This window comes from Streptomyces cynarae, from assembly GCF_025642135.1.
Lineage (GTDB): Bacteria > Actinomycetota > Actinomycetes > Streptomycetales > Streptomycetaceae > Streptomyces > Streptomyces cynarae.
In genome coordinates this window covers 8,475,533-8,531,603 of record NZ_CP106793.1, presented here as the reverse complement: position 1 = coordinate 8,531,603, position 56,071 = coordinate 8,475,533, and the positions used below count along the sequence as shown (strand labels likewise).

55 protein-coding genes (2 of these 55 cut by a window edge) are annotated in these 56,071 nt (G+C 70.4%); 33 read left to right on the top strand and 22 right to left on the bottom strand.

Annotation, left to right across the window (positions count from 1 at the left end):
* The 5 genes from N8I84_RS38525 to N8I84_RS38505 all read left to right on the top strand — a co-directional run.
* Positions 1 to 206, top strand: partial view of a hypothetical protein gene (locus N8I84_RS38525; protein ID WP_263234182.1) — the 3' portion only. The gene continues 7 nt to the left of window position 1, outside the view; 206 of the gene's 213 nt are visible here — the last part of the coding sequence; the start codon falls outside the window, past its left edge; its stop codon occupies positions 204 to 206.
* A gap of 118 nt (positions 207 to 324) precedes the next feature.
* A complete protein-coding gene (locus N8I84_RS38520) occupies positions 325 to 1,068 on the top strand; it encodes an SDR family oxidoreductase (RefSeq protein ID WP_263235021.1) in 744 nt (247 codons plus the stop codon).
* A gap of 332 nt (positions 1,069 to 1,400) precedes the next feature.
* On the top strand, positions 1,401 to 2,258 hold the full coding sequence (locus tag N8I84_RS38515; RefSeq protein ID WP_263235020.1) for an AAA family ATPase: 858 nt from the start codon (positions 1,401 to 1,403) through the stop codon (positions 2,256 to 2,258).
* 71 nt (positions 2,259 to 2,329) lie between these two features.
* Complete coding sequence (locus N8I84_RS38510) at positions 2,330 to 3,625, top strand: VWA domain-containing protein (RefSeq protein ID WP_263235019.1); 1,296 nt, start codon at positions 2,330 to 2,332, stop codon at positions 3,623 to 3,625.
* 214 nt (positions 3,626 to 3,839) lie between these two features.
* The gene (locus N8I84_RS38505) at positions 3,840 to 6,092 is read left to right on the top strand and encodes an FUSC family protein (RefSeq protein ID WP_263234181.1); all 2,253 of its coding nucleotides are present in this window, start codon (positions 3,840 to 3,842) and stop codon (positions 6,090 to 6,092) included.
* A gap of 149 nt (positions 6,093 to 6,241) precedes the next feature.
* On the opposite strand, the gene N8I84_RS38500 is transcribed toward N8I84_RS38505, so the two are convergent.
* Entirely contained in the window at positions 6,242 to 7,120 is an 879-nt protein-coding gene (locus N8I84_RS38500) for an MBL fold metallo-hydrolase (protein ID WP_263234180.1), read from the bottom strand.
* A gap of 210 nt (positions 7,121 to 7,330) precedes the next feature.
* Positions 7,331 to 8,086 carry an AraC family transcriptional regulator gene (locus tag N8I84_RS38495; protein ID WP_263234179.1) on the bottom strand — a complete coding sequence of 252 codons (756 nt, stop codon included), beginning with the start codon at positions 8,084 to 8,086 and terminating at the stop codon, positions 7,331 to 7,333.
* 54 nt (positions 8,087 to 8,140) lie between these two features.
* On the opposite strand from N8I84_RS38495, the gene N8I84_RS38490 reads away from it, so the two are divergent.
* Positions 8,141 to 9,331 (top strand): MFS transporter, encoded by a 1,191-nt coding sequence (locus N8I84_RS38490; RefSeq protein ID WP_263234178.1) that lies wholly within the window; start codon positions 8,141 to 8,143, stop codon positions 9,329 to 9,331.
* 42 nt (positions 9,332 to 9,373) lie between these two features.
* Here the strand turns inward: N8I84_RS38490 and N8I84_RS38485 are convergent, their stop codons facing one another.
* Both N8I84_RS38485 and N8I84_RS38480 read right to left on the bottom strand, forming a co-directional pair.
* A complete protein-coding gene (locus tag N8I84_RS38485) occupies positions 9,374 to 10,972 on the bottom strand; it encodes a glycerol-3-phosphate dehydrogenase/oxidase (RefSeq protein WP_263234177.1) in 1,599 nt (532 codons plus the stop codon).
* Positions 10,969 to 11,568, bottom strand: coding sequence for a TetR/AcrR family transcriptional regulator (locus N8I84_RS38480; protein ID WP_263234176.1), 600 nt, complete (start codon positions 11,566 to 11,568; stop codon positions 10,969 to 10,971). Before N8I84_RS38480 ends, N8I84_RS38485 begins: the two co-directional genes overlap by 4 nt.
* 119 nt (positions 11,569 to 11,687) lie before the next feature.
* Between N8I84_RS38480 and N8I84_RS38475 the strand changes: the two genes are divergently transcribed.
* From N8I84_RS38475 to N8I84_RS38465, 3 genes are all read left to right on the top strand, one after another.
* A complete protein-coding gene (locus N8I84_RS38475) occupies positions 11,688 to 13,283 on the top strand; it encodes an FAD-binding oxidoreductase (RefSeq protein WP_263234175.1) in 1,596 nt (531 codons plus the stop codon).
* 67 nt (positions 13,284 to 13,350) lie between these two features.
* The gene (locus N8I84_RS38470) at positions 13,351 to 14,229 is read left to right on the top strand and encodes a YegS/Rv2252/BmrU family lipid kinase (RefSeq protein WP_263234174.1); all 879 of its coding nucleotides are present in this window, start codon (positions 13,351 to 13,353) and stop codon (positions 14,227 to 14,229) included.
* Between the two features lie 167 nt (positions 14,230 to 14,396).
* Positions 14,397 to 15,125, top strand: coding sequence for a 4'-phosphopantetheinyl transferase family protein (locus N8I84_RS38465; RefSeq protein WP_263234173.1), 729 nt, complete (start codon positions 14,397 to 14,399; stop codon positions 15,123 to 15,125).
* A gap of 80 nt (positions 15,126 to 15,205) precedes the next feature.
* On the opposite strand, the gene sbnA is transcribed toward N8I84_RS38465, so the two are convergent.
* The 7 genes from sbnA to N8I84_RS38430 form a co-directional block, all read right to left on the bottom strand.
* Complete coding sequence (sbnA, locus tag N8I84_RS38460) at positions 15,206 to 16,249, bottom strand: 2,3-diaminopropionate biosynthesis protein SbnA (protein ID WP_263234172.1); 1,044 nt, start codon at positions 16,247 to 16,249, stop codon at positions 15,206 to 15,208.
* A 51-nt stretch (positions 16,250 to 16,300) separates the two neighbouring features.
* A complete protein-coding gene (gene sbnB, locus N8I84_RS38455; protein ID WP_263234171.1) occupies positions 16,301 to 17,371 on the bottom strand; it encodes a 2,3-diaminopropionate biosynthesis protein SbnB in 1,071 nt (356 codons plus the stop codon).
* Positions 17,368 to 18,372, bottom strand: coding sequence for a TauD/TfdA family dioxygenase (locus tag N8I84_RS38450; RefSeq protein ID WP_263234170.1), 1,005 nt, complete (start codon positions 18,370 to 18,372; stop codon positions 17,368 to 17,370). Before N8I84_RS38450 ends, sbnB begins: the two co-directional genes overlap by 4 nt.
* 20 nt (positions 18,373 to 18,392) lie before the next feature.
* On the bottom strand, positions 18,393 to 20,981 hold the full coding sequence (locus N8I84_RS38445) for a non-ribosomal peptide synthetase (protein WP_263234169.1): 2,589 nt from the start codon (positions 20,979 to 20,981) through the stop codon (positions 18,393 to 18,395).
* Entirely contained in the window at positions 20,978 to 23,452 is a 2,475-nt protein-coding gene (locus tag N8I84_RS38440) for a Pls/PosA family non-ribosomal peptide synthetase (protein ID WP_263234168.1), read from the bottom strand. The genes N8I84_RS38445 and N8I84_RS38440 overlap by 4 nt, the downstream gene beginning before the upstream one ends.
* Positions 23,453 to 23,753: 301 nt before the next feature.
* Positions 23,754 to 24,506 carry an anti-sigma factor family protein gene (locus N8I84_RS38435; protein WP_263234167.1) on the bottom strand — a complete coding sequence of 251 codons (753 nt, stop codon included), beginning with the start codon at positions 24,504 to 24,506 and terminating at the stop codon, positions 23,754 to 23,756.
* A gap of 7 nt (positions 24,507 to 24,513) precedes the next feature.
* Positions 24,514 to 25,062 (bottom strand): RNA polymerase sigma factor, encoded by a 549-nt coding sequence (locus N8I84_RS38430; RefSeq protein WP_390898997.1) that lies wholly within the window; start codon positions 25,060 to 25,062, stop codon positions 24,514 to 24,516.
* Between the two features lie 392 nt (positions 25,063 to 25,454).
* On the opposite strand from N8I84_RS38430, the gene N8I84_RS38425 reads away from it, so the two are divergent.
* On the top strand, positions 25,455 to 25,955 hold the full coding sequence (locus N8I84_RS38425) for a hypothetical protein (protein WP_263234165.1): 501 nt from the start codon (positions 25,455 to 25,457) through the stop codon (positions 25,953 to 25,955).
* A gap of 171 nt (positions 25,956 to 26,126) precedes the next feature.
* Positions 26,127 to 27,077, top strand: coding sequence for a hypothetical protein (locus tag N8I84_RS38420; protein ID WP_263234164.1), 951 nt, complete (start codon positions 26,127 to 26,129; stop codon positions 27,075 to 27,077).
* Positions 27,078 to 27,256: 179 nt separating this feature from the next.
* On the opposite strand, the gene N8I84_RS38415 is transcribed toward N8I84_RS38420, so the two are convergent.
* Both N8I84_RS38415 and N8I84_RS38410 read right to left on the bottom strand, forming a co-directional pair.
* On the bottom strand, positions 27,257 to 27,766 hold the full coding sequence (locus tag N8I84_RS38415; RefSeq protein ID WP_263234163.1) for a DinB family protein: 510 nt from the start codon (positions 27,764 to 27,766) through the stop codon (positions 27,257 to 27,259).
* Positions 27,763 to 28,260, bottom strand: a complete 498-nt coding sequence (locus N8I84_RS38410) for an SRPBCC family protein (RefSeq protein WP_263234162.1) — start codon at positions 28,258 to 28,260, stop codon at positions 27,763 to 27,765. The genes N8I84_RS38415 and N8I84_RS38410 overlap by 4 nt, the downstream gene beginning before the upstream one ends.
* A 222-nt stretch (positions 28,261 to 28,482) precedes the next feature.
* Between N8I84_RS38410 and N8I84_RS38405 the strand changes: the two genes are divergently transcribed.
* Complete coding sequence (locus N8I84_RS38405) at positions 28,483 to 28,878, top strand: hypothetical protein (protein WP_263234161.1); 396 nt, start codon at positions 28,483 to 28,485, stop codon at positions 28,876 to 28,878.
* Between the two features lie 55 nt (positions 28,879 to 28,933).
* Here the strand turns inward: N8I84_RS38405 and N8I84_RS38400 are convergent, their stop codons facing one another.
* Positions 28,934 to 29,869 carry a serine hydrolase gene (locus tag N8I84_RS38400; protein WP_263234160.1) on the bottom strand — a complete coding sequence of 312 codons (936 nt, stop codon included), beginning with the start codon at positions 29,867 to 29,869 and terminating at the stop codon, positions 28,934 to 28,936.
* The gene (locus N8I84_RS38395) at positions 29,866 to 30,870 is read right to left on the bottom strand and encodes a LysR family transcriptional regulator (RefSeq protein ID WP_263234159.1); all 1,005 of its coding nucleotides are present in this window, start codon (positions 30,868 to 30,870) and stop codon (positions 29,866 to 29,868) included. Before N8I84_RS38395 ends, N8I84_RS38400 begins: the two co-directional genes overlap by 4 nt.
* A 130-nt stretch (positions 30,871 to 31,000) precedes the next feature.
* Here N8I84_RS38395 and bla point away from each other — a divergent pair, with 130 nt between their 5' ends.
* Positions 31,001 to 31,918 (top strand): class A beta-lactamase, encoded by a 918-nt coding sequence (bla, locus tag N8I84_RS38390; RefSeq protein WP_263234158.1) that lies wholly within the window; start codon positions 31,001 to 31,003, stop codon positions 31,916 to 31,918.
* A 212-nt stretch (positions 31,919 to 32,130) separates the two neighbouring features.
* On the opposite strand, the gene N8I84_RS38385 is transcribed toward bla, so the two are convergent.
* On the bottom strand, positions 32,131 to 32,721 hold the full coding sequence (locus tag N8I84_RS38385; protein ID WP_263234157.1) for a hypothetical protein: 591 nt from the start codon (positions 32,719 to 32,721) through the stop codon (positions 32,131 to 32,133).
* A gap of 364 nt (positions 32,722 to 33,085) precedes the next feature.
* Positions 33,086 to 33,913, bottom strand: a complete 828-nt coding sequence (locus N8I84_RS38380; protein WP_263234156.1) for a ZIP family metal transporter — start codon at positions 33,911 to 33,913, stop codon at positions 33,086 to 33,088.
* A 233-nt stretch (positions 33,914 to 34,146) separates the two neighbouring features.
* On the opposite strand from N8I84_RS38380, the gene N8I84_RS38375 reads away from it, so the two are divergent.
* The 7 genes from N8I84_RS38375 to N8I84_RS38345 all read left to right on the top strand — a co-directional run bounded on the left by N8I84_RS38375 (position 34,147) and on the right by N8I84_RS38345 (position 41,046).
* The gene (locus tag N8I84_RS38375) at positions 34,147 to 34,884 is read left to right on the top strand and encodes a helix-turn-helix transcriptional regulator (RefSeq protein WP_263234155.1); all 738 of its coding nucleotides are present in this window, start codon (positions 34,147 to 34,149) and stop codon (positions 34,882 to 34,884) included.
* A 163-nt stretch (positions 34,885 to 35,047) separates the two neighbouring features.
* On the top strand, positions 35,048 to 35,605 hold the full coding sequence (locus N8I84_RS38370; RefSeq protein WP_263234154.1) for a DoxX family protein: 558 nt from the start codon (positions 35,048 to 35,050) through the stop codon (positions 35,603 to 35,605).
* A gap of 342 nt (positions 35,606 to 35,947) precedes the next feature.
* Entirely contained in the window at positions 35,948 to 36,496 is a 549-nt protein-coding gene (locus tag N8I84_RS38365; RefSeq protein ID WP_263234153.1) for a DUF2231 domain-containing protein, read from the top strand.
* 73 nt (positions 36,497 to 36,569) lie between these two features.
* Entirely contained in the window at positions 36,570 to 37,025 is a 456-nt protein-coding gene (locus N8I84_RS38360; protein ID WP_263234152.1) for a hypothetical protein, read from the top strand.
* 106 nt (positions 37,026 to 37,131) lie between these two features.
* On the top strand, positions 37,132 to 37,683 hold the full coding sequence (folE, locus tag N8I84_RS38355; protein ID WP_263235018.1) for a GTP cyclohydrolase I FolE: 552 nt from the start codon (positions 37,132 to 37,134) through the stop codon (positions 37,681 to 37,683).
* Positions 37,684 to 37,754: 71 nt separating this feature from the next.
* Positions 37,755 to 38,192 carry a hypothetical protein gene (locus N8I84_RS38350; RefSeq protein ID WP_263234151.1) on the top strand — a complete coding sequence of 146 codons (438 nt, stop codon included), beginning with the start codon at positions 37,755 to 37,757 and terminating at the stop codon, positions 38,190 to 38,192.
* Between the two features lie 463 nt (positions 38,193 to 38,655).
* Positions 38,656 to 41,046, top strand: coding sequence for an excinuclease ABC subunit UvrA (locus tag N8I84_RS38345; RefSeq protein WP_263234150.1), 2,391 nt, complete (start codon positions 38,656 to 38,658; stop codon positions 41,044 to 41,046).
* Positions 41,047 to 41,111: 65 nt separating this feature from the next.
* On the opposite strand, the gene N8I84_RS38340 is transcribed toward N8I84_RS38345, so the two are convergent.
* A complete protein-coding gene (locus tag N8I84_RS38340; protein WP_263234149.1) occupies positions 41,112 to 42,320 on the bottom strand; it encodes an MFS transporter in 1,209 nt (402 codons plus the stop codon).
* 89 nt (positions 42,321 to 42,409) lie between these two features.
* Here N8I84_RS38340 and N8I84_RS38335 point away from each other — a divergent pair, with 89 nt between their 5' ends.
* Positions 42,410 to 43,171 (top strand): DeoR/GlpR family DNA-binding transcription regulator, encoded by a 762-nt coding sequence (locus tag N8I84_RS38335; RefSeq protein WP_263234148.1) that lies wholly within the window; start codon positions 42,410 to 42,412, stop codon positions 43,169 to 43,171.
* A 436-nt stretch (positions 43,172 to 43,607) separates the two neighbouring features.
* Here the strand turns inward: N8I84_RS38335 and N8I84_RS38330 are convergent, their stop codons facing one another.
* Positions 43,608 to 44,552, bottom strand: coding sequence for an aminoglycoside phosphotransferase family protein (locus tag N8I84_RS38330; protein ID WP_263234147.1), 945 nt, complete (start codon positions 44,550 to 44,552; stop codon positions 43,608 to 43,610).
* 269 nt (positions 44,553 to 44,821) lie between these two features.
* Here N8I84_RS38330 and N8I84_RS38325 point away from each other — a divergent pair, with 269 nt between their 5' ends.
* Positions 44,822 to 45,157 (top strand): hypothetical protein, encoded by a 336-nt coding sequence (locus N8I84_RS38325; protein WP_263234146.1) that lies wholly within the window; start codon positions 44,822 to 44,824, stop codon positions 45,155 to 45,157.
* Positions 45,158 to 45,278: 121 nt separating this feature from the next.
* On the opposite strand, the gene N8I84_RS38320 is transcribed toward N8I84_RS38325, so the two are convergent.
* Complete coding sequence (locus N8I84_RS38320; RefSeq protein ID WP_263234145.1) at positions 45,279 to 46,184, bottom strand: aminoglycoside phosphotransferase family protein; 906 nt, start codon at positions 46,182 to 46,184, stop codon at positions 45,279 to 45,281.
* A 113-nt stretch (positions 46,185 to 46,297) separates the two neighbouring features.
* Between N8I84_RS38320 and N8I84_RS38315 the strand changes: the two genes are divergently transcribed.
* The 7 genes from N8I84_RS38315 (at position 46,298) to N8I84_RS38285 (ending at position 53,653) form a co-directional block, all read left to right on the top strand.
* Positions 46,298 to 46,960, top strand: a complete 663-nt coding sequence (locus N8I84_RS38315; RefSeq protein ID WP_263234144.1) for an ArsR/SmtB family transcription factor — start codon at positions 46,298 to 46,300, stop codon at positions 46,958 to 46,960.
* Entirely contained in the window at positions 46,957 to 48,294 is a 1,338-nt protein-coding gene (locus tag N8I84_RS38310) for an MFS transporter (RefSeq protein WP_263234143.1), read from the top strand. The genes N8I84_RS38315 and N8I84_RS38310 overlap by 4 nt, the downstream gene beginning before the upstream one ends.
* A gap of 174 nt (positions 48,295 to 48,468) precedes the next feature.
* Positions 48,469 to 49,680, top strand: coding sequence for a glycosyltransferase (locus N8I84_RS38305; RefSeq protein WP_263234142.1), 1,212 nt, complete (start codon positions 48,469 to 48,471; stop codon positions 49,678 to 49,680).
* Positions 49,681 to 49,716: 36 nt separating this feature from the next.
* Positions 49,717 to 51,867: an RNA polymerase recycling motor ATPase HelR gene (helR, locus tag N8I84_RS38300; RefSeq protein ID WP_263234141.1), complete on the top strand. Its 2,151-nt coding sequence runs from the start codon at positions 49,717 to 49,719 to the stop codon at positions 51,865 to 51,867.
* 193 nt (positions 51,868 to 52,060) lie between these two features.
* Complete coding sequence (locus N8I84_RS38295; protein ID WP_263234140.1) at positions 52,061 to 52,492, top strand: YrdB family protein; 432 nt, start codon at positions 52,061 to 52,063, stop codon at positions 52,490 to 52,492.
* 76 nt (positions 52,493 to 52,568) lie between these two features.
* The gene (locus N8I84_RS38290; RefSeq protein ID WP_263234139.1) at positions 52,569 to 53,117 is read left to right on the top strand and encodes a GNAT family N-acetyltransferase; all 549 of its coding nucleotides are present in this window, start codon (positions 52,569 to 52,571) and stop codon (positions 53,115 to 53,117) included.
* A gap of 251 nt (positions 53,118 to 53,368) precedes the next feature.
* On the top strand, positions 53,369 to 53,653 hold the full coding sequence (locus N8I84_RS38285; RefSeq protein ID WP_263234138.1) for an EthD domain-containing protein: 285 nt from the start codon (positions 53,369 to 53,371) through the stop codon (positions 53,651 to 53,653).
* 209 nt (positions 53,654 to 53,862) lie between these two features.
* Here N8I84_RS38285 and N8I84_RS38280 read toward each other — a convergent pair whose 3' ends face one another.
* Complete coding sequence (locus tag N8I84_RS38280; RefSeq protein ID WP_263234137.1) at positions 53,863 to 54,030, bottom strand: hypothetical protein; 168 nt, start codon at positions 54,028 to 54,030, stop codon at positions 53,863 to 53,865.
* 15 nt (positions 54,031 to 54,045) lie between these two features.
* On the bottom strand, positions 54,046 to 54,486 hold the full coding sequence (locus N8I84_RS38275) for an Lrp/AsnC family transcriptional regulator (RefSeq protein WP_263234136.1): 441 nt from the start codon (positions 54,484 to 54,486) through the stop codon (positions 54,046 to 54,048).
* Between the two features lie 80 nt (positions 54,487 to 54,566).
* On the opposite strand from N8I84_RS38275, the gene N8I84_RS38270 reads away from it, so the two are divergent.
* On the top strand, positions 54,567 to 55,325 hold the full coding sequence (locus tag N8I84_RS38270; protein ID WP_263234135.1) for an AzlC family ABC transporter permease: 759 nt from the start codon (positions 54,567 to 54,569) through the stop codon (positions 55,323 to 55,325).
* The gene (locus tag N8I84_RS38265) at positions 55,318 to 55,644 is read left to right on the top strand and encodes a branched-chain amino acid transporter permease (protein WP_263234134.1); all 327 of its coding nucleotides are present in this window, start codon (positions 55,318 to 55,320) and stop codon (positions 55,642 to 55,644) included. The genes N8I84_RS38270 and N8I84_RS38265 overlap by 8 nt, the downstream gene beginning before the upstream one ends.
* 157 nt (positions 55,645 to 55,801) lie before the next feature.
* Positions 55,802 to 56,071, top strand: coding sequence for a hypothetical protein (locus N8I84_RS38260; RefSeq protein WP_263234133.1), 270 nt, complete (start codon positions 55,802 to 55,804; stop codon positions 56,069 to 56,071).
* Positions 56,068 to 56,071, top strand: partial view of a hypothetical protein gene (locus N8I84_RS38255; protein WP_263234131.1) — the 5' end (the start) only. 536 nt of this gene lie beyond the right edge of the window; the window shows 4 of its 540 coding nt (coding positions 1-4); the start codon lies at positions 56,068 to 56,070; its stop codon lies beyond the right edge, outside the window. The genes N8I84_RS38260 and N8I84_RS38255 overlap by 4 nt, the downstream gene beginning before the upstream one ends.

Here is a 56,071-nt window from a genome sequence, read left to right as displayed (position 1 = left end):
ACGGAGCGGAAGCTCCCTGCCCCAACCCCCGCGCCGACGCCGTGTCCGCCCTCGGCTGCGAAGTGTGCAACGGCTGGGGCAGTGTGATCACCCACTGGGGCCGCCACGAACTGTGCTTCACCTGCCAGCCCCACGCAGACCGAGGGGACGACGAGACCAGCACCGCGTCCCAGGCCGCATGGCAGGGGCGATACCGGCGCCGATGACCAGCGGTGAAGCGGGTGACGGGGCCTCCGGACCCGGCGCGCCGCATGCCCGGATCGGCCGGTTTTTCCACAGGTCCGAGCCACGTCGGCGGACAAGGAAGGAATCGCCGTGCAGACCATGCGAATCGCCGTTGCCGGTGCGACCGGGAACATCGGGGCCCATACCGTGGCCGCCCTAAAACGGGCCGGACACGACGTCGTGCGCATCAGCCGCTCACTCGGTGTCGACCTGTCGACCGGCGAGGGCCTCGACGCCGCCCTCGTCGGCGTGGAGGCCCTCGTCGACACCACGAGCCACGACACGGCCGACCCGGACGAGGCGGTGGCGTACTTCGGCACCACCACGCGCAACCTGCTCGCCGCCGAGGAGCGGGCCGCCGTCCGTCACCACGTGCTGCTCTCGATCGACGGGCTGCACCGCGTAGAAGGCAACGCACACTACGCCGGCAAGCGGGAACAGGAGCGCCTCGTGACAGAGGGCCCGGTGCCGTGGACGATCGTCGCGGCTACTCAGTTCCACGACTTCGCCGCGACGCTGACGAACTGGACCGAGCAGCACGGCGTCGCCACCATCCCTCCGTTGCTGGTGCAGCCGATCGCCCCGGCGGACGTGGGCGAGGTCCTCGCCGAGATCGCCGTGGGGGTGCCGCAGGGACGGTACCGCGATGTCGCCGGCCCGGAGCCGCAGGATCTGGTGGACATGGCCAGGCGCACCCACGACGCGCGCGGCCACGCAGTGAAACTCGTGCCGACGTGGTCGTCGGTGCTCGGCGTGGAGATGGCCGGTGACGTCCTTCTGCCGAGCGAGGGCGCCCGCATCGCACCGACCACTTTCGACGAATGGCTCGGGCAGCAGCACTGACGCTGGCGCAGCAACAGTGAAGAACCGCGCGGCGGCCCTGCCGTCGGCGGGGACTTGCGCTCCGGCTGCCCCGGCTCTGACGGCCCGCCTGGCGCGGCCGGTCTGACGGCCTCCCGGCCCGCCGCCCCCGGTGGGCCCCGTACAGGTGGACGGGCCGGCAAGGGCAGGACACGTACCGTCACCGTGCGAACTGCTTCCGGTCGCCGTCCTCGCAGGTCGTACGCGAGGGGGTCGGCCGCCGGCAACGCATGCGTCCGTCACGGGTGACAATACGATGAGCAAGCGCTTAGATAGCGACGGACGTGTACCGCGCAAAGATGGAGGCTCCGTTGCTGTTCGCATCCGTCGACGAGGTCTCCGCGCGCCTCGCCGAGACCGGGTACCTGGCGTCGCCCGCGGTGGCCACGACGGTCTTCCTCGCCGACCGGCTCGGCAAGCCGCTGCTGGTGGAGGGTCCCGCCGGGGTCGGCAAGACCGAACTCGCCAAGGCCGTCGCACAGGTCGCCGGGGCGCGGCTGGTGCGGTTGCAGTGCTACGAAGGCATCGACGAGTCCCGGGCGTTGTATGAGTGGAACCACGCCAAACAGCTGCTGCGTATCAGCGCGGGCCGTGACGAGGCATGGGATGAGACGCGCACGGACATTTTCAGCGAGGAGTTCCTGCTGGCGCGTCCGCTGCTGACCGCCATCCGCGGGGACGAACCGAAGGTGCTGCTGATCGACGAGACGGACAAGGCGGACGTCGAGGTGGAGGGCCTGCTCCTGGAGGTGCTCAGCGACTTCCAGGTCACCGTCCCCGAACTGGGCACGATCACTGCGGCCAGGCGCCCCTTCGTGGTCCTCACCTCGAACGCGAGCCGCGAGCTGTCGGAGGCGCTGCGCCGCCGCTGCCTCTTCCTGCACATCGGCTTCCCGGACGAGGAGCTGGAGCGTCGCATCGTCCGGCTCAAGGTTCCTGGCACCGACGAGGCACTGGCCGAGTCCCTGGTGCGGGTGGTCAGGGCGCTGCGGGAGATGGACCTGCGCAAGGTTCCCTCGGTCGCCGAGACGATCGACTGGGCGCGCACCCTGCTCGCCCTCGGCGCCGGCACGCTCGAGGAGACCGTCGTGCGCGACACCCTCGGCGTGGTCCTCAAGCATCAAGAGGACGTCCTGAAGGCGGCGTCGAAGCTCGACCTGGATGCCGTGTGAGCGCCTCCGCACCGGCGACCGGTGTCGCCGAGCGGCTGACGGGGCTGGTCGGCGCACTGCGTTCGCACGGCATGGGGATCGGCACGGGCGAGACCCTGGATGCCGCGCGGGTGGTGGAAGTACTCGGCCTGACGGACCGCGCATTGCTGCGTGAGGGGCTGGCGGCCACGCTGCTGCACACCGAAGGCCAGCGGCGGGTGTTCGATGCCGTCTTCGACGTGTACTTCCCGGCTCGCGTCGGGGTCCACGCCACCGAAGCTCCAGCGGACCGGGAGGAACTGCGGAACCGGCTCGCGGAGGCGCTGGCCGCCGACGATCGCGGGATGATGGCGCAGTTGGCGGTCGAGGCGGTGGACGGCTTCGGCGGGTACGGATCATCGCCGGGGTCGGACGGCTGGTCGTCGTACCAGACGCTCGAGCGGCTCCGCCCGCAGACGCTGCTGGCGCGTGTCCGCGACGGCATCCGGGCTCAGGAAGCCGGGGCGGGGTTCACCGACCGGCTGCTCGAGGACGAGATCCGCAGGCGCATCCAAGTCTTCCGTGAACAGGTGGCCGCGGAGGCGCGGCGCCGTGTCGCCGAGCGGCGCGGCCGGGATGAGATCGCGCGTCGGGCCGTGGCCACCACGGCGGACCGGGTCGATTTCCTGTCCGCCGGGCGGGACCAACTCGCCGAGTTGCGCAGGGTCGTTCAGCCGCTCGCACGCAAACTGGCCACCCGGCTCGCCGCGCGCCGCAGGCGCGCCGCCCGCGGCACCATCGATCTGCGCCGCACCCTGCGCGGGTCGCTGTCGACGGGCGGTGTGCCGATACGGCCCGTGCTGCGTCGGCGCCGTCCCGTCCGGCCCGAGCTGGTGCTGCTGTGCGATGTCTCGGGCTCGGTGTCGGGGTTCTCGGACTTCACGATGCTGCTGGTGCAAGCACTGCATGACCAGTTCAGCAAGGTGCGGGTCTTCGCCTTCGTCAATCAGATCGACGAGGTGACCAGGATGCTGGTGCACGGCGCGGCCGATCCCGGCGCTCTGGGCACGCGGATCCGCTCGGAAGCGGCACTGACGGGCTGGCACGGCAGCAGCGACTACGGAGTCGCATTCGGCGAGTTCACCGAACGGTACGGCGACGCCGTGGGCTCGCGCACCACTGTTTTCGTCCTGGGCGATGCCCGTACCAACATGGCTGATCCGAATCTTCCGGCTGTACGGCACATCGCCGAACGAGCCCGCCGCGTCTACTGGCTGAACCCCGAGTCGCGCTCCCAGTGGGGCACGGGTGACTCGGCGGCACCGGCCTACGCCGAGGTCATCGAGATGTATGAATGCCGCAACGCGAGGCAGCTCAGCGCACTCATCGCCCGGCTGCTGCCGGTCTGACCAGACACCATCCCGTGCGGGGAGGAATGGCATAGCGCATGCCCATGCCACTGGTCCAGACCTCGCCGGGACCGCCGCAAAGGCGGAGTCGCGGTCGACGCTACGAGGGGTGAGTGCGGGACTGACCGCCGACCGCGGCCGGAACCGCGTCAGGTGCCTCCTGGTGGCATGCTGGGGAAGCAGATCATCCGGGAAGCGGGGAGAGTACGGCGGCGTGAAGGCAGCGGGACGGCCGGTCGCAGCACGGCTGCGGGATCGCATCACCGCGTCGGATCCCGGGCTGCTCAGACTCGCCGCCGGGTCGCGGACGGCGGGCGCGATCGCTCTCACCCTGGCCGTGCTCGCCGTGCTGCGCGCCCCTCTGCCGCATCTGGTGGCCGGCGCGATCGCCGCCATGGTGGCCACCTTCGCCATCCGTGAGAAGCAGCGCGGCCGACAGGCGATCACGCTCGCCCTGGGGCTTCCGGTGGCCCTGGTGTCCGTGTCCCTGGGGGCGCTGCTGAACACGCGCGTCGTGGCCGGGGACGTGTTCTTCGTCCTCCTGATCTTCTGCGCGGTCTACGGCCGCCGGTTCGGCGACCGGGGCACCGCGCTGGGACTGATCGGCTTCCAGGTGTACTTCCTGTCGTTGTTCGTGGGCGCCACGGTCTCGACGCTGCCGCGGCTGTACGGCGTCATCACCCTCGCGTTCGCGTGCAGTGCCTTCGTACGGTTCGTGGTCGTGTACGAGACGCCCGCGGGCATCCTGCAACGACTGCGCGAGGCCTTCCGCGTGCGCCTCGCCCAGCTCGTGTCGGCGCAGCTGGAGCTGTTGGACGCGGGTCCCGACGACGTGGACAAGGCTCTGGAGGAGGTTCGAGAGGGCACCGCACGGCTGCACGAGACGGCCATGATGATCCAGGGCCGGCTGGACGACGGGACATCCGACGAAGCCGTGGCACAGGTGCTGCAGCGCCGGATCGCGGACGCCGAGATCGCCGCCGAGCGGCTCGGGCTGCTGCTCCTGAACGCCCGCAGTGCCGAGCGGGCGGACACACTCACCCTGCACCTGCCCGGTGCTCACGTACCCTCGGGCGGCCATCTGCCGGTGCGGGACGAGGCGATCGACACGCTCCGCCGCGAACTACAGGCGCTCCGCCTGCTCCTGCTGCGGTCCGTCGGGCAGCGCGGCGGGACGGGAGTGGCCCATCTGCGCAACCGGCTGCTCGGCTACCGGGACGAGGAGAACCTGCCGTCGGCGTCGAGAGCCGTGCAGGACGTCTTCCGGGGCATCGGCGAGGCCGCGCGGGCGGTGCTGGGGCTCAGGGTCGCGCTGGAGGGAATGCAGGACGAGTCCGACGACACCCCCGCGACGACGCGCTCGAGGGAGGAGCTGGACGCCGAGAACGCCGCCATCGAGGGCGCCCAGGAGAGCGAGCGCGAGACACAGCAGGAGCCGAGGGGACTGCGGCGGCCCACCACGCGTGCCGCAGTACAGGTTTCCGTGGGCTCGGCCCTGGCCATCGTCGGTGGCGAGTTCCTCTCCAGCCATCGCTGGTACTGGGCCGTGCTGACCTGCTGGATCGTCTTCATGAACACCTCGTCGACGGGCGAGGTCCTGGTCAAGGGCTACCGCCGGCTGGTGGGCACCGTCCTCGGCGTCGTGGCCGGCATCGTCCTGGCGGGGCTGGTGGGGCACCACACGTGGACGGCGCTGGGGCTGGTGCTGCTGTGCGTCTTCGCGATGTTCTACACGGCCCCGCTGTCGTACACGCTGATGTCGTTCTTCGTGACCGCGGCGCTGGGTCTGCTGTACACGCTGCTGCACACCTACAGCCTGTCGGTGCTGGTACTGCGCGTGGAGGAGACGGCGCTCGGCGCGGCCTGCGGGATCGTCGCGGCGGCAATGGTGCTTCCGGTGGCCACGGACCGCCGCACGAACGAGCTGCTCGCCACCGTGCTGGAGCGGCTCGCCGACGTCACCGACGCCGCCGTCGACCAGCTCAGCGGCAGTCCCGGGGCAGGTCTGCTCGACAAGGCGCGCGACCTGGACGAGGCACTGGGCGACCTGCGGGCGGCCACGCAGCCGCTGACGCACCCGATCACACCGCTGCGGGCGCGGCGGAGCACGGCCCAGTACGTCGTCGCGGTCCTGGAGACATGTGCCTACCATGCGCGCTGCCTGGCCGCGACCGCCGAGCTCCTGGCCGCACATCCCTCGATCACGGCAGATCCGCGGCTGCGCCGGGCGTGCGACCGCATCACGGACAACATCGCGGCGATCAGCGCGCATGTGGCGGACCAGCACGCCACCGACGAGGTCGAGACCGGGCCGAGCATCGCCTCCCTGCTGGAGTCCGACACGGCCCGCACACCGCGGTACGGGCGGATCACCGACCGGGTGCTGCGGCATCTGCAGCGCCTGGACGAGGCGGTGGTCGGCCTGGCCCGTCCGCTGAGTGTGCCGGTGGCCGCCCGAAAGCCGTGACGGGCGGCGCCCTTCGGGACGGCGCCCCGAGGCTGCGGCGGCTTCCGACACCGGTGCCCACCGCGACAGGCGTCCGGCCGACGCCTGACCCTCAGGCCCCACCTGACGCCCGCCACCTGTGAGACGACAGGATGGGACTGCCCTGCTGTTCAGGCATTCGGGCACAGGACGAAGTCACGGAAGGCGCGTCGGACGGGATGGTCGCCCATCTCCGTGATCGCCGCGCGGATGTCATGCAGGTGACGGGTGGTCATCTGCAGCGGCGGCTCGTCGGGCTGGTAGGTGGTGCGGATCGGGTAGTCCACGCCCGGCTGCCGGGTCATCTCGATGTGGCAGCCGAGCACGTGGGTGACGGGGCGGCGGTCGGAGAAGTCGATGAGGCGGTCGATGGTGCGCGCGAAGGCTGCCCAGTCCTGGATGTAGAGCCGGCCCGGGTAGACCGTGTCACCGGTGAGCAGAAAACCGGTCCACCGGTCGTAGAACGTCACCGCCGCTTCATGATGGCCCGGCGTCGCCAGGCACTCAAGCACACGACCGCCCAGGTCGACCTCGGTCACGGCGTCGGAATCCTCGTCGAATCCGAAGTACGCCCAGGCGGTGGCCAGGTCCGCCCCCACCACCGTGGTCGCGGCACGGTCGGAGAACTGGTCGTCGCCCGCGATGTGGTCGCCGTGCGGGTGCGTGTGGAGGACCAGCAGGTGGTACCCGTCCCGCGGGTGTCGCGCGAGCCAGTGCGCGACGAGTTCGTCGACCGTCCGGCGCAGGGGGAAGAACTCAGCGGATGCGGTGGCACCGGTATCGATCAACACCGCCCGAGCGCGGCCGAAAAGCAGGAAGAGGAACGGCGCTTCATAGTTGATCGCCATGTTCTGCCGAAGAATGAACGTGTGCTCGTCGTACCTGTGGACCTGGATGTCCGGGTCGGTGTTGTGCTTGGCCGACGGGGAGCCATGGATCCATCGGACGTCGAGTGGACGCGACCGGGGGCCCTCTCCGGCGAATCCGTCCCAGTGCTCGTCTGTCTCCATGAGGACCCTCCGGTGTGTCGCCCTGGCACGCCGGACACGGCGCACATCTCGTTGAGGGGCGGGCACTGCGAACTCCGCGCGACGCTACCACGGCACCCAGGACGCGGCGCTCGGTCAGGTTGTCCAGCGCATACACGTGGGCCGCGCATGTGGTGCGCACCGGCACCCCGGTGCGCACCGTTGCGGACGACGACCCCGCCACGCGTACCGTCACTCAGCCGGCCGCCCGCCCGAGGCGCGTCCCGGGGTGTAGCCGAAGGCGCGGCGGAACACGTCGATGAACGCGCTCGCCGATGACCAGCCGCACCGGTGCGCCACGACCGTGACCGGCGTGTTCTCGGCGAGCAGGACCAAGGCGTGGGAGAGCCGCACCTGCGTACGCCACTGGGGGAACGTCATACCCAGGTCGGCCTTGAACAGGCGGGACAACGTCCGGTCGCTCGCACCGACCTGCCGGCCCAGGGCCGCCAGGGTGCGGTCGTCGGCAGGATCGGCGAGCAGGATCCCGCACAGCGCCTTGAGTTGCGGCGCCGTGGGCGTAGGCACATGCAGCGGCTGCTGGGGCGAGGCCCGCAACTGGTCCAGCAGGACGGCGATCAGCCGCCCGCGTTCGGGACTGTCGTCGCCCGCGTCCCGAGTGCAGGCGAGGATCAACTCCCGCAGCAGCGGCCCGACGCTCAGCACAGTCGGCTCATCCAGACCGAGCGGGTTGGTGTGCGCGGGCAGACCGACCAGGTGCAGTTCGAGATCTCCGTGGGCCTGGTGGGAGTGGACGGTGCCGGCCGGGACCCAGATGGCGCGGGTGGCCGGGGCGACCCACGAGCCCGCGTCGGTGGTGACGGCGACCACGCCCCGGCCCGCGTACACGATCTGATGGTCGTCGTGCCGGTGGGCGTCGATACCGGCGCCTGGAGCCAGCCACCGCGTGTCCGTCGGCGCCACCGGCACATGGCGGAATTTCCTCATCCCTTGGCAGATTATAGGAAGTGCGACAGCTGGTCGACGGACGACCATGACGCCATGCCAAGGAACAAGTCGCTCGTCCTGCTGTCGGTCGGACATGCCTGTGTCGACCTGTACCAGGGCGCCGTCGCGTCCCTCATCCCGTTCTTCGTCGCCGAGCGCTCCTACACCTATGCCGCGGCTTCGGGCATCGTGCTCGCCACGAGCCTGCTGTCCTCCGTCGCCCAGCCCGTCTTCGGTGCGCTCACCGACCGGCGCTCCATACCCTGTTTGCTTCCGGTCAGCACGGTCCTCGCCGGAATCGGTGTCGCCCTGAGCGGCATCGGCGGCTCGTACACGCTCACGTCGATGTTCATGGCGTTGTCCGGCATCGGGGTCGCCGCCTACCACCCGGAGTCGGCCCGTGTCGCTCGGCTGGCCGCCAAGGGGAGCCACAGTTCCATGGGCTGGTTCTCCCTCGGCGGCAACATCGGCTTCGCCTTCGCCCCTCTCCTGGTCGCCGTCGTGATCGCCACCGGCGGGCTGCGCTGGTCACCCTTGCTGATCGTGCCCGCCCTGGTCGGCAGCGTGCTGACGCTGCCGGTGCTGCGCGCCGTTGAGAAGGCGCCGCGCACAGGTTCCCGCACGGCGGCCGCGGCGGGGCGGGACCATTGGCCCTCGTTCGTGCGGCTTTCGCTCGCGGTGGTCTGCCGTTCGATCGCCTTCGTCGCCATGAGCACCTTCGTCGCCTTCCAGGTCCGGCAGCAGACGGGATGGGGTACGGCGGCGGGGACGGCCGCGCTGTTCGTGCTCTACCTCGGCGGCGCGGTCGGCACGATCCTCGGGAGCGAACTGGCCCATCGCTGGGACCGGGTCAGGGTGGTGAGCACGTCCTACCTGACCACGGTGGCCGCAGTCGCCGGCGTCGTGTTCGTCCCCGGCCCGGCCGTCTATCTGTTCGTGGCCCTGACCTCCATCGGCCTGTACGTGCCGTTCTCGCTTCAGGTCACGCTCGCCCAGGACTATCTGCCTACGCGTGTCGGTACGGCCGGCGGGATCACGCTCGGTCTCATGGTCGGTGTCGGCGGCCTCACCAGCCCCGTCATCGGCAGAATCGCCGACGCGACCTCGCTGCGCACGGCGCTGGCCCCCCTGATCCTGATGCCCGCCCTGAGCTGGCTGCTGTTTCGCACGCTGCCCGAACCGGAGGTGGACAAGCGCCTGCTGGGAGACCCCAGCGGGGACGCCACCGAGCCCAGCCGCGTCTGACCGCCCGCGTCTTCGCGGGCGGTCAGACGGGCTACCGGTCAGTCAGTCGCCGACCCCCGACTCGTCGAGTACTTCCCGTGCGGCTTCCAGCGCGGTGGCTCGGTCGTCGGGGACCAGCCCGATGCGGGTGCGACGGTCGAGGAGGTCGGCCGCGTCGAGTGCCCCTTCGTGGCGTACGGCCCACAGCAGCTCCGCGCGGGTCACCGGGTGCCCTTCCAGGACGGGCCGTGCGAGCCGGGGGTCGGCCGTGGCCAGCGCGTGGACGGCCGGCGCCTCGGTGCCGTAGCGGTTGATCAGGCGTCGCGGCGCGCGGAGGGCGCCGAGCGCCCGGGGCATTGCGGCACCGACCAGAGGGAGGGCGCTGGTCGGGGAGGCGCCGGCGGACAGGCCGTGGGCGGCGACAGCGGCGTCGACCGCGTCCTCGGCCATGCGCCGATACGTGGTCAGTTTGCCGCCCACCACGGTGACCACTCCCTCCGGCGAGGTGAGCACGGCGTGTCTGCGGGAGATGTCGGCGGTGCTCGGCGCCGCGCCCGGGTCCCCGCCCGGGGCGCTGTCCAGCAGCGGCCGCAGTCCCGCGAACGCGCCCACCACGTCGGCGCGGTGGACGGGGACGTCCAGTGCGGAGCCGAGGACGTCGAGCAGGAATCCGATGTCGGTCTCCGGCGCGTCGGGCACGTCCGGTACGTCGCCTTCCACGGGTTCGTCGGTGAGTCCGACGTAGACCCGGCCGTCGCCCTGCGGCAGGACGAGGACGAAGCGGTTGGTCTCCCCGGGGATCGGGATGTGCAGGCCGGCCGGCAGGAAGCCCAGGTGGTCCGCGCGCAGGACGAGGTGGGTGCCGCGCGAGGGCCGTATGCGGACCCCGTCCACCAGGCCGCCCGCCCACACCCCGGAGGCGTTGATCACCGCGCGGGCGCGGATCTCGCTTTCCTCACCGGTGAGTTCGTCCCGTATCCGGGCACCGGACGCGGTCAGTTCCAGTGCACGTACCCGGGTGAGGATTCGTGCGCCCCGCGCCGCCGCCGTACGCGCTATCGCGGTGACCAGGCGGGCGTCGTCGGTCACCCGGCCGTCCCAGGACAGCAGGCCGCCGCGAAGTCCGGCGCCGCGCAGCGCGGGAGCCAGGTGACGGGTTTCCGCAGCGGAGAGCCTGCGCGGTGCAGGCAGTGTGGCCCGCGCCGTGCGTGCCGCCAGACGCAGCGTGTCGCCGGCGCGGAACCCGGCCCAGGCCAGCGCCGCCTGGCCCCGGGAGACCAGCGGGGTCAGGGGCAGCACGAACGGCTGGGCCCGCACCAGGTGCGGAGCCGTGCGCTCCATCAGGAGGCCGCGTTCGAGGGCGCTCTCATGAGCGACGTCGAGCTGGCCGGAGGCGAGGTAACGCAGTCCGCCGTGGATGAGCTTGGAGCTCCAGCGGGAGGTGCCGAAGGCCAGGTCGTGGGCGTCGACGGCGGCGACCGTCAGTCCGCGGGCGGCGGCGTCCAGGGCGGCCCCGGCGCCGGTCGCCCCGAGGCCGACCACCAGGACGTCCACGGGCGCGCCGCCGACGGTCTCAGCCAGTTCGCGCAGGCGGCGGCCCGCGGTCAGGGACGAGCCGGCGACCGGTCGTTGCGAGGAGGCCGGACTGCTGCTGGAGCTCATGGTGTGAGGGTCCTCTCGAGGATGGTCCGCAGTTCTGCGGAGAAGGCCTCCGTGCTCAGCTCGGCGTCGTCCTCCTCGGTCATGGTGCGCAGCGACAGGGTGAAGGACTGAGCGACCAGGAGCAGGGACCTCGCCTGCCGTTCGGGGTGGCCGGGGCGTACCGACCCGTCCGCGTGCCCTTCGCGCAGGGCGTCGGCGAGCAGTTCCAGGAGGGCTTCCTGGCTCGCCCCGCGCCGGTCCAGGACGTAGGGGATGAGCAGTTCGGGATCGACGTCGACGATCTTTCGGAAGAGGGGGTGGCTCCGGAAGGCGTCCACGCCGTTGACGAGGCCGTCCACGATTCGCGTGCGCGTGGTCGTCCCCGGCCTCGGGTCGGGCATCGCGCCGGTGGCCGCCTGGATCCACTCTCGGGTCATCAAGTCGCCCACCAACGAGCGCACATCGGGCCAGCGGCGGTACAGCGTCATCCGGGAGACGCCCGCACGGCGCGCCACGTCGGTCAGGGTGGTACGCCGCACGCCGACGGCCAGGACGCAATCGCGGACCGCGTCGAGCACTGCATCGCCGTCCGAGGCGTTGTGACGAATAGGCGTCATGTGTCACAGTGTAACGCCCTCGGCGGTTCGGGTAAGCGGGACTCCTCCGCGACCGCACTGCCGCGATCGACGACTGACTCGCGACGACGCCGTCGCGACGACCGGTGAGGACGAGCGCGATGGACATGCTGTGGAGCGGCTGGGGTGACCCGGCCAGGGCGACACCGCTGCCCGATTCGGTGATCGGGCTGCTGCGCGACCTGCTCGGGGTGAAACCGCGCAGCACGGAGCCGATCGCCCTGGAAGAGATCGCCGTACCCGAGCCGCTCCTCGACCCGGCCGCGCGCCGAGCCCTGCTCACCGCCGTCGGCGGTGAAGAGCATCTGCGCACCGACGCCGAGTCCCGCATCCGGCACACCCGCGGCAAGTCCACGCCGGATCTGCTGCGCATCCGGGACGGCGACGTGAGCGACCTCCCGGCGGCCGTGGTTTTGCCGGGGAGCCACGACGAGGTGGTCGCGGTGCTGACGGCATGCGCCACGCACGACCTGGCCCTGGTCCCCTTCGGCGGCGGCACGTCCGTCGTCGGCGGTCTCGCCCCCGAGCCGCGGCGCCCCTTCGTCGCGCTGGACCTGCGCCGCATGAACGCCCTGCTCGACCTCGACCCGGTCTCCCGCACGGCCACCCTGCAATCCGGCCTGCTCGCCCCGCACGCCGAAGCCCTCCTGGCCGATCACGGCTTCACGCTCGGCCACTTCCCGCAGTCCTACGAGTGGGCGACGATCGGCGGATTCGCCGCGGCCCGCTCCAGCGGTCAGGCTTCCGCCGGGTACGGCCGGTTCGACGACATGGTCCTCGGTCTCACCCTCGCCACCCCGTCCGGCACCCTCGACGCGGGCCGTGCCCCGCGCTCGGCGGCCGGGCCCGACCTGCGTCAGCTCATCCTCGGCTCCGAGGGCGCGTTCGGCGTCATCACCTCGGTGACCGTCCGGGTCCGTCCTGTCCCCCGGACCCGCGTCTACGAGGGTTGGCGCTTCGACTCCTTTGAAGCGGGCGCCGCCGCCCTGCGGCACCTCGCCCAGGACGGGCCGCGGCCGACCGTGCTGCGCCTGTCGGACGAGACGGAGTCGCTGATCGGCCTCGCCCAGCCCGACGCCATCGGCACCTCGGGCCTTCCGCAGAACGCCGGATGTCTGGCCATCACCGGCTACGAGGGCACGGAGGAGGACACCACCCACCGCCGGAAGCGGGCCGCGGCCGTACTGCGCGACGGTGGCGGCACCTGTCTGGGCCGGGAGCCGGGAGAGCGCTGGGCCCACGGCCGCTACTCGGCTCCCTACCTGCGGGACGCGTTGCTGGACGCCGGGGCGTTCGCCGAGACGCTGGAGACGGCCGCCTTCTGGTCCCGCCTCCCCGGACTGTACGCCGCCGTCCGCGAGGCGCTCGCCGGCACGCTCACCCAGTACGGCACGCCGCCGCTGGTGATGTGCCACATCTCCCACGTCTATGAGAACGGCGCTTCGTTGTACTTCACCGTGGTCTCCGCCCAGGGCGAGGACGCCCTGGCGCACTGGGCCCACGCGAAGCGCGCCGCCAACGAGGCGATCCTGGCGGCCGGAGGCACCATCAGCCACCACCACGGCGTGGGCACGGACCACCGCGAGTGGTACGTCCGAGAGGCCGGTCCGCTCGGCATCGGCGCCCTCCAGGCCGTCAAACGCCGGCTGGACCCGGCAGGTCTGCTCAATCCCGGCGTCCTCCTGCCCGCCGACTGAGCCTGACCCGCCCCGGCCCACCCCCACCCCCGTCCACAAGCCGTCAGCCGCCTCTGGAGGCACACCGATGCGACAGTTCACCGCCATCGTCAACCCCACCGCCGGCGGATCCACCGGGGTCGCGGTGCTGCTCCACGTGGCCCGGCTGCTGAGGGAGGCCGGGGCCGGCCTGGAGACCGTGTACAGCCGCAGCCTGGCCCACGCCTGTGAACTCGCCCGCCAGGCCGGGCAGCGAAACCGCGTGGTCCTGGCGGTCGGCGGCGACGGCGTCGTCGGCGGCATCGGTGGGGCCCTCAGCGGCACCGACACCCTCTTCGGCCTGGTCCCGGCCGGCCGAGGCAATGACTTCGCCCGCGCGCTCGGCCTGCCCACCGACCCGGAGGCACTGGCCCGGGTACTGCTGCACAGCGCTCCCCGGTCAGTGGACACCATCGAAGTGGAGTCCGCCCATGGCCGCAGTGTCGTCCTCGGCAGCGTGTACGCGGGGGTGGACGCCCTCGCCAACCGTCACGCCAACCGCTCCACACTCCTGAAGGGCGCCGCCTCCTACTACGCGGGCGGACTGAGAGCCGTCGCCACCTGGCGCCCGGCCGCCTACCGGGTCACCGTCGACAGCGAGCCGCTCGCGCACCGCGGCTACACCGTCGTCGCCGCCAACTCCCCTTACTACGGCTCCGGCCGCATCATCGCCCCCGGCGCCCGCATCGACGACGGACTGCTCGAAGTGGTGATGATCCGCGAAGCACCGCGCCGGCTCTTCTTCACCCTGATGAACGAGCTCAAGTCCGGTGCACATGTCCACCGGCCCGAAGTGCGGATCGCGCAGGGAAGAGAGGTTCGCATCGAGGCCGACCGGGAAGTGCCGTGCGGCGCCGACGGCGAGGTCGACGCCGTCCTTCCCGTCACGGCCCGGGTGCTGCCCGGAGCACTCGCCGTGCTCTGCTAGGGATCCCGACCCGGCTTGCGTGCGGCCCGCTTCCTCCCGGCTTCGAAACCGCCCCGGCCGTCGGATAATGGCGCAGAGGGGGACAACAAGGAAAGCCCGCCGTGTCCCGGCGCCCCCACGGTTCACGGGCGCGCCTGTGTGCGTACGAGCGGTGGGGTGGGTGTGCCATGTCCGTCCCTTCCGTACCCGAGCCGGTGGTGTCGATGGGCGGGCTGCTGCCGGCCGTCGCCCGTGCCGCGCAGATCATGGGGCGCGACGACGACGTGCGGATCCTGCCCGAGGAGGTCGCGGCTCTGGGTCGGGTCCCGCAAGCCAGGATGTGGGAGTTCGCCGCCGGCAGGACCTGCGCCCGGCGCGCCATGCGAGCTCTGGGGTTGCCGACAGCCCCGGTCTTGATCGGGGCGCATCGGGAACCGGTGTGGCCCCGCGGAATCGTCGGCAGCATCACGCACTGCCCTGGCTACTGCGCGGCGGCAGTGGCGCTGGGGCGGGACCTGGCGGCGGTGGGCATCGATGCCGAGCCTCACGAGGCGCTGCCGGCCGGTGTCCTGGAAGCGATCAGCGCCGCTGCGGAACGGGCGGCTCTCGAAGCCCTGCCCTCGGGGCCCGTCTGCTGGGACCGGGTCCTTTTCAGTGCCGAGGAGAGCATCTACAAGGCGTGGTTCGCGCTGACCCGTACGTGGCTCGACTTCACCGATGTGGTCGTCACCGTGCACGTCGTCTCCGTGCACGCTTCCGACGGGAGCTTTCACGGGCGTCTGATCGAGCGGGCGGCCGCCGACGAGAGGGCGCCGACCGGTCTCGACGGGTGTTTCGTGGTGGGCGCCGGCCTTGTGCTGACGGCCGTCACCATGGCGCGGGTCGGGCCGCTCCGGTCGGGCATGGGAGACCGGTGACGGCCGCGACGCCACCGCCCCCCTGACCGCCTCGGGGGCACGTCGGTTCTGTCAGGTGCCGAGAGCTCCGCGTACGGCGCCTACGACCGTTTGCCCGACGACCGGGCCGAGGATGCCGGCCTGGTTTCAGGGACATCGGTACGCAGCTGCGCATCACTGGTCACGACGTCGTCGCCCAAAACGGCGTCGCCGTAGAGATCCCGGATCCAGTTGGCCTGGTAGACGGTGTCGAGATAGCGCTCCCCCAGGTCCGGAGCGATGGCCACCGCGGTGAGGGCCGGCCGGTCACCTCGGGCCAGCCAGTCGACCGCCCCGCTGACCACGGTGCCCGTGGAGCCCCCGAAGAGGAATCCGTGCCTGGCCAGGCGGTGACAGGCCCGGATGGTGTCGGCCTCTTCTACTTCTATCGCCTCGTCCACGTACGAGGCGTCCAGCAGCGGCGGTTGCATGCTCATCCCCAGGCCGGGAAGCATCCGGCGGCCCGGCGCTCCGCCGAAGGTCACCGAACCGACGGTGTCGACCGCGACGATCCGCACGGGGCGGTGCCAGTGCCGGAACCAGCGGGCACAGCCCATGAGCGTTCCGGTGGTGCCCGCTCCGACGAACAGCACGTCAAGACCGGGGAAGGAGCGCGCGATCGCCGGGGCCGTCCGGTGATAGTGCGCCTTCCAGTTGTTCGCGTTGGTGTACTGGCTCAGCCACACGTATCTCCCGCTGCGAGCGCACTGCCTGCGGATGTAGTCGAGGCGAGCACCGAGGAAACCGCCGTGCGGGCTGGGCTCGGTGACGACGTGAACATGGGCGCCGAGTGCCTCCATCAACAACCGGGTCGACAGGTTGCAGCGCGAGTCCGTCACACACAGGAACCGGTAACCCTTGCTGGCCGCGATCACGCTCATGGCCACGCCCATGTTGCCCGACGAGGACTCGAGCAGAACCGAGTCGGGTGTGATGACCCCTGCCCGTTCCGCGGCCTCCACCATCTCCCTGGCGGGCTTCAGCTTGATGGAGCCGGCGAAGTTGAACCCCTCGCACTTCAGGAACAGCGGCTGCCCGCAGATCGACCGCAGGTCGACGTAGAGGTCCTCCTCGTTGAAGCTGTACGGATCGGATATGACTGGCACGATGGCCTCCGTGGATCGAAGGGCGGCTCGGTGCGCCGTGCCGCGGGCCGCTCATCCGTAGCGGTTCAGCTCGTGGAAGAAGTCGTCGATGACGTTCAGTCCTCCGGACTCGGCGACCTGGTCGTAGACGTACTTGCCGACGGCCAGATCGAGCACTCCCAGGCCGAAGGGTGAAAAGATCACAGGGCGGTCCGGCGGCGGTGTGACGCGCCCGGCCATGACGTCCTCCAACGTCCCGTCGAGGAACTGCCGGTTCCCGGTGAGCTGTTCGGTCAGGTGAGGTGAGGTGTCGGCTCGCAGGCAATGCTCCACGTCGTCGACGATGTTGGCCGAGGCGAGCAGTACCTCGGGGGCCAGGTCGCGCAGCGATATGTGCAGCACCACCGGATCGTGCGCGAACCACGCCGGGTCGTGGACGTGGGGACGCGCGGCAACCGTCGCGAAGACCACCAGGTCGCTGAGGCGGATCACCTGCTCGGCACTGTCGTGCACCGTGACGGGCCCCGCCGCCCCCGACTGCTCCAGGCAGCAGCGGAAGGCCCTCGCGTTGTCCGGCGACAGGTCGAACACTCCGACGTTCTCGAACGACCAGCCCGTGCCGGCCAGAAACGTGTGAATGTAACGGGCGATCACACCCGCTCCGACGAAGCCGAGGTGGGTCGGGCGCGGCCGTTTCCGGCTGAGCCAGTCGGCTGCGAGCGCGGCCGACGCCGCTGTCCGGGAGGCGCTGATGATCGAGCTTTCCAGGCACGCGAACGGGTAGCCGGTGTCATGGTCGTTGAGGATGAGCACCGCCGATGCCCGCGGGATGCCGCCCTCGACGTTCTGGGGAAAGCTGGAGATCCACTTGAGGCCGTCCACCCGTGTCTCACCACCGAGCGACGCGGGCAGCGCGATGATCCGGGAGGAGGGACGGTCGTGGAAACGCAGGAAGGAGGACGGCGGGTTTACCGAGTCTCCTGCGGCGTGCAGCCGGTACGCGACCTGCACCAGCTCCACGATGTGCTCTTCGCGCCCCTGCAGGGCGCGCTGCACCTGCGCGCCGGAGATGACGGCGAAGGGAGGCACCCGTGGCGTCCCGGACGGGGTGAGCCGGGCGGCGGGCGAGCAGGTGGTGGTCATCGTGTCATCACCTCCACGGTCGGCGAGCAGTCGTGCAGGTGCACCGGGTCGGCCAAGGCGACCATCACGTCGCGCGGTCCTTCGTAGGCTTCTCTGCTGTGCGCGGTGCGCAGGTTGTCGACCAGCAGCAGGTCGCCGTCCTGCCACGGTTCGCGTACGGTGTGGGCCTGGTAGACCTGGTTGATGAGGTCGACGGTGTCCCGTGAGATGGAGTCGCCGTTGCCGTAACGGGTGTTGAACGGCAACCCGTCCGACCCGTAGAGATCCACCAGGTATTCGCGTATCTCCGGATCCAGCGTCCATTCGCTGAGAAACGCCATCTGGTTGAACCAGCAGCGCCGCCCCGTGAGCGGGTGACGGATCACGGCGCTGCGGCGTTGCCTGGTGCTCAGGCCGCCGTCGGGTTGCCAGACGAACTCGATGGCGGCGGCGCGGCAGTAGTCTTCGACGGCTGTGCGATCGTCGGTTCCGAACGCCTCGGTCCAGGAGGCTCCGATGTCGTCGTTGTAGTTCCGGGCGAGCAACCAGCCCTCGTGCTCGAACCGCTCGACGAGTGCCTCCGGCAGGGCGGCGAGTACGGTCGGCGAGTCGGCGAGGGCGGTCGCACCGCCACGGCTGGGCGAGACCAGGCAGGCGAACTGCATCAGGCCCGGGAACCGCAGCGCGTAGCTGAGCTCGTGGTGCATGCACATCGTCCGGTTGGGCGGCCACGTCGACGACGAGTACACGCCGGTGCCGTAGCTGCGCCGTGCGGCGAACGCCTCCGTCTCGACCATCAGCCCGGTGGCCAGCCGGGTGAAGACGGACGCGGTGCCGGCGACGTCGTGCAGCCCCAGACCGCGCACCATGACGGCACCGTGCTCGGTGACCAGGCTGCGCAGCAGGCCCCGGTGTTCGGCCGCCCAGCGGTCGGGATCGTCGGTCGGGCCGGTGGTCACGATCGGTACGGGACCGAGCCGAAGGTCCGGATCGACCGGTCGTGTGGTGAATGAGGACGACATCTCTCACCGCCTCCAGCGGTTCACGAAACGGTCGGGGACGACGCGGCTCGGGACGACGCGGCTCGGACGTCGAGCAGGCGGGCCAGGTCGGCGAGCACCGGATGGTGGGTGAGGTCTTTCAGGGACACCGTGCGGTCGAGCCGAATGGCGAGTTGGAGCGCTGTGAGCGAGGTGCCGCCGCCGTCGTCGAAGAAGTGGGCCTGCCGGCCGATCCGGTGTTGCGGGATGCCGAGCACCGTGGCCCAGGCGGCGGCCAGGCGCTCCTCGGTCGGTGTGCGCGGTGGTTCGCCGGTGTCCGACGCCGCTGCGACGCAGGTGTCGTGAGGTCCGGTGTGGTCGAGTTCCCCCGCGAGCGATGCCAGGGCCTTGCGGTCTACCTTGCCGTTGCCGGTCAGCGGGAGGTGATCGCGCCAGTGGAAGGACGAGGGGACCATGTAGGCGGGCAGGTGCCTGCTCAGGTGCTGTCGCACGGTGTCGTCAGCAGGCGGATGCTCACCGCAGCAGAAGGCCACCAGGCGCCCGCCCCGGTCGTTCTGGGTGACCGTGACCGCGCCGGCGCGCACGCCGGGCACCTTCAGCAGGGCGTTCTCCACCTCCTCGATCTCGACGCGGAACCCGCGGACCTTCACCTGGCTGTCCCGGCGGCCGAGGAAATCCAGCTTGCCGTCGGGCAGCCAGCGGCCGTAGTCGCCGCTTCGGTAGAGCCGGTCGCCGGTGCGGTAGGGATCGGTCGTGAACGACTGGCGCGTGCGCTCCGGATCGTTGACGTAGCCGCGGCCGACGCAGACTCCGGCGAAGACGATCTCGCCGGGTGCGCCGAGCGGCACCGGTGACAGGTTGTCGTCGACGACGCGGACCCGCACGTTGTTCACCGGACGGCCGAGCGGGATCCGGTCGGTGTCCGGCGCCTGGTCCATGACTTCATGGTTGGTGTCGTCCGACGTCTCGGTGAGCCCGTAGGCGTTGACGAGCCTGATCCCCGGCTGGGCGCGGAACCAGCGCTCCACGAGGTCCTTCTTCAGGGCCTCGCCGGTGACCGACACGCACCGCAGGTCCGGCAGCTCGCGCGGGCACCTCTCCAGCGAGGACACCACGGCGTCGAGGTACGAGGGCACGGCCTGCAGGACGCTGACGCGGCCCTCGGCGATCGTGTCGAGGTATCGAGGGACGTCCTCGATCACCTCTTGGGGAACCAGCAGGGTCCGACCGCCGGCCACCAGCGCCGCCAACAACTGCCACAGGGAGATGTCGAAGCACTGAGGCGCCGTCTGGGCGACGACCTGGCCCTCGCCGATCCGCAGGTCGTCGATCTTGGCGTGGATGTGGTTGAGCATCCCGGCGTGTTCGCACATCGCGCCTTTGGGCTCGCCGGTGGAGCCGGAGGTGAAGAAGATGTAGGCGAGCTGGTCCAGGCGCACGTCCAGGTCCAGGTCACCGGCCGCGTCCGTCGCGCCGTAGGCCGCCTCGACCAGCAGGGTCCGCGCCCCGGGCAGTGCGTCCACGGCTCGCGAGAGGTTGGTGGTGCTGCCGGGCTCGGTCAGCACCAGCCGGCACCCGGCACGCGAGAGCATGGCCGCGATGCGGTCGGCGGGGAAGCGCGGCTCGACGGGCAGGTAGACGCACCCGGCCTTGAGGACTCCGAGGACGGCCGCCGCCCAGTCCACGTTGCGTTCCGTCACCACCGCGACGACATCCTCGCGTCCCGCCCCCAGCCCGAGAAGGGCTCGAGCCACGTAGTTGGCACGCTGGTTGAGTTCGGCGTACGTCCACTGCCGGTCACCGTGCACGATGGATACGCGGTTGGGGTGGTCCCGTACACGCTGCTCGATCAGGGCGTGGACACAGCTCTGCGGAAGCCTGCGCCGCGGCCCGGCGAGTCCCTCGAGCTGGAGGCGAACCTCCTCGGCGGACAGCAGGCTCTGCTGCCCGGGCCGGGCGGCGGGATCGGCGGCCATCAGGGCCAGGGCGGTCAGGTGGTAGCCCACGATGCGCGCGGCGCACGGGGCGTCCACTGCATCGCGTCGGTACCGCAGCCGCAGGGTGTGTCCGCTGTCGCTCCACGTGGACATGACCTGCCATACGGTGCCGGCGGGGAGCTCGCGGAACGCAACAGCCGTTGCGGCAGCCGCCTCGCGGTCGGCCGGGAACGCGGCGAACGAGGCTTCGCTCAGGCGACCGGGCAACTGCAACTCGCGCTCGAGGTCCTCGACCGCGGCCTGCTTGTGCGCGAGCAGCCCCGTTTCGGCACGTCGGGCTTCCCGTACCAGTGCCCTCCAGTGGGGATGATGGGTTGTCAGCCTGCACGGCAGCGGCCCGGTGTCCGGCTCGGCGATGTAGCCGGTCGTGACGTCGCGCTCGCCGGACAGGGCGGCCAGTACCTTGGCGTGCGCCGCCAGCAGGACCGAGTTGAGCGGCACGGCCATGTCGTCGGCCAACCGGCGCGCTGCGGCCATGACGTCCGGGGGGATCTGCACCTCGTGCTGTGCCACGCCCGGCACCGGGGTGAGCGTCCAGCGCGGAACAGTGGTGAACCCGCCACGGGTCAGGACGGACCGCCAGAACTCCTCGTCCCCGGGCTCGAGCACAGGGGCGTTGGGTACGAGGGTCATCGGCTGCTCCTTCCCACGTCGTCGTCGCCCTGCTCCAGCTCGCGGGCCGGATTCCCGCCCCACCGGGAGTTCTGCGGGACCACCTCTCCCTTCATGAGGAAGGAGTCCGCGGCGAGCACCGCCCCGTCGCCCAGCGTCACGCCGTAGTGGACCAGGGCACCGACACCGATCGTGCAGCCGCGACCCAGCGTGGTGCTCTCGGACTTGAACGTGCCGTCCTCCTGCGAGTGGCACTGGATGATGCTGCCCGCGTTCAGGATGCACGCGTCGCCGATGGTCACCATCGGCCGCTCGGTCACGTAGCAGCCGTCGTCGAACACCCGGTGCCCGATCCGGACGCCCAGGAGCCGCCAGATCACGTTCTTGAACGGAGTGCCGTTGAACAAGCGCAGATACGTCTCGGACGGCACCTTCCAGTACCGCTCACGCCACCAGAACCGGGGATCGTAGATCGAGCAGTACAGGGCACCTGGACGGCGCGCCGCGATGACGAGACGCTCGACCAGCACGAAGTACACCGCGGTGAAGACGACAACGAGTACATCGGCGAGTGCGACGGCAGGCACGCCCAGCCGGGCATAGGTGTCGGCCGCCCCGGCAGCGAGCAGGGCGGCACACGTGAGGTAGATCCACCGCGAGAGAAGGAACCAACCCATGGTGGCCGCGTTGTGCTTGTTCTTCGCCGCAAGGCCGCGGCGCAGCTCTTCTCCGCTCCTGAACCGGTCGAACCGGCTGTCGCGCAGGACCGTCCTGGGGATCTCGAAACTGGGTGAGCCCAGCAGCCCCACGCCTTCCCGGATTTGTCCGTCGACAGGCACCATGACCTTCGTCGCCAGAAGGCAGTTGTCGCCGGTGCGGGCCCGCGCCGGATAGGCGATCCGGTTTCCCAGGAAGCTGTGCGCCCCGATCGACGCCCGGGACACCTGGAAAGCGGTGCTGGAGAAGTCCGCATTCACGATCGACAGGCCGTCGGCGACCATCGTTCCGCTGCCGACGGAACTCATGAAGGGCGTCTCGTGCCTGACTTCCGTGCCGAAATTCGACCCCGTCTGCTCGATGTGGGAGAAGTCGTAGCCGATGGCGCGCAGGTAGTGCACGATGCAGGAACTGTCACCGAACAGACGGGTGAGGTTTCGCCTGTTGGTGAGTCGCGAAACGGCTCGGTGGATGGAGTGGCGCCATCCGTACAGCGGGTAGTCCCGGCCTGGTACGACGGCGCGACGCAGCACACGGGGAAGAGCGCTGACGAGCAACAGGCCGAGGATGAGGCCGCCGAGGACGAGCACGGCGGCGGCCACCGCAACATCACGGTAGAAGGTGCCGTTGGTCAGGACCGCCGGCCCCGGCTCGATGACCGTGTGGAGTTCCGGAACCGCGACGAGCAACATGATGGTGCCACCGACCGCGAGCGGCACATACACAAGGAACGCTGTCGCGAGTTGCCGTGCGCTGTGCAGGGCTCTGCGCAGCGTGGCGTGCGGCGTCTCGCCCACGACCTGGAAGTCGGCCTCGGTCCGCTGTGCGGGGGACCCGTGCCAGCGCTCGCCCTGCGGCACGACCTGCCCGCTGTGCAGCGAGGAGGCATGGCCGAGCTGGGCTCCGTCGCCCAGCGCCGTCCCGATGTCCATCACCGTGGCTTCGCTGACCAGCACCGACTTCCCGATCGTGACCGGGCCCGGCTCGATCACGCCCGCTCGGGCGCGGTAGCAGAGGAAGAACGAGTCCTTGCGGACGACGGAACCCTCACCGATGGTGAGCAGGTCGGTGCAGACAGGCACGTTGCGGGAGAGGATCACGGCACCTCGGCCGATGTCGGCGCCCAGTGCCCGTAGATAGAACACGTACAGGGGCGAGCCGACGAACAACGTCAGCGGGTTCGTACGGATCAGTGTCCGCACGACCCAGAAGCGAACGTATCCCAGGGACCATATCCGGATCTGCCCCGGCTTCCACCGGCCGATGAGCGTCCACTTCACCAGGATCGGAAGGGCGCACAACCCCACGAAGACGGCACCGCCGAACAGCACCGACCGCACATACACAGCGAGCAGGTCCGACCTGGCGGAGATCCACTCGTACCCCCACGCGGTGGCCATCGCCGCGAGGTAGGTGTAGCCGAGGAAGGCGAGGGCCTGAAGGATGCCGCACAGTACGTATTCCGTCGTGCCGGCTGTGTCACCGGGCGGGGCGCCCGTGGCCGTCTGCGGCTCCCGACCCGGAGCCTGGGTGAACGCGGGGGCTGTGCGCGTGGGCGCGGTGTCGGGCACCGCTGCCGCCAGACTTCGGATCGTGGGGTGTTGATAGATCTCCTTCATCGAGACCGAGGGCAGGTCCGCCCTCTTGCGCAGGCGCGCGCAGAAATGTGCCATCACCAGGGAATCGGCACCCAGGTCGTCGAAGAAATGACTGTCGGCCGGCACCTGTTCGATGCCCACGACCTCGGCCAGCACCTGTGCGAGAGCCTGCTCCATGTCCTCGGCGACGAGCGGGTCGGCCGGCTCTCCTCGTCGAATCGCCTGGAGGGGCGGGGAAGGCCCCGCATCGGCCGGCGCTTCGTCGACGGCGGCCTGACCCCCTGGTCGGTTGCTGCCGGCTGCGCTTTCGCGTGCGCCTGACACGAGCTTCGATTCTGACCCCATGCCTTTTATACGAATCACACGCGCTGACGTATTGAGCGTTCGTAGCTTTTCTCACATTTCGGGCACACATCTCGTACAGCAGAAGGAGCAGGGAGGGTGAGGGCCGTCCACCACCGGACGTGGCGCCCACCCCCTACGCCTGGTGCGAGGCGTCGAAGTGGGCCGTGGCGAGCACCCTGCCGTCGGACGACGTCAACCGGGCGCCGGTCAGCGCCGAGGGGTCGACGGGGGCCGGGCCGCCCCAGTAGCCGTAGCCGTCGTGCAGGGTGAAGCTGCCGACCCGGACCGAGGTGCCATCATCGCGCTCCAGCTGCAAGGAGACCGCACCGCTGTACGGAATGCCGGCGTCGGCGAGGTCGACGGTCATGTAGACCCAGCCCGGCGCACCCGGATGGGCGAAGACCTCGCCCGTCGACTGGCTGACCCGCGGGGACGTCAGCCCCGCCCAGAGCATGCGCGCTCCCGCCTCGGCGGGGTGCGAAGGCCCGGTCGTGACGCCCTCGATCGCCGTGCCGACCGCCCAGCCCCCGAACCCGAAGGCCAGGGCCAGCGCGGCCATGGCAGAGGCGGCCCTCAGCCGTACCCGTCCCCGCAGGCGTCGGCGCGTGAAGCCGGACGCACGGGCCTGCGGACGCGCCTCGCGCGCCGCCGCGCCCTGCGTCAGCGCCTCCGCCACCCGGGTCTCGAACCCGACCGGCGGCTCACCGCACGGCAGCAGCCCGATCAGCCGGTCCCCGACGAGGGTCAGCTCCTCGACGTACTCCCGGCAGTCCGCGCACTGGTCCAGATGGGCGACCGCCCCGGCCCGCTCACGCGCGGGCAGCACGCCGAGCGCCAGCTCGGGGCCCTCCTCCCGCAGCTGCTCGCAGGTCACGTCACGGCACATGGTCGCCTCACTTCGGAGACGCGAGGGTGGTGCGCAGCTTTCCCATCGCCGCCCTGATGCGCGTCTTGGCGGTGCCCAGCGGGATCTTCTCCCAGTCGGCGATCTGCTGGGCCGTCATTCCGTAGATACCCGCCATCACCAGGGCACGGCCCTGTTCGCGCGGGAGTTCCGCCACGGCCGCCCGCAGCCGGGAAGACGCCTCGTCGGCGAGTGCCCGATGCTCGGGCGTCTCGCTGACGACGTCCAGCATGGCGTCCAGGTCCTCGGGCGCCACCGGCTCCGGCCGCCGGGACCGGACGGCGTCGATGGCAAGGTTGTGGGCGATGGTCGTCAGCCAGGTCATCACCGACCCCCGGCGCGAGTCATAGATCTGCGCATGACGCCACGCCCGCTCGAACGTCTGCTGGGCGATGTCCTCAGCGAGCTGCGGATCCCCGGTGACGGCTATCGCGACACCGAAGACCCGGTGCTGGAACCTCCGTACGAAGCCGATGGCGAGCTCCGGATCACCGGTGGCCAGCCCGGACAGCAGAGCCTCGTCCGGGAGACGGCCCACGGAGAACCGAAACCTCTGCACATCAGTAGATACGGTCCGCAGTCGCCACCGGATTGCACGGCCGCCACCCCGCACTCCCAGCGGGTCGCTGGTTCAGGATCCCGAGAAGTCGCGGCCGGGGTGACCGCCGACCTGCTGTCTCGTCCGGAGGCAGCTTCCCAGGTCCTTTTTGTTGTTTGGTCACTGCCGGCGCCTTGACCACTGCGGGCGCATGAGCCACGCTCCGGCGCCTCCGTTACGGCGGGCGCATGGGTCACGGCCGGCGTGTGCGCGGGCTGGGGACGCCGCGCCGCCACCGCCGTTACAGAATGATCACCACTCCTCCACACCTCTCCCGCGAGTCGCGCCCCAGGCGCTACCGTCGTCGCTTCTGACTCGTCCTGGGGGGACACATGGCCAACCCGTACATACCGCCGCCACCGCCTGCTCCGCCTTTCCGTCCGGCCCCGAAGTGGGCACGGAAGCGGTACGTGCTGCCAGCGATCGGCTTCGCCTTCTTCCTCGGTATCGGCGCCGGCACCGGCGGGCAGAATGGCAACAGCGTCAAGACCGCGGCCAGTCAGCCGCGGCCGACCGCAACCGTCACTGCGACGACCACAGCGACAGCAACCGCAACGCCTGCGCCGAGGCCGACGCCTACTGTGACCAAGACGGTGCAGGTCAAGGTGACCGTCACCGCGCAGGCAGCCACCGACAGCGACTCCGGGTCCGGCAGCGACAGTGACAGCCAGAGCGCTTCGGGTACCTGTTCGATCGTCTCCAACTCGGGGAACTGCTATTCCGCCGGCCAGTTCTGCCGCAACAGCGACCACGGAGCATCGACGACGGACGCCAGCGGTACGAGCATCACCTGCGCACGCAGCGGCAGCAGGTGGCGCTGGACCTACTCCTGACCGGTGGCGGCAGACCGCACCGCCGCGGCCCGCCCCGGCGCTGCAAGAACAGCGGCGCCTGCTCCCGGCTCGTCTTCGCCGAACAAGCAGGCGCACGCTGGGCCGCACGGCAACTGATAACGATCTTGGCGTACACCTTGTGTCACAGCGGGCCGTCCTTAGCCTACGAACATGGCATTTCTCTCAAGCCGCCGCAGAAGGGCACGTCTGGCGCCGGAACTCGATGACGAGCCCCTGCGCCGACTCCTGAAGTCCCTTCTGGCTACCACCAAGACCGGCACGATCGCTACGACGGACCTGTGCATAGCCCAGATGTCCCGCCTCATGAACCAGGACACGGACGACTGGGACCGCCGTACCCACCGCATGTCCGTCCTGGCGGACTACCTGTCCGCGTCGTATCTGCCGTCGAGTTGGGCCACGCGTGAGCCCCGCAACGCGAATGCACTCGTCCTGCACGCATGGACGCGGCTCGTACAGGGCCGCTCCCAGGGTCGCCTGGAGGACGCGTCCGAGGTCACCGGGAGCTGCTTCCGGGCCGCGGAGCTCGCACCGGAAGACCCCACTCCCTGGGTGGTGCTGCTGGGAGTGTCCCGCCTTCAGCATTGGGAGCAGCAGCAGGTGTTCGCCGTGTGGAACGAGGTGCTGGCGCGCGACCGTTGGAACCGCGAGGCGTACCTGAGCATGCTGCGCTATCTCAGCCCCGAGGAAGCCGGCTCGCGCATCCAGGTGCTGGAGTTCGTCGACGCCCTGTGCGCCCGCATGCCCGCGAACGCGCCCTGCGCGGCGACGGAACTCACCGCCCAGGTCCTCCAGTACCACGCCGTCCTCGCGCGAGGCGGCATCGAAGCGCTGGTGGCGCGCAACCACTGGTCCCACGGGCCTGCGGCTCAGGCTCTCGACCGTGCGGCCCACAGCTGGGTCCAACCGGCGTTCTTCCGCCATGCCGCGGCCCTTGCCGACCTGAACCTCCTCGCCTACGCGCTGACGACGGCCGACCGATGGCAGGAGGCCCGTCCGGTCTTCGAGACACTCCGTGGCACGGTCACCGGCTGGCCCTGGCACACCGGCGGCGACCCCCTGACCGAGTTCGAGCAGGCACAGAACAGGGCCGCCGTGTGACCGAACCCTCCCGAGGCCATCATCGGTCGGGGCAATTGCTCGCCCCGGCACGGGGGGGGCGGTCGCGGCCGTCACGATGGCGACGGCGCCCACTGCGCCGACGGCGGCCAGGTAGCCCCACAACGCGTCGGTCTGGACGGCCGTCCCCAGGTCGAGCCCTGATTCCGGACGGAGACTCCCTAGCCGGCGTAAGGGCTGCCGCCGAGCCAGGTCGTGCCGTCGATCAGTTCGCGGACCACGTCCAAGTGGCCGCTGTGGCAGGCGACTTCGGTGACCACGTGGATCAGGATGTGCCGCACGTCAGGCAGCCGCCAGGACGGCCAGATCTCCACGGGCCAGGCGGCGGGCTCCTGTTCGGGCGTGGCGGCGGCGAGCACGGCGTCCGCGCGCGCGATGGCCGCCCGGTAGTCGGCGAAGACCTCCTCGACACTCATCCCCTCGGGCACGTACCAGTGCGTCTCCGCGCCCGCAGTGAGCTGGTCGGCCACATGCGGCTCGCCCGCGATCACCCCCAGGAACCAGAAGCGTTCGACATCCAGGGTGAGGTGGCGCAGCAATGCCAGGCAGCTCCAGCCGCTGGGCAGCACCGGCCGCCGCAAGTCGTCCGCCGAGAGCCCTTCGAGGATCCCGACGACGTGCTCGCGCTGACGGTCCAAAGCACCCTTGAGGGCGGCTAGTTCGGTGTTCACCGGGCGGCGCACAGTTCGGCGAGCCGTTCCAGGGTGCTCGCGATCTGCGCCTGCCACCAGGCACGCCCGTCGACCACTTCCGCGCGTTTGTCCTCCGGCAGGCGCGAACCGTCGAAGATCTCGGTGACGACCGTCGCCCCGGCTCCTTGCGGGACCAGGTCGAAGATCCACCGGTGCCCCCATGCGGCCCCCGGCCTGGAGGCGTCCGGGTGCCCACGCCCGGGTCTCGGCTCCCAGCCGATGCGGCGGCCCGGCTCGAACTCGACGACGTGGTTGTTCATCTCATAGTCCCCGTACCGCTCGTAGTGCATCCGCATCACGAAGACGTCCCCGACACCCGAAAGCATGACGCCGGAGCCGCCGCGGCGCAGCATCCCCGAGCCGTCGAGGTCCGGGTGCCGTCCGGGGTCGGCCAGGATCCGGAAGACTTCCCCCGCCGGGGCCCCGATGCGCCGGGACAACGCCACCACGGGCCCGCCTGTCGTACTCGTCATCCCCGCGCCTCCGTCACCCGCAGAGCATGAGCCTGACTTCCGGCCTGGACACTACACCGGGGGTATGACAACGCCTGGCCGAGCACGTACCACCCCCGGTGAGAGCACTGGCCGACCGGCGGGCGGGACCCGTGTGCGCCCACGGCTCATGAAGCGGTGGGTGGTGAGGCGGCGCCGCCGCCCCCCTGGCGGCCGCGCCGCGGGCCGTGAGATCGTCCGCAGGTGACCGACGCTGCTGGTGGGGAGACGACCTCGACACGACCGGACGACCCCATCGCGTCCGCTCTGCGCTTCGCGACGGAACTCGTCGCATGGGTGGCCACGCCCTGGGCTCTGGCCGGCCGATCCTGGCCGCTTGCCGCCCTGTCCGTGGTGGCCTTGATCGGCCTTCCCACGCTCTTCGCCACTCCGGGGGACAAGGCCCAAGTGATCATCGCGGTGCCGGGCTGGGCGACGATCCTGCTGGTGCTGCTCCAGCTCGTCGCGGCCGTGGCCTCCTCGTGGCTGGCCTGGCCCGCGTGGGCTGCGGTCCCAGTGACCCTGTTGGCTGCCGCCGCCCTCGTCACAGAGCGTCGACGCTGGCGGTGGCTGGTTTCCGCTGATCGACTCGCCGGCTGAAACGCTCCCCCGTCAACTGGCGTGCATCTGGTCCGCCATGGGCTGCTGCCCGTTTTCAGCGGCGCAGCGCCTCGAAGGCGCGCCGTGCGCCGGTTCCGATCGCGAGGTCGATGTCCGGCGCCAGGCCGGCTCGGCGGTCGGATCGGGTGAGCGCGGCCATCGCAACCCGATCTCCGGATTCGGCCTCCACCACGCCGATCTCGTGCCGCAGGTGAAGGAATGTGCCTGTCTTGCCGCTCATCCGGAGTGTGTCCGCGCGCAGTTCGCTCGCCAGCCGCTGCGTGAAGACCTGCAGTCCCATCAGTCGGCGCAGTTCGGCGGTCGCGTCGGGATGGGCGATCCGGTCCCGCCACACGCGCTGCAGCAAGTCGACGAGCGCTGTGGCGGTGCCGACGTTGGCGTAGGCCGGGTCCAGTGTCTCGATGGTGTGCCGCCCCGTGCGGTCGTCACGGACGGCCAGTTCCAAAGCCAGTGAGAAGTCGTCGCCGGCGGCACCCGCGGCGCACTCGTACATCCGGTTCAGCCGATGCCGCACCCGGATGCCCGCACACTCCCAGGCGCGCAGGCGGGCGTCGACGTCCTCGACCGGAACCAGGTCGAACAGTGCGTCAGCGCTCGCGTTGTCGCTCACCGAGAGCATCATCAGGAGCAGGTCGCCGACGGCCACGGTGGCGGGGTACCGGAACGCCGCGAGACCCGTGGATCCGACGCTGCTCGTGGCCGGGTCGACGGTGACCGGCTGTGCCGGATCGAGTTCCCCGGTCGCGATCCGGTCCAGCGCGACGAGGGCGAGCGGGACCTTGACCACCGAGGCGAGGGGCACCGGTTCATCGACGTCGAAGCCGAGCTGTTCCCCGGTGTCGATCCGGCGGGCGAGGAAGGACCCGCGGACACCAAGAGCCGCCCAGTCCGCGGCGATCGCCTCGGCGACGTCGAGAAGGTCACCGTCGTCGGCGACGTGGGCCGGGCGGTACTGCGGGCGGGCGTTCATCCGCGCGCCGCCAGTCGCAGCGAAGCATCCTCACCCGCGGCCACGGACGGTGCCGTGCGCGGCCCGGTCGTGGCACCGACCGCGGCTGCCAGCAGCGCCACCAGCCAGTCCGGCACGGACGCCGGGCCACGCTGAGGTGGTCCGGCACCCGGTTCGTATCCCCGGTGCAGCGACGTGTCGCCCAGCGGCGACCAATCTGCCCCGTGACGCCGTGCGAACGGCTCGGCGCACAGCAGCGTCACCCGCCCGGCGAGGGTCTCGGCGAGCGCGGTCGCCACCGGTCCGGCCGGACGCACCAGACCTTCCGGAAGCCCGGCCCGCGCGGCCGCGCGACGCAGCCGGTCCTGTGCGTAAGGGAGTTGGTCCTCTGCCATCGTGAGGATCGGAACCGCGGACCGCTGCTCGCGCGTCGCGTCGCGGCCGCGGTGGGGCCGCAGGTTTTCCAGGTGGACCACGCGCGGACGAGGCCGCTGCCGGGCCTCGGCCGGGCCGTCGTACATCCCGTCGGGCGCGTCCGGCGCGGACGCGAGGCCGAGCGGCACCCGGAGCGCCGCGCTCTCCGGGGGGACGCGCAGCAACGCGTACGCCAGCGATCCGTCGGCCAGGCGGGCCTCCCGTTCCTGTGGCGGCAGTTCGTGCACGCCCAGGGTGGTGCCGTGCTCGGCGCCGGCACGGATGATGCGTGCCAGCGCGGCCGGGCCGCAGTCCCCCGGGACTCCGACGGCACATACCGCCGACTGCCGGACGGATCGTGCGACGTGCCGCAGCCGCTGGGTCCGGTCCAGTACGTCCTGGGCATACGGCAGGAGGAGTACGCCGAACTCGGTGGTCGCCACCTGCCGCCGCGATCGATCGAACAGCAGGCCGCCGAAGTGCGTCTCCAGCGTCTTGACACGCCGGCTGAGAAGGGGCTGGGCGATCCCGAGCCGATCGGCCGCGCGCGAGAAGCTCGCCTCCTCGACGACCGCGACGTACGCCTCGAGATGCGCCAACAGGTCCACGCTGCAGTCATATCAATAAGTGATGCAGTCTTGAAAGTTCCCTCTTGGACATGAGTGGGCTTCCGCTGCTTCGCTGGCCCTCGCCGAAGCTTCGAGGAACGGACGACGGACCACCGGGAGAACTCTGCGTATGACCAGTGCCACCCCTCTGCCGCGGCGCGGCCTGTTCAAGGCCGGCGCCGCCGTTTCCACAGCCGTACTCCTCCCCGCCGTGACGGCATCGGCCGCATCCGCGACGGAGCACACCCGACTGCGCGACCCCGAAGGCGAGTTGCGTGATCTCGAGCAGCGCTACGCCGCCCGCCTCGGCGTGTACGCCCGTAACGTCCTCACCGGGCAGGTCGTGTCCCACCGGGCGCAGGAGCGGTTCGCGATGTGCTCGACGTTCAAGGCGTTCGCCGCGGCGGCGATCCTGCGCGACCACGATCGCTGCTCGCCGTTGGACAAGGTGATCCACTACCCACCGGCGGACCTGCTGCCCCACTCTCCGATCACCGAACAGCACGTCGACACCGGCATGACGGTGGGCGACCTGTGCACGGCCGCCATCCAGTACAGCGACAACACGGCGGGGAACCTCCTGCTGCGCCAGATCGGCGGGCCGGCCGGCCTCACCCGGTTCTTCCGCTCGGTCGGCGATCCGGTGAGCCGGCTCGACCGCTGGGAAACCGACCTGAACACCGCCGTCCCCGGCGACCTGCGTGACACCACCACACCGGAGGCGATCGGCAGGACCTTCGAACGGCTGACGCTGGGCAGGGCACTGACAGTCACCGATCGCCGGCAACTCGTCACCTGGCTCAAGGGCAACACCACCAGCGGCGAACGGTTCCGCGCCGGGTTGCCGCAGGACTGGATCGTCGCGGACAAGACGGGCACGGGTGACTACGCGACCGCCAACGACATCGGCGTCGCCTGGACGACGAGGAACACGCCGATCGTGCTGGCCGTGCTGTCGTCGAAGGCCACACGGGACGCCCCGGTCGACAACACGCTGATCGCCGCCGCGGCCCGCATTCTGGCGCGCGCCCTCGCGAGGGGCGAGTGATGTACCGCCCCGCTGCCCGCCGTTCAGGGCGCGACGGTCGCCCCGATGCAGGTGCGCCGGGGGGCATTTACCTCTAGGACCTGAATGAACTGACCGCGGTGCACACTTCGCGGTGCCGGCGTCCCCACCGCGGCCGCCGGCACCGCTGTTCAGGCCGGCACCTCACGATGCCGGAGGCAGACTGTCCGTCACCGTGTCGGGAACGAGATGCTCTAGGAGGCCGACGCGGAGGCCGAGGTGCTCGGCAGCGGAGGCAGGGTCACCGTCGGCGTAGGGGTCGGGCTCGGGGTGGCGGTCGGGGTGGCCGTGGGGGTCGGGGTCGGCGTGGGGGTCGGAGTCGGCGTGGGCAGACCGCTGCCGTTCAGCACGGCCTCGATGTAGTTGTTCAGGGCGGTCACGAAGGCGGCGACCGCCGCAGACACCTGTCCGGCGTCGCCGGAGCCGAACGCCTGCACGAGGTCGTCGATCGCCTTCTGCAAAGCGGCCAGCGCATCGCTCGCCGGGTCCGCGGCCACAGCTGCCGAGGTCTCTGCCCGGAACTGGGCGAGGGCGTCCTGCGCGGCGCTGCCGAGCCTCTCGGCCTCGGCGGCGGGCAGTCGGCCGTTGTCGGCCTCCAGTACGGCGTTCGCCAGGTCGGCGACCGGGGCGAGCCGGGCGTCACGAAGGCTCTTGAGCTGTGACAGAAGCGCGTCCGCGCCGGCTACGGGTGTGTATGGAGAAGCCGCATGACTGCGCTCGCCGGCCGAGTCGCCCGCCACCGCTACGGGGCCGGCGACACCGACCAGGAAGGCGGCGCAGAGCACGGTGCAAGCGGTACGTCGTGTGGGCAGACCAAACATGGGTGTTCCCTTCGGTGAACGTGGGATCTTGAGCCCACCGTGTAAGAACTCGTGGCTCTGTGCAACCGATCGGTCACCCGACGAATTCGCCCGCGGTCCCGCCATCGCCGCATCGTGCCTGATGAGATGGCCGGACAACGCACACTCACTTCGCGGACCTGTTCGGCGGAACGGCAGCGGCCGGCCCTCCCGAGACACGACCTCCATCGAGGCGGCTGTTTCACGCCCGGGCGCATGCAGCGCTACGGCCGGACGGCGACCGCCCCACCGCGGTCCGGACCGGACCGCGGTGGGCTGCGCCCCTGGATGGCGGCTCAGGGATGCGGGTTCAGGCGCCGGCGGCCGTGACGACCGCGTCGGTGGCGAAACCGAGCAGGAGACCCAGCAGGATGCACCAGGTGGTGAGGGTCTTGAGTCCGGCCCTGCGGGCGACGGCCAGCAGTTCGATGACGACGTAGAGGATCGACCCGGCGGCGAGGCCGAGGAAGGCGATCGACAGGGTGTCGTCGACCAGGTGCCGGCCGACGAGTGTGCCGAGGAAGGTGGGACCGCCGCCGATCAGGCCGAGCCACAGCAAGGTGAGCCAGGAAGGCCGTTCGCCCTCGGCGGCCAGGGGAGCGACGATGCCGAAGCCCTCGGTGGCGTTGTGCAGGCCGAACCCGATGATCAGCAGGAGTGCGAGGGAGAGTTCGCCCTTGGCGGCGGAGTTGCCGATGGCCAGGCCCTCGGCGAAGTTGTGCAGGCCGATGCCGGTGGCGATCATCAGCGCGAGGGAGCCGGCCTGGCTGCGCGTCCTGGGTGCCAGTTCGGCGGTGGCGGCGGCACCGGGGCCCGCGGGCCGTGCGGCGGCGTTCCGACGGCGGGTGATCCAGGCGTCGTAGTGCACGAGCCCGGCGAGTCCGATCGTCAGGCCCGCGGCCAGGGTGGCGCCCCCGGACGCGACCGTTGCCCACTCGTGCTTGCCCAGCGCCTCGTCGACCGGCTCCCAGGCGTGGCTCAGCACATCCCACACGAGGAAGGTCAGGATGCCGATGGCCACGGCGTTCAGGGCCGCCTTGAGACGGGGGGTCGGGGTGCGCAGGCGGCCGATCGGGAGGCCGAGGTAGATGGTGAAGCCTGCGATCGCGCCGAGCAGGGTGATGTTCGCGCTGGACATGGGGACGCTCCGGTCTGACGTGCGGGGACCCGCTGAACCTAGGTCAGGCGAGCCTTACCTAACAACTCCGGGAGTCCGACTTCAAAGAAGCTTGGCGATCTCATTACCGAGTGGTGCGGCAAGCTGCCCGGACCCTCACCCAGCGGGTCGGTGCAAGACGCAAGGCGGTGCTCTTCGAAACAAACGAGATTTCGACCGTTTTCACCTAATCCGTTTGGCGATATGATGGAGCCGTGGGACTGGATCACACCTCGCTGACCACCCTCGCCGCCCTCGGCGACGATCTGCGCCGCCGTATGTTCGAGTTCATCCGGCAGGAGCGGCGCCCGGTCACGCGCGAGGAGGTGGCCGACAGCGTCGGGATCTCCCGCAAGCTGGCCGCGTTCCACCTGGACAAGATGGTGGCGGTCGGCCTGCTCCAGGCCCACTACGAATCCCCCACCGGCATCCGCAAGGTCGGCCGCAGGCCCAAGGTCTACGAGCCGGTGGCCGACGCCATCTCGGTCAGCATCCCCGAGCGTCGTTACGGAATGCTCGCCGACGTCCTGACCGAGGCCGTCCTGACCGAGACCGAGGCCGAATCCGCCCGTGACGCCGCGCTCCGCGTGGCATACCGGCACGGCGAAACCCTGGGCGGCGCCGAACGCACACGGACTCGCCCCGGACGGCTCGGTGCCGAGCGGGGGCTGAGCCTGGCGGCCGACACGCTCGAGGAGTTCGGGTACGAGCCGGAGCGTGCCGCTCCGGCCCTGCTGCGGCTGCGCAACTGCCCCTTCCACCCCCTGGCGGCCAAGGCTCCGGAACTTGTCTGCGCCGTCAACCAGGCTTTCCTCGCCGGGTATCTGCACGGCCTGGGAAGCGACAAGACCACAGCGGTGCTCGCCCCGCGACCCGACGCGTGCTGCGTCGAACTGCGCGCGGACAGCGCGTCAGAAGGCCCCTCGGCACCGGGAACCGCCTGCGCGCGGTGAGCCGGCGGCAGGACGGCCCGCGCCCGGAGCATCCTTCGCCGATGCCGTTCGACCACGGGGCCGGACTGCCGGCCCTGGGCATTGGCTGTCCGTCGTCGGCCTGGAGACCCGGCGCCTGGTCCGGCCGGGAAGCACCTCCCGTACGTGCTCACGGGAGCATCTCATGGTTACGAAAAGTTATGTACGCCGGGCTTCGGCTCCCGCGGAACCGGCAGTGCGGCACACCGTCGCAGCAAGGTCGTTCGCGCCCGACTTCGGACTCCTGCTCATCAGGCTGACCTTCGGACTGCTGATGGCCGGGCACGGCGCTCAGAAACTGTTCGGGCTCTTCGGCGGCAACGGCCTGACCGCGACTGGGCAGGGGTTCGCAGCCCTCGGTTACCGCCCGGGAAAGGTCTTCGCCACGATCTGCGGTCTGTCCGAGTTCCTCGGCGGCCTCGGACTGGCCGTGGGGTTGCTCACCCCGCTCGCGGCCGCCGCCCTCATCGGCGTGATGATCAATGCCATGGCGACCGTGACCGGCGCCCACGGCCTGTGGGAGACCGACGGCGGGGTGGAGTACAGCGTCTGCATCGCCGTCGTCGCGCTGGCCGTCGCCGCCATCGGCCCCGGGCGGCTGGCCATCGACCGGCTCTTCCGCTGGGGTTCCGGCGGCTGGGCCGAGGGGGCCTTCGCCCTGGGCCTGGGCGGAATCGCTGCCGCCGTCACGCTCAGCCTCTGAGTCTCCGGGGCAGCCGTCACCTGCGACCCGTGAGCGGAAAGTCCGGTCCGCGAGTGGCGGCGTCAGCCCGACCGTGCCGTCAGCCCCGACCGTGCCGTCCGACGCGCGCCTGACCAGCTGGAACCTCGACGACCTCCGCACACCCCGCCTGACTTCGCGCGCTCGGAACGCCGACGAGGGTCGATGGCGGCGTTGGTGGCGGAGTGGTGAAGAGCCACAGGACCCGCCGCCCTCCGGCCCGTTTGCGCACAGGCGTTCCCCTGGCCCCCACATCACGGGTCCGGGTGTCTTGACGACCAGCCTCAATAAGACCAAGATTTGTTGGTGAAATAGGAGGTCGCGATGACCAGTGAGTCCCAGCTTCCGGCGAAGCGCCCGGTCAGCGCTTCGCTCGCCGGCCCGTACGGCCATCCGTTCCACCCGATTCTGGTCACGGTGCCGATCGGTGCCTGGGTGGCAGGCCTGGCGTTCGACATCGCCTCTCACGTCGTCGACCGTCCGGGATTCCTGACCCAGAGCTCGGAATGGTTGATCGGCATCGGGGTGATCGGTGCGCTACTGGCGGCCGTCGTCGGGTTCCTCGACCTGTTCGCGATCCCCGCCGGCACCCCTGCCTTTCGCACCGCCCTGATCCACATGACGCTGAACCTGCTGGTGACCGCGGCCTACGCCGTCAACTTCCTGTGGCGGCGCGGCGACTACACAGACGGCGGGAGTGTCGGCCTCGGCCCGCTCGTCCTGTCCGCGGTCAGCCTCGCGGTCCTGGGGGTCTCCGGATTTCTGGGCGGCAAGCTCGCCTACCGCTACGGCGTACGGGTCGCCGACGAGAGCACCCAGGCCGAGGGATACAGGGCCGGCCGCAGCACGGGGGACGCCAACTCCCCTGTCTGACGCTGCCTGTACGCCCTGCACGCCGGACGGTCCTCCGACCTCATCGTCCCTCTTCACCATTCGGAGTTCTCCCATGGACATCGCCGCGCTCATCGCTTGGGTGGTCACCGCCCTCGGCGGCTTCTACATGCTCGGTACCTGGATCCAACGCGGCGGAATCGGGCAGCAGCAGTCCGGCGCCAGCCGCCTGCCCGCGCCGGTGGTCTTCGGGCACTTCGCCCTGGCCGCGATCGGACTCGTGGTATGGATCATCTATGTCGTGGCCGACAAGAGCGCCCTGGCCTGGACCGCCTTCGGTCTGCTCCTGCCGGTCGCCCTGCTGGGGTTCGTGATGCTGGCCCGCTGGATCCCCGTCTACCGCGACCGTGCCACGGCTACGGCCACACCAGCGGCAGCAACCGCTCAAGGAGACGGGACGCTCCCTGCCGAACGGCACTTCCCGCTCCCGGTGGTGCTGGCACACGGCCTTCTCGCCGTGGTCACCCTCGTCCTGGTCCTGCTCACCGCCCTCGGTATCGGCGGCAGCTGATATGACCGACCTCGTCTCCCGCGCCACCGCCCGCATACACCCCCACGACCAGGAAGAAGCGGCACCCGCAGAGCGCACCCTGCGGGTGGTCCACGAACCCGGCGGTATGGACCTGACCGCCGCGGAAGAGGCGGCCGCGCAGTTCCTCAAGGCCCTCGGTGTCTCCACCGCTTCGGAGAGCCTGCGTGGCACACCGGGCCGGATGGCCCGCGCGTATGCCGAACTGTTCAGCCCCCGCCCCTTCGACCTGACCACCTTCCCCAACGACGAGGGCTACGACGAACTCGTCCTGGCACGCCGCATCCCCGTCCGGTCGGTGTGCGAGCACCATCTGCTGCCGTTCGTCGGCACAGCCCACGTCGGCTACCTGCCCGGCCGCCGGATCCTGGGCCTGTCCAAGCTGGCCCGTGTCGTGGAGCACTTCGCCTGCCGCCCACAGGTCCAGGAACGCCTCACCAAGCAGGTCGCCGACTGGCTGCAGACCCATCTGGAGCCCAAGGGCGTTGGCGTGGTGATCGAGGCCGAGCACACCTGCATGACCCTGCGAGGCGTCCAGGCCACCGGCTCCAGCACCATGACCTCGACCCTGCTCGGGCTGCTGCGTTCCGACGCCCGCTCCCGAAGCGAATTCCTCGCCCTGACCGGGGTCGCCTCGTGAGGACTCCGATACGTGACGTGTCCGGAGATGTGACGTCCCCGGACATCTGACTCAACAGGCACCGCTCGGTCGTGTCGCGGATCGTCCCCGGCCGGTGTCCATGGCAGGGCGAGGACGTCGTCGATCGCGGACCGGATCTCCTCGTCCTGCAGGAACGTCCGGTAGTCCCGGTACGTCGACAGCCGCCGGTCGGACTCCCGGACCGTACGCAGGGTTGCCCGCACCACCGGAGAGACCGTCCCGATCCGGGCGAGGGCCCGCAGTGCGTCGCGGAAGGAGCCGTAGGCGTCGTCGCCGTCGGCGAACGCAAGGACGTACTCCTCCAGGACGGCCACGCTCAGCTCGGGCTCGCCGGTGATCGACCACAGCGTGACCGCCGCCCGCAGCCGCAGCGAGGTGTCGCCGTGCTCCATGACATGCCGCACCCGGCCGACGTGGCGGGCGGCCGCCGGGCCGAGGTCGTCGCGGAGTCCGACGGGACCGTGAAGCGGCCACTCGCGCCCCCGTGACCTCGGCCGATCGGTCAGGCGGACATCCCGCCAACGAAGGGCAGCCGCTGCAGGAATTTGAACGGCGTACCGGCCCGAGGCCGGGCGGCGCAAACCTTGTCCGGCTCCAGGTCCGGGCTGGGACCGGCGCCGCCCCACCCACGATGAGGTACCGGTCGAAGTACCGGTTGCCGAGCCACCCCGATCTCTTCCACGGCCCTTGATGCATCGGCCGGCCATCGTGACGGATCAGGATTCGAGAAGCGCCTGTCACCGCGGCCCGCCTAGGGTGACCTCCACGGATTCCAGCATTCCTTCGAGGATCGCGAGGACGTGGGACGCGGCGGGATGCATTGATCACGGTCGGCCCCGCCGATCGGCCCGGCACCGGGAAGAGCGGCCGTTACGCTCGAAGCCGGTCTGATCGAGCAAGGCGATCCCCACGAAAGACCGCGAAGGCGGCCGCCCGACAGATGGAGACACCATGAGCATGGCCACGAGGACGGACACGCAGTCGCCTGCGCCTCACGTCGCCGACAGCCACGATCTGATCCGCGTGCACGGCGCACGCGAGAACAATCTCAAGGACGTCAGCGTCGAGATACCGAAGCGTCGGCTGACGGTGTTCACCGGCGTCTCCGGCTCGGGCAAGAGCTCTCTGGTGTTCGACACGATCGCCGCGGAGTCGCAGCGGCTGATCAACGAGACCTACAGCGCCTTCGTACAGGGCTTCATGCCGACACTGGCACGGCCCGAGGTCGACGTCCTCGACGGGCTGACCACCGCGATCATCGTCGACCAGCAACGCATGGGTGCCGACCCCCGCTCCACGGTCGGCACCGCGACCGACGCCAACGCGATGCTGCGCATTCTCTTCAGCCGGCTCGGGCAGCCGCACATCGGCTCGCCGCAGGCGTTCTCCTTCAACGTCGCCTCGATCAGCGGGGCGGGCGCGGTGACGATCGAGCGCGGCGGTAAGACCGTGAAGGAGCGGCGCGACTTCCAGATCACCGGCGGCATGTGCCCGCGCTGCGAAGGCCGGGGCACGGTGACCGACATCGACCTCACCCAGCTCTACGACGACACCAAGTCGCTCGCCGGGGGTGCGATCACGATCCCCGGCTACAACGCGGGCGGCTGGAACATGCGGCTCTACAAGGACTCGGGGCTCCTCGACCCGGACAAGCCGATCCGCGAGTACACCGAGACCGAGCTGCACGACTTCCTCCACCACGAGCCGACCAGGATGAAGATCAGCGGCATCAACATGACCTATGAGGGACTGATCCTCCGGGTCCAGAAGTCGTTCCTCGCCAAGGACCGGGAGGCGATGCAGCCGCACATCCGGGCGTTCGTGGACCGGGCGGTCACCTTCACCGCCTGCCCCGACTGCGGCGGCACCCGGCTGAGCGAGGCGGCCCGGTCGTCGAAGATCAAGGGGATCGGCATCGCCGACGCCTGCGCGATGCAGATCAGTGACCTGGCGCAGTGGGTCCGCGCCCTGGACGAGCCGTCGGTGGCCCCGCTGCTCGCGAAGCTGCAGCACACGCTCGACTCGTTCGCGGAGATCGGCCTCGGCTATCTCTCGCTGGACCGGCCGTCGGGCACGCTGTCGGGCGGCGAGGCGCAGCGCGTCAAGATGATCCGCCACCTCGGCTCCCCACTCACCGACGTGACCTACGTCTTCGACGAACCCACCACGGGCCTGCACCCCCATGACATCCAGCGGATGAACCAATTGCTGCTGCGGCTGCGGGACAAGGGCAACACGGTGCTGGTCGTGGAGCACAAGCCGGAGGTGATCGCGATCGCCGACCACGTCGTCGACCTCGGCCCGGGCGCCGGTACGGCGGGCGGCTCCGTCTGCTTCGAGGGCTCCGTCGAGGGCCTGCGTGCCGGCGGCACCATCACGGGCCGCCATTTCGACGACCGGGCCGCGCTCAAGGACACGGTCCGCAAGCCCACCGGCACTCTGGAGATCCGCGGCGCGACGACGCACAACCTCCGGGGCGTCGACGTCGACATCCCCCTCGGGGTGCTGGTAGTCGTCACCGGCGTCGCCGGCTCCGGCAAGAGCTCCCTCGTCCACGGGTCGATCCCCGCCGGCGCGGGGGTGGTGTCGATCGACCAGAGCGCGATCCGCGGCTCCCGGCGGAGCAACCCGGCGACGTACACGGGACTCCTCGAGCCGATCCGCAAGGCGTTCGCGAAAGCCAACGGAGTGAAGCCGGCACTGTTCAGCGCCAACTCCGAGGGCGCCTGCCCGACCTGCAACGGCGCCGGCGTCGTCTACACCGACCTGGCGATCATGGCCGGGGTCGCCACGACCTGCGAGGAGTGCGAGGGGAAGCGGTTCCAGGCATCGGTACTGGAGTATCACCTCGGTGGCCGCGACATCAGCGAGGTGCTGGCGATGCCGGTGACCGAGGCCGAGGAGTTCTTCGCCAGTGGTGAGGCGCGCACGCCGGCCGCGCACGCCATCCTCCGCCGGCTCGCCGACGTCGGGCTCGGCTACCTCACCCTCGGCCAGCCGCTCACCACCCTGTCCGGCGGTGAGCGGCAGCGGCTCAAGCTGGCCACCCACATGGCCGAGAAGGGTGGCGTCTACGTCCTCGACGAGCCGACCGCCGGCCTGCACCTCGCCGACGTCGAGCAGTTGCTCGGGCTGCTCGACCGGCTCGTCGACTCCGGCAAGTCGGTCATCGTCGTCGAGCACCACCAGGCCGTCATGGCGCACGCCGACTGGATCATCGACCTCGGCCCCGGCGCCGGCCACGACGGTGGCCGCGTCGTCTTCGAGGGCACCCCCGCCGACCTGGTCGCCGCCCGCTCCACCCTCACCGGCGAGCACCTCGCGGACTACGTCGGCAACTGAGCGGGGCGCTCGCGGACGCCGGGAGACCGGTGCTGAGTAGAAGCGGTACAGCAGTCAACGGTGATTCAGTGGGTGCTGCCCGCCGGGGCGGGCGTGCGGTCGGTGGCGGTGGTGGCGGTGCGCAGGATGCCTGAGCTTGCGGCGGTGGCGGCGCACATCAGGGTGAGGAGCAGGAAGGCGTGGTTGAGGGCGGTGAGGTGGGTGAGCCAGCCGATTACGGCGGGGCCGGCGAGCATGCCGAGGTAGCCGAGTCCGGCGACGCGGGAGACGTTGGCGCCGGCGGCGGCGGGGTCGGCGTGGCCGGCGGCGCTGAGCAGCTGGGGGACGCAGCCTGACAGGCCTAGGCCGAACAGCGCCCAGCCGGCGAACGCGGCCCACACCCAGGGGGTCAGGGCGTTGATGTTGATGCCGACGGCGGCGGTGGCCGCGCCATAGCGCAGGACGGCCATGGAGCCGTAGCGGGTGACGATGCGGTCGGCGAGCAGGCGGCCGGTGGTCATTGCGGTGGCGTAGGTGCCGTAGGCGAACGCGGCGGTGCTCGCGGGTGCGCCGAGCACGTCCTTGAGGTGCAGGGCGCTCCAGTCGTTGGCGGCGCCTTCGCCGAGCATGACCATCAGTGCCAGGAGGGCGAAGATCCGGATCTGCCGGCGGACGCCGCTCTTCGCGGCGGGCGCGGGCGTTTCGGTGTACTCGTCGTCGGCTTCGGCGGGCGGCGTGGTGCCGGGCAGCAGGCTTTGCGCGGTCAGCAGCGCGGTCGCGGTGCCGAACGCGCCGAGGACGGCGAGGGTGGCGGCAGGGCCCAGGCCGGCGGCGGCGGCCGCGGCGGCGGCCAGGGCGGCGATCACGCCGCCGACCGAGAAGGTGGCGTGAAAGCCGGACATGACGGGCCGCCCGTAGGCCTTCTCCACGTGGACGGCGTGGGCGTTCATGCTCACGTCCAGGCAGCCGTTGGTGAACCCGAAGACCAGCAGCGCGCCGGCCAGCGTCCACGGGTTCGGCGCGAGGCCGGGCAGTACCAGGGACGCGGCGCACAGGGCGCCGGAGGCGGGGACGACGGTGCGGGTGCCGAGGCGGTCGGTGAGGCGGCCGGCCGCCTGCATGCCGCCGAAGGCCCCGAGGCCGAGCAGCACCAGCAGGCCGCCGAGCGAGGCATGGCTGATGCCGACCCGGGTCTCGATGGCGGGGATGTGCACCACCCAGGCGCCCATCAGGGTGCCGCACAGGACGAAGTAGACGTAGGTCGCCACGCGGGCGGCCCGGAGCGAGCGTTCCATGTCGGCGACCATAACGAACATTTCTCGTGTGCGAAAGACGGCTTTCGAACAAGTTGCTTGTGCGTTGAGTGGTGCGGTTCAATCTCGGTATGAACACCGCGGAGCGCCACACCCTGATCGCCCAGGCCGTCCGGAACGCAGGCAGCGCCACCGTCCTCGAACTCGCCGAGCTCACCGGCGCGTCCGAGATGACCATCAGGCGCGACCTCGACGCTCTGGCCGCCCAAGGCGCCCTGGAACGCTTCCGCGGCGGGGCCCGCACCCTGCTGCTGCGCGGCGAGGAACCGCCGTTCGCCCTGCGCGCCCGCGAGGCCGTCGACGCCAAGCGCCGAATCGCCGCCGGGATCTCCGCGTTGATCGCCGACGGCGAGACCGTGCTCCTGGACAGCGGCACCACGTGCCTGGAGCTCGCCCGCCTGCTGCGCGAACGCCCCGTCACCGTGATGCCGCTGTCCCTGCCGGCCGTCCACGTCTTCGGTGACACCCCCGGACCGGCCACTCTGCTCGTCCCCGGCGGGCAGCCCCGCGCCACCGAAGGCGCCCTGACCGGCCCTCTCGTCCTCGCCTCGATCTCCGCTCTGCGCTTCGACACCGCCGTCCTCGGCTGCTGCGGGCTCAGCGCCGCTGACGGGCTGACCGCCTACGATCTCGACGACGCCACCGTGAAGAAGGCCGCCATGGCTGCAGCCCGCCGCACGATCGTGGCCGCTGACAGCGGAAAGCTCGGTCGCACCGCCTTCGCTCACGTCGGCCCCGCGCGACTCCTGCACACCCTCGTCACCGACACCGCCGCCCCCGCCGACGAGATCACCGCACTCGAAACGGCAGGCACCACCGTCACCACCGTCTGACAACGGTCCTGAGCAGTGGGGGCAGCGCTCCGGGCAGCCTCGGGCGCGGGCGTGTCGGCGCCGGCTCAACGACGCCCCGCCCCGCCGGTTGCTCGCCGTTCGGCCGTTGCAGTTGCTCCTCGTCGTGGTCGTCGTCCGCGGCGGCCGGGTCGCGCAGCGGACGCAGCACCCCCTCGGGCTGGGAGGCTCACCGACCAGATCTTCCCCGACCTATCCAGTGCCGGCGTCGACGTCTTCGCCGAGAACGGCACGGCCACCCCCAGGGCACGTACGCGTGGCAGCTGAAGTCCATCTGAGCGGTGACAGGCTCAAGTTCGGGTGTCGGCGACGGGCGCAACGCCTGACGCGGGCAGCCCGAACATCCGATGGAGCCCCCGCTCGCCGAAGCCATGCGCGAGCGGTCGCCGTCCGATCGGTCCCCGTGCGCCGGCCCGGACTACCGGATCACGGCTGCTCCCTCTGTCAGCAACTCCGCGAGGTGGTCCACGAATTCGACGAGCCGGTCCCGTCCTGCTCCACCGCGGGCCCTCCGGAATCCATGACGGCGGCCCCAGAACGCGGCCTGGACGGCGTGGAACTGGGCCCAGCGCCGGACGCGCGCGGGATCGACGTCCGCTGTCTCGGCGAAGATGTCCAGGACGCGGTGGACAGCCCGACGTAGGTCGTCCGCTTCGAGGAGCGTCAGGGCACGCGACTTGAGCAGCGTGCCGCCGTCGTAGGCGGGATCTCCGGCATACCCCTTGGGATCGACGGCCAGCCAGGGCTCACGTTCGCCACGCAGGATGTTGCGGGCGTGGAGGTCGCCGTGCAGGAGAAGGTCCGGCTGGGCACGACCCAGATCTCGGACGGTCGCCACGGCGGCGTCCACGACATGCCCCGGCAACGCGTGAGCCAGCTCCCCGGCGTCCTTGCGCAGCTGCTCCTCCCACGCATCGGCCTGATCACGCAGCCGGGGCAGGCCGGGCGGGGCGGGAACGGCCAGGCGGCGACTGATCAACCCCGCGACCGTCACCACCTCTTCGCCGTCTTCAACCTCCGCCAGCGTCGATGTGTGGACCCGCTCGAGCAGCATCGCGAAACGGTCGTCGTCGCGCTCGTGCAGCAGGACGGCTCCGCGCCCACCCCAGGCCACGAACGCATCCGGCTCATGCACGTTGCCGGGATGAGGAAACGACACCTTCACGACTGCTGCGGCGCCGTCTCCCCGTCGGACCGGGACGATGATCCCGACGCCCCCGTGCATGACCTCGCCGTCCGGCCCGCACCCCCAGCGCCGCAGCAACTCGTCCACGATCTGCGGCAGTTCGGCGAGCCATGCCGCTCCCACCTCCCCTTCACGCTCCACCGTGGTCCGCGCGAAGGCTTCCGGTACCTCGATCATTCGGGAACCTTATGCGCCTGCGCGCCACGGACGCCAAGCACGGGCCGCGGCCCATGGCGAAGCCGCGCCTCTTCGGGTTCAGGCCCTGGCCCTGGATGCGGCTTGTCTCAGCGACGTCCGCCAGGGAGGTGCGGCCCCGGCCGGTGGTCCGGGCCATGGAGATCACTTGCGAACATGTCAACCTGTCATATCTGCGGGCCCTCAGACCAGTTGGATCCCACACCTGCCGACGGATGGCATTGACTTCACCCGAATGCACGCCAACGCGCATGGATAATTTGGTCATACTTCATGATGATCAGCCTGTCGGCCCGAAGGTCAGGATTATGGAGGCAAAAGTGCGTCAGCACGTGAAAATCGGAGTAGCAACGGCTGTTACAGCCCTCGCCCTGTTTGGTGGCGCCACACCGGCCAGCGCATGCTCAGAAGCCGATGCGGACCCCGATCTGGCGAACGTGGTCGGCAGCGACCTGGCCGAGCAATTCACATGTCAGGTCGGCGAGGGCAACAAGAACATCACCATCAATCAGACCAACAATATTTCGATCGGAGGCGACCTGGACGGCGATCTCAACGATTTCATCTTCCCTCCCGAGCTGGACTGAGGTCCCTGTGAACGGTCAGTCGAGGAATCCTTTTCAGCGGTCCGCTCGGAGACATCGAGGGGCGGCCTTGCCGAAAGGTACAGGCAACGACTGACCGGCTCCGGTACAACCACCGGGCGGGTCAGACGCCGGCCAGGAGCATGAGGAACCGGGTTTCCGCGTCGTCCCGCCCCGCGCACATTCCGGGGACCGCATTGACGGCTGCCAGCGCCCGGCACCATCGCAGCACACGATCGGGAGACTGGCCGGGAACCATCCTCGCCAGCTGCTCGATCCGCTGCTCCAACGCAGCGAAGCTTGTGACCCCCGCAAGTACCCAGTCCACAGCGTCGAAGTCCGGGTCGCCCCATGCAGGCCTCGGATCGATCGCCACCATGCGGGCACCCGGACCGGACAGGACGTTGGCCGGGTGCAGATCACCATGGACAAGTCCCACAGGTCCACCGGTGGCGAGTTCCAGGGCGGCCGCCCGGGCCTGTTCGAGCACCGCCGGGGCGAGCAGACCGTCCACGCCCGCCGCCGCCAGCCTCCGGTCGGTGAGGTCGAACACGAAGTTGACCCGGTGCGAGAGAGGCCGCAGTACCGAGCGCTCCCCCGACGCGGGAGCAGAGCCCCGAAGTTCCCGCAGCAGGGCCGCGACGCCGGGCAGGTTCCAGGCGAGCTGCCGCACCGGCACTCCCGGCTCGACGTTCTCCAGTAGCAGGGCACCGGCGGCGAGGTCGTCGGTCAGCAGAGTGACAACCGACGGCGTCTCAGCCCAGGCCCGCAGGGCTTCGGCTTCCTCTCGGGCGATGGCGGGCTGCGGTGTGAGTTTCAGCCACACCGAGGTGCCCGTGTCACGTCTCAAGCAGCGGAACACCCGCGAGGTGCCTCCCCCGCCGGTCGCGACGACTTCCAGACTCCAGCGAGCGGCGAGTTCGCCGACGAGAGCCGGCAACGCGTCGCACCAGTCCAGCACCTCGGCTCCGAACCGCACGACGAGCCGTTCCCGGACGTCCGGCGCGACACAGGCCAACTCTTTCAACACGTCCCCCGCAGGTGGTCGATGCAGTCCTTCGCATCCTAGGCCTGACCGAACCGCAAACAGTTCTTCGCGAAGAAGTCTTCGCAAAGAACTGTTTGCGGTCTAGGGTGCGCGATATGACTGACACAGGTGACGTGCCGGGCGCCCTTCGAGTCGAAGGAGACGCGGTTGTTCTGGATGCCAAGGGGCTGCGCGCCCTGGCGCACCCAGTGCGAGTCCAGTTGGTCGGGCTGCTCCGGAAGTACGGCCCGTCCACCGCTACCCGCCTCGCGGAACGGCTCGGCGTGAACTCCGGTACGGCCAGCTACCACCTGCGCCAGCTCGGGGCGGCCGGCTTCGTCGAAGAGGACACGGCACGCGGCAACGCGCGCGAGCGCTGGTGGCGTTCCGTACATCAGGCGACGGAACTCAACGACCGGGACCTGGCTGTCCGAGAGCCCGAGGCCACACTGGCCTTTCTGCAGTCCGTCGCCGCCACTTACACCCTTCGCACCCAGCGGACGCTGAACGAGTTGCAGACGATGCCGCGTGCCTGGCAGGACACCTTCGACATGAGCGACTGGGCGCTGCGGCTCACACCCGAAGAAGCCGTAGCCCTGCGCGAGGAGTTGAGGGCCGTCATCGCCCGCTATCGCCGCGACACGCCGGAGGCGGCCGCGAGCGCCCCCGATGGAGCCGAGCGGATCGGTGTTGTCACGCAACTCTTGCCCGAACTGGACGTGCCCGCACCGGAGTCGCATCGCAGTCCTGAGACGGTGACAGAAGCGGAGACGTCATGACGGAGAGTGTCTCTGGCTCGGACGGCATACCCGGCAGGCGGTCCTTACGCCCGCTGGGCGGGGTACTGGCCGCCATCGCCGTGTCGCTCACCGGTACGCGGGTCTCGGCCGTCGCACTGCCCTGGTTCGTGCTCGTCACTACCGGCAGCGCCACCCGGACCGGACTGGTCGCCTTCTGCGAGATGGCCCCCTACGTGGTGGTCAAGGCGTTCACCGGACCACTCGTGGACCGGATCGGTCCGCGATCCGTCTCCTGGACCACCGATCTGGCCAGCGCCACCGCCGCCGCTGCGGTTCCCCTGTTCCATGCCCTGCATCTGCTCTCCTTTCCGCTCCTGCTCGCCCTGGTCGCGCTCATCGGCGCGGTTCGCGGCCCCGGCGACCTGGCCAAGCAGGTGATGGTTCCGGAGGCAGCCGAGCACGGCCGGGTGCCACTGGAACGAGCCACCGGCCTGGCCGGCGTGACCGAGCGGCTCGCATCCACCGTCGGTCCTGCGGCCGGCGGCTCCCTGGTGACGCTGCTCGGCCCCCTGTCGGGACTTGTCGTCAACGCGGGCTGCTTCGCGCTCGGATCGTTGATCGTCGCGGTGGCGCTGCCTCGCGGCATGGGGCATGCGGTCGAGGAAACCGCGTCGCAAGCCGGGGCGACGGGGCCGGGTTACTGGCGGCGGTTCGGCGAGGGCTTCACCTTCCTTCGCGGCGAGCTGTTGCTGCTCACCGTCATCGTCATGGTCGGAGTCACCAACCTCCTGGACGCGGGGTTCACCACGGTGCTCATCCCCGTCTGGGCAAGGGAGTCCGGCACCGGGCCCACCGCGATCGGCCTGGTGGGCAGCGTCGGTGGGGCCGCGGCGGTCGGTGGCAGCCTGGTCGCCGCTATGGCCGCGCACCGGCTGCGGCGTCGGATTGTGTTCTTCACCGGATTCCTGCTGGCCGGGGCGCCGAGATTCCTGATCCTCGCCTTCGATGCACCGATGGGGGCTGTACTGACAGTGTTCGCGGTCAGTGGATTCGGCGCGGGCTTCCTCAACCCGGTACTGGGGGCCGTGCTCTTCGAGCGGGTGCCGCGCCGGATGCTGGGCCGGGTCAACGCGCTCGGTGACTCGTTGGCCTGGGCCGGTATCCCTCTGGGTGGGTTGATCGCTGGGGCGGCGGTGGCCTCCGCCGGGCTTGCGCCGGTGCTCCTCGCCGGTGGGGCCGCGTACTTCCTCACCACCAACCTGGCCGGGCTGCGGCCGGAATGGCGCGAGATGGACCTCGTGGGCGGGCGAGGCTCCCGGGAACCGGGACCTGAGGAAGACGCCCAGTCGACCGATGCGCATCTCACGACATGACGGCGAGGGGCCTGTCCATCCGCAGTGGACGACGAAAAAGGGAAAGGCAAGGAGGTCACCCACTCCTTGCCACTCTCAACGTATAGCGCACTGGGGGGCTTGCGGCAAGGCCCCCGTCGTACCGCAGAATCGTCGGCCGAAGGTCAGATGCTGCGGAAATGGGGGAATCACGAAGTGCGTGTTCTTTTGATGAGCTATGGGTCGCGCGGAGACGTCGAACCCGTGGCGGCACTCGCGGTGGCACTCCGGGAGCTCGGAGCCGAGGCGCTGGTGTGCGCGCCACCGGACGAGGAATTCGCCGAACTGCTGGACGGTGTTGGTGTGGAGCACGTGCCGTTCGGTCCGTCGGTGCGCGCGCTGGTGAGCGGGACGAAGCCGCCGACGCCCGAGGACGCCTTCCGGGTCGCGGCCGAGTTGGTCGACGCCCACTTCGGCCCGGTCGCCGAGGCGGCCGAGGGATGCGACGCACTGCTGGCGACCGGCCTGATGCCGGCCGGCGCGCGGTCGGTGACCGAGAAACTCGGGATCGGCTACGTCTGTGCCTGCTTCCATCCGTTCTCGCTGCCGTCGGCGCACTACCCGCCGCCGGGACGGCCGGGCAAGCCGTTCCCGCCGGGCGAGACCGACAACCGGGTGCTGTGGGCCCTCGACGCCGAGAAGGTGAACGCGCTGTACGGCGAGGCGCTCAACAACCACCGGGCCTCGATCGGCCTGCCGCCGGTGGCCGACGTCCGCGACCACGTCTTCACCGACCGCCCGTGGCTTGCGGTGGACCCGGTCCTGGAGCCGCGGCTGGACCTCACGGACCTGGACGTCGTACCGACCGGTGCGTGGATCCTGCCGGACGAACGCCCGTTGCCGGACGAGCTGTCGGCGTTCCTGGAGGCCGGCGAACCGCCGGTGTACGTGGGCTTCGGCAGCATGCGCATGCACGGCTCGCCGGACGTCGCCCGGGTGGCCATCGAGGCGGTCCGCGCGCAGGGCCGCCGGGTCCTCGTCGGGAGCGGCTGGGCCGACCTGGCCCTGATCGACGACCGGGACGACTGCTTCGTCGTCGGCGAGGTCAACCATCAGGCACTGTTCCCACGGGTGGCCGCCGTCGTCCACCACGGCGGCGCGGGCACCACGACGACGGCCACCCGGGCCGGCGCGCCCCAAGTGGTCGTACCCCAGATCGTGGACCAGCCGTACTGGGCCGACCGGGTGGCCGAGCTGGGCATCGGCGCGGCGCACGACGGTGCGACTCCGACCTTCGAGTCCCTTTCGGCCGCGCTCAGGACGGCTCTGGCCCCCGGGACCCGCGCACGAGCGGCCGCCGTGGCCGGGACGATCCGCACCGACGGAGCGACGGTGGCCGCGAAGCTCCTGCTCGACGCGGCGGGCTGAGCAGGACGATTGACGAACCACACCGGAGCTGATGACGTGAACCCCCTGACCACCAGCGCGTTCGACCTTCCCGACCGCCTCTCGCCCAAAGCCGATCCGGCGCTGATCGCCCGCGACGAGCGGCAGTTCGCGGCCATCGCGGAGAGCCTCGAGCTGACGATCGCGGAACTGTCCGACCGTCTCGATGCCGAGCTCAAGGCGCCCGGCGGCACCGGCCAGCAGGCGATGGACCGGGACATCGAGGTCCACCGGCTGAACGGCCGTCTGCGCACCCTGCGCCGCTTCGGCTTGGACCTGTGCCTCGGGCACATGGTCCGCGCGGACGACCCCGACCCCGTGTACGTCGGACGACTGGGCCTCACCGACAACGAGGGCCGCCGGCTGCTGGTCGACTGGCGCTCCCCCGCGGCCGAGCCGTTCTTCGCTGCGACCCACGCCGACCCGATGGGCCTGGCCAGCCGCCGCCGGTATCGCTGGACCGGCGGCCGGATCAGCGACTACTGGGACGAGGTGTTCACCGCCGACGGGCTCGAAGGGCATGCGGCACTCGACGACCAGTCCGCGTTCATCGCCAGCCTGGGCACCAACCGGTCCGAGCGGATGCGGGACGTGCTCGCCACCATCCAGGCCGACCAGGACGCCGTCATCCGGGCCGGATCCCGGGGTGCCCTCGTCGTCGACGGCGGTCCGGGCACGGGCAAGACAGTCGTCGCTCTGCACCGCACCGCCCACCTGCTCTACTCCGACCCCCGCCTCGGTCACCGACGCGGCGGCGTGCTGTTCGTCGGCCCGCACCGGCCGTATCTGGCCTACGTCTCCGACGTCCTGCCCAGCCTCGGCGAGGAGGGCGTGCAGACCTGCGTCCTGCGGGACCTCGTCGCCGAGGGAGCGGGAGCAGGGGTCGAGACCGACCCGGAGGTGGCCCGCCTGAAGTCGTCCGCGGACATGGTGAGGGCGATCGAGCGGGCCGTTCGGTTCTACGAGGAGCCGCCCGCCGAGGGGATCACGGTCACGGTCGACTGGTCCCACATCCGGCTCACCGCCGACGACTGGGCCGAGGCCTTCGAGGCGCCCGAGCCGGGCACTCCGCACAACGAGGCGCGCGACCAGGTCTGGGAGAAGCTGGTCGCGATCCTGAGGGACAAGTACGACGGCGACGTCTCGCCCGACCTGTTCCGCAGGGCACTGCGACAGGACGAGGAGCTGAACGCGGCCCTCGGCCGCGCGTGGCCGCTGCTCGAAGCGGCTGACCTCGTCGGAGACCTGTGGTCGGTACCGGCCTACCTGCGGATGTGCGCTCCCTGGCTCCGTCCCGAAGAGGTCCGCAAGCTGCAGCGCGCGGACCCCCAGGCCTGGACGGTGTCCGATCTGCCCCTCCTGGACGCGGCACGGCAGCGGCTCGGCGACCCGGAGGCGTCCCGGCACAGGCGCCGACGGGAGGCCGCGGTCGCCGCCGAGCGTGAGTACCGGGCCCAGGTCACCGAGAACCTGCTCAGGACCGATGACGACTGGCAGGGCATGCTGATGACGATGCTGACCGGGCAGGACCTGCAGAACAGCCTGGTCGACGAGGACGCGCTGCCGCGGACCGAACCCGACCTGCTCGTGGGCCCGTTCGCGCACATCGTCGTGGACGAGGCTCAGGAACTGACCGACGCGGAGTGGCAGATGCTGCTGCTCCGGTGCCCGTCCCGGAGCTTCACCATCGTCGGGGACCGCGCCCAGGCCAGGCACGGATTCGCGGAGTCGTGGCAGGAACGGCTCGAGCGTATCGGGTTCGACCGGATCAACCTGGCCTCGCTGAGCATCAACTACCGGACGCCGGAAGAGATCATGGCGGAGGCCGAGCCGGTCATCCGGGCCGCGCTCCCGGACGCCAACGTGCCGACCTCCATCCGCAGCAACGGCCTACCCGTCGTACACGGGTCGGTTTCGGATCTGAGCTCGGTCCTCGACACCTGGCTCGTCGCGCATGCCGACGGGATCGCCTGCGTCATCGGCGACCCTACGTTCCGGGAGACGTCCCGCGTCCGGTCGCTCACGCCGGAGCTGGCGAAGGGGCTCGAGTTCGACCTGGTCGTCCTCATCGACCCCGAGGGCTTCGGCGAGGGCGTCGAGGGAGCGGTCGACCGCTATGTCGCGATGACCCGAGCGACCCAGCAACTCGTCATCCTCACAAGCTCCTGACATCGGCCGGACGAACGTCCGCTCCCGGCCGAGTCGGTGAGCGTGGCGGCAGGGCCCGGGCTCGCCGCCCGGGCCCTGCCGCTTGTTCCCGGACTGTGGTGCGGCAACGGTGTACGTGGGATTCGGCAGCCTGCTGTGAGACGCCCTTCGCGCGTGCCATGCTGTCCTGCCGCCCTCCCCCGGAGAGGACTTCATGTCAGGAGAAGACGACTCGATCACGCTGATCGATGGGCGGCCGTGGTACGCCGCCAACGAGTTGCTGGCGTTCCTGCTCGAACTCACTGCGACGGCATGTCTGAGTTGGTGGGGATTCACGGTGGGGCCTGACGGGGCCGGCCGTGTCCTGCTCGGGGTGGGAACGCCCCTGTCGGCGATCGTGCTTTGGTCGTTGTTCGCTGCGCCGATGGCGCGGTGGCGGCCGCGATTGCCGGTCGTTCTGGTCGTCAAGACGGTCGTGCTGGGCGGTGGCGCAGCAGCCGTCTACGGAGTCGGGCACCACGTTGCCGCAGTGACCATGGCGGTCGTCGTCATCGCGAACACGGTGGTGGCCGAGGCCTTTCGCCGTACCCCGGCGGCCCTTCCCGCGGGGCCGGCGCCCGTCACACGCTCACCGGAGTCCCGTTGAGGGCGCAGGCATGATGTCCTCGGCCTGCTGTCAACCCACTCGCCGGTGAGGACGGTGTCTCCTACTCTCAAGGGCTATGGATCTTCGTGAAGAGCAGCCTGGTGACAGGGAAGCCGTTCGGAACCTCCATCTGGAGGCGTTCGGTGATCACGGGGCTGTCGTGGGCGAGCTGACGGACGGCTTGCGGGACACGCTGACCCCCGACTGCGGGTTGTCGTTGGTCGCCGAAGAAGCGGGACAGGTGGTCGGACACGTCCTGTTCAGCCGCAGCCTGCTCGATGCACCACGGCGCCTGGTCGACGTACAGGTGCTCAGCCCGCTGGCCGTGAGGCCCAGTCACCAGCGCAGGGGGGTGGGGGCGGCGTTGGTCCGCAGCGGTGTGCGGATCCTCGTGCAGCGGGCGGTTCCCCTTGTCTTCCTCGAAGGGGACCCGGCCTACTACGCGCGTTTCGGGTTCGTGCCCGGCGGAGAGCTCGGCTTCCGAAAGCCGTCCCTGCGTATCCCCGACACCGCCTTCCAGGTGCTCAGACTCCCGGCGTACGAGGAGTGGATGACGGGAACGCTCGTGTACTCGGAGCTGTTCTGGCAGCACGACGCAGTCGGCCTTCGAGACGCCGACGCCTGACGCCGTCCTCGCACATCGGCCTGGCACTGCGCCCAAGGCGGGCAGGCCGCCCAGCGCGCCGTGTTGCTGGAGTTGCGTTGATCGCGCGGCTACGAGCCGGTCAGGCGCAACCGCGACAGCGAAGGCCGCCATTCGGACCACGGGTCGGCCCGTTCCGGTGATCGACGAACGGCTCGCGAGCGGAGCAGGGGTGGCGGGGGTACGGCGTCTGCGGACAGCAGATGATGCCCCGGACTCGTGAGGAGAGCAGCGTGTACGCAGCCATCAGACGGTACGAAGGGGTGACCGATCCGGCCGAGGCAGGGCGCAGGGTGAGTGAGGAGTTCGTGCCGCTGATCCGCCAGATCCCGGGGCTCCTCGCCTACTACTGGGTCGACGCCGGAGACGGAGTCATGATCTCGACCACTGTCTTCCAAAGCGAGGAGGGGGCCGCGGAATCGATCGATAAAGCGGCGGCCTTCGTGCGGGACAACGTCGCGTCGCTGTTCCCCAACCCTCCCCAGGTCATGTCCGGCCAAGTCGTGGCGTCCGCATAGCGAGGAGTCGGCAGCCGATCGGCGGCGGCCCGCTCGCGCGGTTCTGCGGCAATCCGGTGGTGAGCGGTCCACTTCACGGCACCGTTCAGCCGCCCGAGCTCGACGCACGGGCGTGAGCGTCGCGGTCAGCCCGTGCCGACGTGCCTGCGCCAGGCACCCACGGGTCGTGCTCCTCTCGACCCTCGGTCGGCGCCCGGTGCCCACCCTGGTCAGTACGGCCTGCCGCGTCTGTCCTCGACCCACGGCACTGCGACACCGATCGCGATCAGGGAGGCCAGGGCGATGGCGGGGCCGCCCGGAGTGAGGACTGTCTGAAGGGAGGTCGCGGCGGCGTATCCGGCGCCGGAGGGAAGGCGGCCCAGGATGTCGGACAGCACGTCGAGCCCGGTGCCCTACGGGCCGGGCTTGACGGTCTTCATCGTGAAGTGCGAGGTGACGTTCTTGACCCGCGGGATGGTCATGACCCGCCGGCTGAGGAAGGTCTCGTACGCCGCGAGGTCGGCGACGGCCACGCGCACGAAATAGTCGGGGTTGCCGAACAGTCTGCGCAGTTCCAGGACCTCCTCGGCCTGTGCCAGCGTCCGCTCGAAGTGTTCCACCGTCTCCGCGTCCTGCGCCTCCAGGCTGAGGTCGAGGAGCACCTCGAAGGAGCGGCCCCGGGTGGCGGGGTCGATCAAGGCCCGGTAGCCCCGGATGACGCCGTCGGCCTCGAGCCGCTGAACACGCCGCAGGCACGGGCCGGTGGTCAGGCCGACCCGCTGCGCCAGCTCCACATTGGTCAGCCGACCGTCCCGCTCCAGCTCGGCAATGATTGCCCAGTCGATCGCATCCATAGAGAAAAGATTGCACGCAAAGGGGATCACCGGGCAATCTTCGCAACCACATGGCGCGGGTTTCACGAGACGATGGGCATGTGCAGCCCGACGTACTGCCCCAGATACCCGTCACCCCCGATCCCCCTTCGGCACCGGCGATCCGGAGCCGGCAGATCGCCGCAGGCGTGCGCGACTCCTTCTCGGCCGGCCTCGGGATCTTTCCCCTCGGCATCGCGCTCGGCCTGCTGATCCTCCAGGCAGGACTGCCCTGGTGGCTGACTCCCGCCCTGTCCCTGTCCGCGTTCGCCGGCTCACTGGAACTGCTGCTGGTCGGCATGGTGGCCGCCGTCACCCCGCTGCCCGCGGTGGCGGTGACCGTCCTGGTGGTCAACTTCCGGCATGTGTTCTACGCCTTCTCGTTCCCGCTGCACCTGGTGAAGCACCCGGCGGCCAAGGCGTACGCGGTGTACGCCATGATCGACGAGGCCTACGCCGTCAGCGCCTCCCTGCCGGGGTCCCAGCGCTCGGCGCCGCGCCTGCTGGCGATGCAGATCGCCTGCGAGATCTACTGGGTCGGCGGCGGCCTGACCGGCGTCGCCCTCGGTGCTGCCCTGCCCGCTCCGGTCAAGGGTCTCGAGTTCGCCCTGTGCGCCCTGTTCACCGTGCTCACCCTGGACGCGTTCCGCTCCCGGCGGGAGATCCCCTCGGTCCTGCTCGCCGGTGCCTGCGTGACCGTCGCCCTCGTCCTGACCCCGGGTCTGGCGATGTTCACGGCGCTGCTGCTGTTCGTCGGGCTGCTCCTGGTCCGTCACGCACTCACCGCTCGCCGATCCGCCGAGGATGCCGCCGATGCCTAGCACCTCGTACCTGATGTCCGTCCTGGCGATCGTCTTCACCATCACCCTCGCCCTGCGGGCCGTGCCCTTCGCGGTGCTCGGCAGACTGCGTGGCTCGGCACTGGTGCGGCAGTTGTCGGCATGGATGCCGGTGGGCATTCTGCTGATCCTCGCCGTGACCGCACTGCACGGCACGATGACCAAGGACGCGCACGGCGCCTGGTACGCCCTGCTCTCCGTCGCCGTCACCATCGGCGTCCATCTGGCCTTCGGCCGACGCACCATTCTCAGCGTCGGCATCGGCACCGGTGTCTACGTCATCCTGCTCAACGCCCTGTGAACCGCCCGACGGTGTGCCGCACATCACCCCGTGAAGGGCAGCTCTGAAGGCCTCGGCGGGAATAACAGGAGATATGCCTCCGGTTGTGCCTGTCATCTCTCGGATCTCCGGAGGCTGACATGGACCAAGACCGAACGGGTCAGGAGAGGTGGTCGCGATGAGCCACAGCACATCGGCCGTCTTTCACCGCCGGCCCGACCGTCCTGTGGCAGCCACCGCACCGCGCCAGGCCTGGCGGCGCGCCGCGTTCGTCCTTCTCGCAATGGGGCTGGACGCTGCTGCCGCGGTGATGCTGGTGAGTCAGCACCTTCCGGAGGCTGTGTTCGGCGTGTTCCTGGCCGGTCTCGGCTGGCTCACGACGCGGCGCCTCGCGGCCTGGTACCCCGCACCTTCGCCCGCCGTCGCCGAGGAAGCGGCGCGCCGATGA

What these genes read in the sequence shown, in the direction of transcription:
- N8I84_RS38465 (WP_263234173.1), top strand. Translation starts at nt 14,397, where the DNA reads ATGTCCGTCCCTTCCGTACCCGAGCCGGTGGTGTCGATGGGCGGGCTG.
- N8I84_RS38370 (WP_263234154.1), top strand. Translation starts at nt 35,048, where the DNA reads ATGGTTACGAAAAGTTATGTACGCCGGGCTTCGGCTCCCGCGGAACCG.
- N8I84_RS38420 (WP_263234164.1), top strand. Translation starts at nt 26,127, where the DNA reads ATGGCATTTCTCTCAAGCCGCCGCAGAAGGGCACGTCTGGCGCCGGAA.
- N8I84_RS38330 (WP_263234147.1), bottom strand. Translation starts at nt 44,552, where the DNA reads ATGATCGAGGTACCGGAAGCCTTCGCGCGGACCACGGTGGAGCGTGAA.
- N8I84_RS38295 (WP_263234140.1), top strand. Translation starts at nt 52,061, where the DNA reads ATGTCAGGAGAAGACGACTCGATCACGCTGATCGATGGGCGGCCGTGG.
- N8I84_RS38265 (WP_263234134.1), top strand. Translation starts at nt 55,318, where the DNA reads ATGCCTAGCACCTCGTACCTGATGTCCGTCCTGGCGATCGTCTTCACC.
- N8I84_RS38475 (WP_263234175.1), top strand. Translation starts at nt 11,688, where the DNA reads ATGGACATGCTGTGGAGCGGCTGGGGTGACCCGGCCAGGGCGACACCG.
- N8I84_RS38470 (WP_263234174.1), top strand. Translation starts at nt 13,351, where the DNA reads ATGCGACAGTTCACCGCCATCGTCAACCCCACCGCCGGCGGATCCACC.
- N8I84_RS38495 (WP_263234179.1), bottom strand. Translation starts at nt 8,086, where the DNA reads ATGAGGAAATTCCGCCATGTGCCGGTGGCGCCGACGGACACGCGGTGG.
- N8I84_RS38260 (WP_263234133.1), top strand. Translation starts at nt 55,802, where the DNA reads ATGAGCCACAGCACATCGGCCGTCTTTCACCGCCGGCCCGACCGTCCT.
- N8I84_RS38335 (WP_263234148.1), top strand. Translation starts at nt 42,410, where the DNA reads ATGAACACCGCGGAGCGCCACACCCTGATCGCCCAGGCCGTCCGGAAC.
- N8I84_RS38275 (WP_263234136.1), bottom strand. Translation starts at nt 54,486, where the DNA reads ATGGATGCGATCGACTGGGCAATCATTGCCGAGCTGGAGCGGGACGGT.
- N8I84_RS38315 (WP_263234144.1), top strand. Translation starts at nt 46,298, where the DNA reads ATGACTGACACAGGTGACGTGCCGGGCGCCCTTCGAGTCGAAGGAGAC.
- N8I84_RS38360 (WP_263234152.1), top strand. Translation starts at nt 36,570, where the DNA reads ATGGACATCGCCGCGCTCATCGCTTGGGTGGTCACCGCCCTCGGCGGC.
- N8I84_RS38340 (WP_263234149.1), bottom strand. Translation starts at nt 42,320, where the DNA reads ATGGAACGCTCGCTCCGGGCCGCCCGCGTGGCGACCTACGTCTACTTC.
- N8I84_RS38450 (WP_263234170.1), bottom strand. Translation starts at nt 18,372, where the DNA reads ATGTCGTCCTCATTCACCACACGACCGGTCGATCCGGACCTTCGGCTC.
- N8I84_RS38480 (WP_263234176.1), bottom strand. Translation starts at nt 11,568, where the DNA reads ATGACGCCTATTCGTCACAACGCCTCGGACGGCGATGCAGTGCTCGAC.
- N8I84_RS38400 (WP_263234160.1), bottom strand. Translation starts at nt 29,869, where the DNA reads ATGAACGCCCGCCCGCAGTACCGCCCGGCCCACGTCGCCGACGACGGT.
- N8I84_RS38500 (WP_263234180.1), bottom strand. Translation starts at nt 7,120, where the DNA reads ATGGAGACAGACGAGCACTGGGACGGATTCGCCGGAGAGGGCCCCCGG.
- N8I84_RS38325 (WP_263234146.1), top strand. Translation starts at nt 44,822, where the DNA reads ATGGATAATTTGGTCATACTTCATGATGATCAGCCTGTCGGCCCGAAG.
- N8I84_RS38520 (WP_263235021.1), top strand. Translation starts at nt 325, where the DNA reads ATGCGAATCGCCGTTGCCGGTGCGACCGGGAACATCGGGGCCCATACC.
- sbnB (WP_263234171.1), bottom strand. Translation starts at nt 17,371, where the DNA reads ATGACCACCACCTGCTCGCCCGCCGCCCGGCTCACCCCGTCCGGGACG.
- N8I84_RS38490 (WP_263234178.1), top strand. Translation starts at nt 8,141, where the DNA reads ATGCCAAGGAACAAGTCGCTCGTCCTGCTGTCGGTCGGACATGCCTGT.
- N8I84_RS38380 (WP_263234156.1), bottom strand. Translation starts at nt 33,913, where the DNA reads ATGTCCAGCGCGAACATCACCCTGCTCGGCGCGATCGCAGGCTTCACC.
- N8I84_RS38435 (WP_263234167.1), bottom strand. Translation starts at nt 24,506, where the DNA reads ATGTGCCGTGACGTGACCTGCGAGCAGCTGCGGGAGGAGGGCCCCGAG.
- N8I84_RS38510 (WP_263235019.1), top strand. Translation starts at nt 2,330, where the DNA reads ATGGGGATCGGCACGGGCGAGACCCTGGATGCCGCGCGGGTGGTGGAA.
- N8I84_RS38310 (WP_263234143.1), top strand. Translation starts at nt 46,957, where the DNA reads ATGACGGAGAGTGTCTCTGGCTCGGACGGCATACCCGGCAGGCGGTCC.
- N8I84_RS38345 (WP_263234150.1), top strand. Translation starts at nt 38,656, where the DNA reads ATGAGCATGGCCACGAGGACGGACACGCAGTCGCCTGCGCCTCACGTC.
- N8I84_RS38440 (WP_263234168.1), bottom strand. Translation starts at nt 23,452, where the DNA reads ATGGAGCAGGCTCTCGCACAGGTGCTGGCCGAGGTCGTGGGCATCGAA.
- bla (WP_263234158.1), top strand. Translation starts at nt 31,001, where the DNA reads ATGACCAGTGCCACCCCTCTGCCGCGGCGCGGCCTGTTCAAGGCCGGC.
- N8I84_RS38365 (WP_263234153.1), top strand. Translation starts at nt 35,948, where the DNA reads ATGACCAGTGAGTCCCAGCTTCCGGCGAAGCGCCCGGTCAGCGCTTCG.
- folE (WP_263235018.1), top strand. Translation starts at nt 37,132, where the DNA reads ATGGACCTGACCGCCGCGGAAGAGGCGGCCGCGCAGTTCCTCAAGGCC.
- N8I84_RS38485 (WP_263234177.1), bottom strand. Translation starts at nt 10,972, where the DNA reads ATGAGCTCCAGCAGCAGTCCGGCCTCCTCGCAACGACCGGTCGCCGGC.
- N8I84_RS38410 (WP_263234162.1), bottom strand. Translation starts at nt 28,260, where the DNA reads ATGACGAGTACGACAGGCGGGCCCGTGGTGGCGTTGTCCCGGCGCATC.
- N8I84_RS38290 (WP_263234139.1), top strand. Translation starts at nt 52,569, where the DNA reads ATGGATCTTCGTGAAGAGCAGCCTGGTGACAGGGAAGCCGTTCGGAAC.
- N8I84_RS38425 (WP_263234165.1), top strand. Translation starts at nt 25,455, where the DNA reads ATGGCCAACCCGTACATACCGCCGCCACCGCCTGCTCCGCCTTTCCGT.
- N8I84_RS38445 (WP_263234169.1), bottom strand. Translation starts at nt 20,981, where the DNA reads ATGACCCTCGTACCCAACGCCCCTGTGCTCGAGCCCGGGGACGAGGAG.